The following is a 57,671-nucleotide window of genomic DNA, read 5'->3' on the forward strand; positions in this document are numbered from 1 at the left end:
CACTCCTTTTCCTCCTGCTTTGGCAATCATTGTAAATGTTCCCAAGCCTTCGAGGCGCACCGTGCGACTGTTGAGCAACTGTTCACGCATCACCGACATCAGGTTACGAATCACGTTATGAACATCACCTGCCGTCAGCGAGGCTTTTTCTGCAATCAATTCCGCCATTTTCTGCGTATTGACCATTTTCCCGAATTTCACCAGACGGGGGTAATAAAGTTTCTGTCCTTCCTTGTTGGCAAGTGTTGCCTGATAAGGTTTGTAAATTAATGGCATACTATTTTCCTTTCTTTTTTGATTGATGAATAAATAACTACTGTCTGTAACCGATTACGAAGACAAAAGTACACGAAGAGAAGAAAGCAGGGAAACACGATGTTACAACCCGTCGCAAGAGAGAACAGACAAGCACAATTTGATACGATTCATGCCTGCAAAGGCTTCTGTACAAAACAGAACCAACCGACATAAAAAGGCGTACCTTTGTATGAGTTCAGACAAAATAAACCTCTAAAAAACAGTCAATATGAAAACAGAGACAACTCCAAAAGCAGAAACAGAGAACCGTACCCGCATACAATCCTATAGCAAAAGCCAGTTGGCCGGACTTTACCTGCCTCACATACAGTCCGCCTCGGCACGACGTACCCTCCGTAGCTGGATTGCCAAGAATACCGCACTGCAAGCCGCACTCGCCCTAACCGGATATAGTGAAAAAGCCATCCTGCTCACTCCGGCACAAGTAGGGCTATTCTTCAAGTTTTTAGGAGAGCCTTGAAACGGCTCTTTTATAAGGAATATCATTCGGACAAAGACAAAACACGCCAAAAACAAGCCAAAAACGAACCAAAGACAAACAAGGCAAAACCAAACAAAGCGGACATTTCATCACAGATCACGCGAATCAAATTATAACTTACTAATTGCTGTTATAAAGAATCCAAGATAATCTGTAGCGAAATGTCCGCCCATTATATAAGAAAAGGATTATATCATTCCGGAGTACCTTCTCCCGACGGCTTCATCAAATCGGCTGTAACCTCCGCTTTAAAACGGACACCGTCGTGAAGCCGCAGATTCAATTTGACAGTAACATTCTTATCATTGTTACGCTTCACATAAAACGTTCCTGTCACCCTTTTATATTGGGAATAATAATAAAACGGATCTTCATAGATAAAGACATACTGGTCGTTGTGATACAAAGTCGATGCATCCACCACTTGCCCCTCCCAGTACATGTGAAGAGAAAACATAAAATAAGTATTAGTTTTCCCACCCTCCATCTCTTCCGGAGAAAGGATACAGGTGAAATAGTCACCGTCCATAGAGGCCACACCGGACACGATCTTGTTCGCTTCTCCCCGGAACGAATAAGTGCCGATGGAAGGCAATTCCTCCACATCCGGACCGGGATTTACCGGATCATTATCTTTATCGTCACTGCATCCGGCAAAACCCACCAGAAGCAGTCCCGATAAAACGAATAAATTTAAATATTTCAATAAGATTTTCTTCATGAATACACTTCATTAAATCGTCACTCTATTACCGTCACCGCACCTTTATAGTAGCCGGACAAACTGACATCGCCATACTTCTTAATACCTACCACTTCAAAAGTCATTTCAACCTCATTGCCCTGAAGAGACACCGAAGTCCGGCCTCCCAGAGCCAGGTTGCCCAATGTGGTATTAGCCTGACTGTACGTCACTCCTTCATACGTAATAGAGATTTTCGCATTTTCCTCATTACCGGAGAATCCACGGAGCACTCCATCCATCATTGCTTTCGGAAGACGCACCACTGCATCCGCTGCCGACATTCCCGCCACAGTAGTGATACCTGCCTGCCGTGAAAGGTAAATAACACTGATATCTGCACCCGTCTTATCCACCACAACAGACTGAATAGTGACTGGAGCACCGTCTGCCCCTAAGCGATATTCGTTCGGGATCGTCGTATCATACACCGTGAAAGTACCGCTATAGTTACCTGATATTTTAAGACTGTTGTCACCCAGATATTTGAGATTAAGCGTCAATGAATATTCATTATCCGCTGATTTCGATACACTGAACGTACCCGCCGCATCCTCCAGATGACCTTTGGATATTTGTATTCTTTCCTCGTCATACGGGCTATAATAAGTAAACTCAAAAGCCAGATTGGTATCTGTAATATCCACCTCCTGCCCGTTAAGTCCTGCATTCGGAACAAAAAGGCGCACATAATACGAGTTTACATTTTCCAAGTCCGCAGCAGATGAAATTCCCGACGGAGTGAGATACAACGCTACTCCTGCATCTGTCTTTTCATAGAAAGTAGCTTTGATGTCACGCGTTTTTTCTCCGTTCAACGTTAATATATTCGTCGTACTCTGCTTAATTTCAAAATAAGCACCCTCATAAGAACCTTCGAACTTTTCACCCGAAAGCAAAGTAAAGCTAAAAGTTACTTTCACATGATCGTCCGTCTTTTCTACTTTGAACTTACCTGCCGAACATATTTCGGACCATCCATAAGGCTCCACCGCACCCAGATCGTCAGCTCCCAATTCTGTCATATTATAGAAAGCATAATCCGTACCGTCATAAGACGTGATATCCAATACCTGTCCCAACATATCCGGATTGATTCCGATCATCAGGAACTCCGTGTCCGACATATCTTCCACCGTTGTCACTCCCGCGTCCGGACTAAGATAAAGGTATTGAATCCCTCCGATGACAGTAGCCACCGCCGATTTCAACGGACGCACTTCACTTCCGAATGAAAATTCGCTGGACAGCTTTGCAGGAGCCTTGTAGTTACAACCGGCCTCCCCTGTAAACTTACCGCCACTTTTTAACGTACAATCAAAGGTAGCTTTCACAGCCGATGTCTCATTCTCACCCGGAGTCATCGTCAAAGTGATCTTGCCTTGCATCAGCACCTCTTCCCATTCGTAAGGGTCGACGGCTACAATAGCCTCACCATCGGCATCCATGTAATAAAGCACATAATCGTCATCTTCAGAGCTACCTACCGTAACCGGACTGCCCACCAGACTCTTATCCACTCCCAGCATCACATATTCCTTTCCGCTATTCATAAAGTCTTCAAGCGTTTCCAAACTCTGCAACGGACTCATACACACATATACAATGCCATCCTGTTCAAAGCAAGACACCGATTTAGCTTGTATCGTCTTATCCTTATACGTATACGTATTCACTGTTTCCACAGGTTCCGGTTCCGGCTCCGGTTCGGGATCAGTGGCCGGATCATCGTCACTACATGCCACAAAACAGCTCATTGCCAGCATGAATAAGAAAAAGGAAATAAATCTAGTTTTCATATTTCTCGTTTTTTGGGGTTAATTATAAAATCGCGTTATTAGTAAAATGATGCCATCCACCCGTATTTACTGCGGACGATAATCAAATACGGTAATAGGAGCATCCTGCGAATAAGTGGTACGTACATGGTGCGGGTGTTCCTTATCACAGTCAATAAAATCTATCGTCAGTGTGTGCTTGTTGCCGTCGCGTGCCACGGTCATGGTTCCGCCGTCTATGCGTGCATATTCTTTCATGGCTCCGTTCTGAAGTTTCTCATACCAGGTTCCTCCCGGATAAGTAAAGCCGTTAGGATAACCCGAAGCTATGTTTCCCGGTTTCAGCAACTCGCGCGGAATACCATATGATTCCTTATCACGCGCCACCACCGTATAAATACCTGCCGGAATACCCTGTGTTACATCCGTAGCCCATTCCACGAAAAATTCCACCTTCAAAACTCTTCCATTACCGGCCGGCCAAGTGTCGACAAGACTTATACTCTCTTCCGCCAGATAAAGCTCGACTACCCGGCACGACTCATCTTGCAGATAATAAGAATCGCCCTTATCCTGCAGGCGGGCTTGCGTCCATCCATTCAGCGCAATATCGGTGGTCAGCGTAGAATTAGGAGTTTCATCCTTGCTTTCGTGACGGTCGATGGTGATTACTTTTCCCGTATAGGTGAAATAACGTTTCAAGGAAAGATCGCCCACCAATGTTCCGCTAATCGAATATTCACCACCGGACAGCCGTTTCACCGTCATTTTACCACCTGAAAGCAAATCGGCATCGACACTCGTAGAGTAAGATTTCACATCACCGTAGAAAGTTCCGGCAGGAATATCCACCTTTCCGGTCGGGAGATCGATTTGATTCATATATCCGAGGTTGAACGTCCATTCATCAAACGTGTATCCGTTCAATGCCGCCTCGAAAGTACCTTCGGGAAGCGGAAATTCCGTAGCTTCCGAAGCAAATGGCGGGACGTTCAGGCTGAATGCCATAATCTTGCCCGGTCCTATCGGGCTTCCGGTGACATCTACTTCCATATCCGTATAAAGCGTCAACACAAAATGATCCGTTCCCACTCCGTCCTCATCTCCCCAGTACACCAGGTTGGAATTGACAAATTCCACCACTTCCGGCACCGGGTTTACGTCTTCTCCGCCTGGTTTTCCTCCCTCCGGATTTTCGGTGTCATTGTCACTGCAAGCGGTCAACGCACCCACAGACGCAACAACAAACAGACAGACACCCAACAACTTCATTATTTTCTTATCCATATCAGACTGATTTATATATTTTACATCATTGAAAAGAACTTCCGTAGCGACCGGGAATCATAAAAAAGGCGGAGTAAGCCCGGGAAAAGGATTCCCATTCTTCGCGCGAGTATCCCCGCCTGTCATATAGTAAAGTTAAATTAAGAGAGAATTAGTAAATTCTCATTCCGTTTCACAACGGTAGTTCTTTTCTTTATTCATCAAGGTAATGTTCGTTTTATCTGAAAAGTGCAATATCCGGGAAAAGGATATAATCTTTCAGTGTTCCGGTCAGGAACTGCTGTCCGTCAAATAATGCTATCGCCAGGTAGCATCCGCTTTCCGGTGCTCCGGTCACGTCCTGAAAACTGATTCCGACAGAACCATCCTGATAGAGTACAGGAGCGAAACCAAAATTTCCTTTCGAATAAATATTGGAAGAAGCCGCCACAGAAAAACCGTACAGGGTTTGCAAAACAACACCTGCCCGATTATCCGATGTTCCGTCCGATGCTCCACCTAACGTTCCGTCCGAAGCGCCTTCTGCCACCTCATCCGCAACTTCTTCCACGACCATAAAGTCTTTCTGTGCCGCACCGATAGGAACCACAAACGATCCATTTTCGTAGGTAGCCTGCAATGAAATCGTAGCCTTTGCGGGGTCTTTCAGATATTGCGCCGCCGGAGTATTTGCCAACGACATCTTAATGGTATATCCCTCGCCATCGACATTCTTCGAAATTTCAGTAGCCGACAAGGGATAGGCGTTTTCGATATTCTTCGTATCCCATTTCACATAAATCTGGCTATTTCCCCACGCTCCAAGCAGGTCCGTCACTTCATACTGGTAGACGTAGTAAAGGAACTTCCGCCCCTCATTGGTGCTGACCAATAACTGGCAGGCACGGGGATTCCCGGTTTTGTTCTCTTTCAACACAAGCAAGAAACCATCTTCTTTTGAAGCAGTCGGCACCTCCACCCAGTCGATTCCCCGCTGCACGCTCACTTTGAAATCGAACGAACTATTCACTCGTACAATCGTCTGTGAAGGAGCATTTCCGAGGCGTATCACCTGCTGGTCGGAGTCGGGAGCAAAAATATTTCCCTCCTGCGTCACTACAATTTTCTGTTCGCTATTGCCATCGCTCACGGTCACCTGCGTGGCACGTGACGTATACTCATAATTGGCTCTGGCAAGCAAAGTTATCTTTTCGTTTGTCACTTCGATTACCCTGCACCAGTCCGCACCCGAAACGGCAGTCAGTTCTCCGGTAGCCTGCAAAGCCACTTCCACCGTTCCGCCTCCGGCTGCCAGATCAACATCCGCATTCATGATGCGGAAGCCTTGTGCCGTTTCATCGTTTTCCTTGTCGCACGCTGTCGTCAGCAGACAACACGCAGATAATAACAGTATAACTAACTTATTCATCATATCATTCTTCTATTGTTTTTTTAATCAACCTGATTGCTGCAACTGCATCCGTGTATCCCATGAAAGAGGCCTCCTCATCCTGCGAGTCGTACACACCGAAGATAAATCCGGAGATTTCACCCATCCACACTCCATTGTCCACCAGATAAATGCCGTCGGTGGTAGGATAACTGATAAGACCGATTGCCGGACTGCGCAAAACATAATCGTTCATCAAATCCCACATAGCCAGATACACGTAACCTCCCTGTACTTTCTTCAATAATTGCGGCAGGATGGAAAGTCCGCCACGCGGCTTGTCATAAGTTACCAGAATGTCATATTCGAGTCCTTTGAGCCAATAGCTCTTGCCGTCCTCGTTCTTCACCAGTTGAATCTCCTGCGAAGCCACTTCCATCTGGTTCGTCGCATCGTTCAGACGATAGAAATCCATCTGGTAAGTGCCCGGGTAGTAGTCATAACTCTGATATCCGTCGATGTAGATACCTGTTACTTTCACCCCCTTAGCTCCTTCGTCGGTACAGACAAAGCTGATCTCCTCGTTCTTCCAAACAAAATTCTGCATGGTCTGTCCGTCTATCGTCACCGGTTCGTGAAAACGCATTCCGTCGGTGGTAAACATAAAAGGTACGGTTTTCTGATGCACCTTTCCAACTTCGTCATAATAGGTCACAATGAACGTATAGTTGCTGCGTAGCATTTGCCCGGTGTAGAGTCCGTCCATCCGCAGGTCGTATTCATAAAAGAAAGCATCGTCCTCCACTTTCTTTATCCGGGTGAGATATTGCTTCCACGTCTGGTCGGCAGAAAAAGCCTTCATCACGATGCGGTTGCCATATTTCTTGCCTTTCAGTTCGATACGGTCGGCGGTGGCATCGGAGATCACGAATTCATAGTCGCCTCCGAGCGTTCCGTTCGGGTCGTCGGCCATACTTCCCTGTGGTTGACCGAAATAATGCACCAGATAATTGTAGGTATCGAAAGACAACATCGTTACCTGCTCGGACTTGACGCTGTAAAGCGAGCTGACTGTCTCGTCCGCCCCCGCCATTTGCGAAGCCATCGTCACCCGCTGGCCGTCGAACTTGCAAAGCAGGGTAATACCTCCCAGCGAGTAGTCCTTACCGACGTAATATTCCATCACCCATCCGTTGGGTGCTGCTTCCAGCAGTTCGCTGCAACGCTTCACATCGGCCGTGGCACGGTTGGCAGACGAATCGTCAAAATAATCTTCTTCCTGAAAGAGGCACGACTGCAAACCCAGGCAGACGAGGGCCAACAGGAAATATATCGTTCTATTTTTCTTCATCATAATAATGTGTAATTAAATAATCATCCAATCGTCAATCAAAAAACAAGAGGTGACCGGCACTTATTGAATAGTGCTCAAGTCAATTTCGGTAATCTCCTGCTGGCGGCGCAGCACGATTTTACGCAGTTCGTTGAGGTCTATTCCCCATGTGTCGCGCATATAGTTGTAGACAATCGTGAATTTCTTGTTGATGGTGGCAGCACCCGTTTCTCCGGCAGCCGTCATCATATTGTCCCAGTAAGCCTGCGTGTGCGTGACATACATGGCTATGTTTTCCACAAAATCCTCGTTGGGCTGGTTCATGGCGTAGGCCGTCACGAAACCGTCGGGCCAGGCCACATCGTCCGTGCGGGGCATGGCACCCTGGGCGGTCATGTAGTAATACCAGTCGGCTCCCACGTATTTTCCCTCCGAAATGCGGTTGAAAGAAGGGTCGAAATTCCGTTTCTGATGCAGGATATGTGCAAACTCATGATGCATTGTTTCAAAATAATACTCGTTGAGCTTTTCGATATTGATCTTCTTTATGTTGAGGTCGTTCACGTTGTAGAGGGTGATTTTCTTTCCGCCTTCTGCCGTGCCGAGCACCATGTTTCCGCTACTTTCGTAGGCGGGCGATCCGATGAGGTGAAATGTCTTGGGTACGTAGACCCGGAGAAAATCCATTCCCGCCAGTTCGACGTAAGCGTCCATCCAGACGTGTTTGATGATTTTCGACAGTGCCACCGCTTTGTCATAGTCGGCGGGCACGAGGTTGTATTTATGATCGCTCTCGATATCCTTCATGCGGTACATGAAGTCGATGTTATAAGGATAGGTGTAGTTGTCGAGCAGCCAGTAATCGAAAGCATTTCTCTCCAGCGGTTCGGTAGAGAAGATGCTGTGCGCGGTGTCTATCTCGTCGTCATTGTTGCAAGCCCCCAGGCAGACTGTGGTGAGAGCAAGCAAAGAGTAAATGATCTGTTTCTTCATAATTTTCACTTTTTTCTCTGTTAGTTTCTTCTCGGATTAGGCTGCATTCCCGCCACAATCACGTTTCGCGGAATCTGGATGGCACGGCGCAAGTCGTTCGGCGGCATTTCGTCAGTGACACGTTGAGTAGTCATGTCGCGACGATAAATCATAATACCATACCGTTTGATATCGGGCCAGCGCATCCCCTCGTGCAGGGTAGTGACACGGCGTATGTGCAGAATACAGTGAAGAATATTTTCCTGCATCCCTTCCTCGATAGTGAAATCGGGAGCAAGCTGTTTCTTAGGCGTCTGTTGCGTGAAAGGCGTGTAGAAATTCATTTTATCATAATACGCATTGATCTGGTCGGGTGTCAGGGCCGATTTGTTGCGGGTGTAGGCACGTTGCCAGCTTGTGATGTCGGCTGCCGACTGGGGGTACATTTTTTTCAATGCGTATGCTTCTGCACGACAAAGCAGGGTTTCGTCCGTTGAGAACAGTACCGGCATATAATAAAGATAACCACCCTGATACAGGCCGCTCTTACGCAGGATGCTGGCTACAAATCCGGTGGTGGAGAAAGGTTTCAGATACAAATAATCCGAGCTGCCCCACAGTCCTGCAGAAAGACTGGTTTCGTTGGTGGCGAGCGTTTGGTTGTGGAAGTAACGCGGACCTACCAGATAGTCGCTTCCGAGTGCGCCCCAGTTGGAGACGGTGCTGCTTATCAGCAGGTTGGCCTCATTGGAAGAAGCGATATACGCATCTGCCTGCACATTTCCGTTCACGGAAAGATTGCTCAATGCTTCCCAGTCGCGGAGCAAGTCGTCCGGGTTGCTGCCCAACACACGGGTGGCAAAGTCAATCACCCGGTCGCAGTTGGAGAAATCGGGTTGCATATAATAAAGGTAGAAACGGGCGGCAAAGGCATAGGCGGCCTTGCGGGTGAAATGGTATTTGGGGACGGAATATCCGTCGTCCGAAATCAGTTCCACTCCTTCCAGGAGGTCACGTTCTACTTTCCGGTACACTTCTTCCAACGTGCCGCGCTCGTAACGGGGCGACACGGTGGTTTCCACGTCTTCCATATAGGGGATTCCCAACGATTCGGAGGCATGAGTGTCATAAGCATTGCAGAAGATAGTTGCCAGCATGAAATGGCAGTAGGCACGGCACACCAGTGCTTCACCGCGCTGCGGGTTGAGCGATGCCGGATTTCCTTTCTCCTCTATCGCCTTGAGTGCCATGTTGGCGGCTGAAATTGCACCGTAATAACCTCCCCAAAGGGAATTGGGTGTGTCCTGATATTCCTCTTTGGTATCTTCCCAGTTGTAACATTCCTTTTCGGAAAGCTGGTAGTAACCGTAGGTGGGGCCGCTATCGTCGGAGTTGTCGCTGTAGAGTTCGAACAGTTCGTTGGGCGATACGTCGGGATAGGCCGATACAAGCAGTTTGGCTATTTTCTGGTCGGTGTTCAGTTCCGTGCGGTTGTCCGGCGTTTTGTCCAGAAAATCGTTGCATGAAACGGTAGTCAGACCGGAAGCTGCGGCGAGCAGCAGCACAGGGAGTATATGGTTTATTTTCGTCTTCATCTATTGTATATTTTTTCGGGTTCTCTATTGGGGGTTACAATCACAGTCCCAAACGCAGGGTGAGGGTAAACTGACGCGGAACGGGGGATGCCACCCCTCCGGTGTTCACAAATTCGGGGTCCTGCCCGTTCAACTTCTTGTCAGCGTAGATCAAGAAGAGATTGGTGGCCTGCAACTTGAGCGACAGGTTGGATATTTTGGCAGGAGCAATCCAGCTTTTCGGGAACTCATACATCAGTGATATTTCTTTCATGCGGATAAAATCGCCTTTGGCAATGCGCTCCGTAGAATAGTTGTAGGCGTTGTAGGCAAGATAAAGCGATGTATTCGCCTGATGTTGCGGGTCGCTAAGTATCACCGGAATATTCGTTTTCGCTTCGTCGCCGGAAACAGTCCAGCGGTTTTTGAATTCACGCGGCATGGCGGTAAGGTCGGAATATTTGTAGTTGAACACCGGGTTGAGGCGGACTACGTTGCCAAAAGAGTAAGTCATAAAGACATTCAGTTTGAAGCCTTTATAGGTGAATACATTACCGAAACTTCCCGTGACGGTGGGATCGGTAGGACCTTCGTATTTCAGGTAATCCAGTTTTTCGCGTTCCTGGAAATTGATGCTGGTGCTGGTCACTTCCCCATCGATGAGATATTGCGGAATGCCGTCTTCATCAAGTCCTGCAAAAGGGATGGAGAAGAGTCCGCGCACGGGGTATCCCTCGCGGGCAAAGCCGTTGCCGGAAACGAGTTCCATCATGCTTGTGAGTCCTTTCAGTTGGGTGACTTCGTTCTTGGCATAGGAGAAGATAAAGTCTGTGTTCCATGAAAAATCCTTCGTGCGGATGTTGCGGGTGGAAAGCGTGAATTCCACACCGTGAGATTTCATGGTGGCTACGTTGGCATATTTGTTGATGACGCCGCCTACTCCCTGTGTGGGGACTACACCGATCAGGTCGTAGTTGTTACGCTGGTACCAGTCGGCGGAGAAGTTGATGCGGTTTTCGAGCAAGCCGAGGTCGATGCCGATGTTCAGCTCATGCTTTTTCTCGTAAGTGAGTTCGCTGTTCTCGATGTCATCAATATAAAGTCCCGTTTCCTGAATGTCGGTAAAGGGGCGGTAGGGCGAGAAGCTGCGGATGATGGCTTGCGAGTTGGTCACTTCCGCCGGGCCGCGGTCGGCGGTGAGGGAGTATGAGGCTTTCAGTGTCAGGTTGGAAAGGGTGGGTTGCAGCGCTTTGAAGAAAGATTCTTCATGCACGTTCCAGGCACCGGACAGGTTCCATGTGGGGAGCCAGCGGGATGAACGGCTGCGCCCCATGCGGTTGGTTCCTTCATAACGGAAAGTACCGTTGAGGGTGTAGCGTCCGTCATAAGAATACGTAGCGTTGAAGAAGCTGGCTATACTCCGGGTTTCGGAGTGTCCCAAACTGTAATAGCGCGAACTGGATTCGATGCCGTTCTTAAAAAATTGGTAGACGTAGGACGGAATTTCACCCATCGAATATTGCATTCCCCAGCCTTGAAAGGAGGAGTATGTTTTTTGAAGGCTGTTCACTTCCATTCCGGCAAAGAAGTTGGTGATGTGTTTCTCGACGAAAAGATGATTCCATGAGAGTGTTCCACGGAAATCGAGTCCTAGCATACGGCGGTCCTGACGCTGATAGATGCCGCCTTCGGGCAGCAGGGTGATAGGCAGGGCGTATGGGTTGTCGGGGTCGGTATAGAGTAATTTGTTTTGCTCGCGAATGGTGGCGTCGTCCATACCGGTGCGGTAGGCGATTGCTTGGTTGGCGTCATCGAGCACGTTGTGTTCCTGCGATGAGGTCTGGTATCTAACGGCTCCGAGGGCACTTAATTCGAGTCCCTGAATCACTTTCCACTTCATTTCGCCTTGAAATTTCACATCGACCATATTGATTTCAATGTAGTTATTGTCGAGCTCGTGGAGAATATTGAATGGGGCGTAGTTGCTGATATAGTCCACGGAGGGGTCGAGTGTGCGGCTTGTGTTGAGCGCGTATGAATAAGGGTTAATGTCGAATCCGCGGGACATTTTTCCTGATGCGATGTCGAGGGTGGAGTTCATCGTTCCCGGCGCGTTCTGTTGGCGGTAGGAGGCGTTGGATATGAGGTTGAGCGACAGATTTTTATATATATTATAGGTTGTGTTCACATTGGCCGTATAGCGTTTCACCTTGCTCTGCTTGTACCAACCAGGATCGAGCATGGCACTCAAGGAGGCGTAGAAAGAGGATTTTTCCGTTCCGGCGGTGATGCTGACGGAATGGTTCTGCGAAACGGCATTGGTGAAAAGCACGTCAAACCAGTCAGTGTTGCGCATTTCCGCTTCACGGAGGTAGGCGTTACGGGCTTCGGTGGTGTTGAGCAGTCCGCGTTGACCGTTACTGTTGTTGTATTCGTCGATGAGGCGGTACATACGACCGTACACTCCGGTGTCTCTGGTGCGGAAAAGGTCGGCACTGTTCAGCCAGCCTTTCTGTTCCATTTCTTTGTAGATTCCCATCTGTTCCTGCGAATTCATGATATTAAATTCTTTATAGCTGGGGATAGCGCGGGTGGTGAACTCGCCCGTATAACTGATCTTGCTGACTCCGGCACGTCCTTTCTTAGTGGTGACTACGATAACGCCTGCCATCGCACGTGCACCGTAAATGGAGGTTGCCGAACCGTCTTTCAAAATTTGGAAACTCTCGATATCGTCGGAATTCAGCCCGGCTATGGCGGAGCTAATCAGTGTCTCGGCATCACCGGAGGAAAGGTCATCGGGCCCTACGTCGATGGCGTCCTCCAGAATCACTCCGTCAACAACCCACAACGGTTTGGAACTTCCGTAAATGGAAGTGGCTCCACGCACACGAATCTTGGGGGCAGTTCCAAAAGTGCCCGAAACATTCTGGACGGAAACTCCTGCCGCACGACCTTCCAGTCCGCGACTAATGTCGGGCAAACCGTCCAGCTTCACATTATCGGCATTTAATTGTTTGGTGGCTCCGGTAAAAAGACGTTTGTCCATTTTCTGCATACCGGTCACTACCACTTCCTGTAATACTTCGGAATCGGATTTCATCATTACCTTGATGGTCCCGGACTTGATAGGAACATCCTGCGGCTTCATGCCGACATAGGTGATTTGCAAAGTTCTTGATGAACTCATGCACTTTCTGCCCCCTCCTTACATAAGTATTTGAGCACAAAACATTTAATAAATATAAAAAAGAAGATACTGAAAAGGGAATAAGAAAAGCAAAGAAGGAAGTAAAACGCAAAATAAATCGTCCTTTTTTGCTTTTTATCTACTTACTGAAAAGGTAGAAAATATCTCTCATATAGCAAACTTCGAGTCCGGCAGTAACTTTCGTCCCCCTAATTGGAGTGTTAATATAAGAGATTACAGATCGGTTTTCTTTCTTTTTCCAATAAACTATCTTTTTTCTACCTACAATTATTTATTTGCAATTTATTATGTGTTATTAAACATATTATCTACAAATTTAGCCACATTTATTTATCAAAAAGACAGTCCTTTTCACCTATTAATTACCAAAAAGAAATAAGAAACAGCCTTTCATGTATTTATTTTGTATTTAAGTCTTTTTGCTACAAGTATTTTGTATCGACAGCGAAAATTCATATTTTTTTTCATATTTTTCTTTGTTTTTCTAAAAAAGTGCTTACTTTTGCGAATCGTAAGATAGCAAAACAGACTATTCTACTATATAAAAACTATATGAAAAGAAAACTAACGCTGTTATTAACTTGCCTGTTAGCAGGCATTAGCCTGGCAATCGCTCAAACCTCCAGAAAGGTAATGGGCGTTGTCTTCTCCGAAGAAGACAACCAGCCCGTCATAGGAGCATCCGTTTTAGTTAAAGGTACATCTATAGGAACCACCACCGACCTCGATGGAAAGTTCGTTATCAATAATGTACCAAGTTCATCAAGAACTTGGTAATTTCCCTTCCGTTTTCCTCTATTCTCCATCTTTTTTCTTCACCTTTCCTTCCTTTTCACCAGTCTCCGGAAGCAGTGTTTTATCGTCATGAAACTGAATATCAATACGAATATGATGATTATCATCAACTGTATAGCTTACATCCGCAGAATCTCCTAGAAAAAGCTTCAGAATCCAGCACAACACCTCCGGAATATTGACAATAATCGTTGCCCTTCCAATCACACAAGAGAAAAAATTAAAGATAGTTGTCCAATTTGGTATAGGACTCCGACCGTCGAAATTACACCTATACACACGTCCCACGGACGAACGCGAACAATCCGAATTCTTTTCAACATATTTTTCTGGAATATTATTCAGTTGCCCCAACTTAAAAACACAATCAATTACTTTCTTCTTAACATCATCGTCACTGTGACGTACACCGGTCATTTCTTTCTGACCATTTTCACTGTTAAAAATCACTTCTCTTTCTACCTTAGTCATTTTTTACATTTTATTTAATATTTACATATAAAATTCACGACAAAAGTACAATGCTTATTTTAACATATATGTTCAAGCATGACACATTCTATATTTTTCATCCATATTTTCACAAAGAAAGAGGGTTTGGGGTACCCATTTTCTACCTTACCACTATTATCAAGAAAATAGATGAAATAAAATCTGCCAAAAAGGAAAGAAATCACTCGTTCCAAAAGCTGTGATTTGCGCTAAGAAAAGATACCGAAACTATTACTAAAAATAAATCAATAGAATAGAAAAGCGATGTCAAATCGCGACTGTACATTTATAGCGGGTAATATCAACTTCCGGCAACTTGCTCCCTGAAGCAATTACCTTAGCAATAAACTCGTTACATTCCTCTGCCGAAAGCTTCTTCCGGCAAAAAGCATAATATAGAAAATCAAGAGTAGTCAGAAAAGTTATACCGTTCTGCAAACAATAGTCCTTTATATCCTTCAAATTACTGCTACCCAGCACATCACGGTGGTCTCTGCAATAAATCATGCAGGCACTCTCACCGTGTCCAAACGTTTTAAGTAATTGGAAATAATCTTTCAGCGATGCTCCCGTAGGGGAGAAACCAAAATAACATATTCGTATTCGGGAAAGATGTCCGGCAACAAAGAAAATGCTTCCGCTTTCACAAAATGGATGATAACGTCAGCATCCAGTATTATTTTCGTCTTCTTCTGTTGCATGTGTGTTTATTTTGCGGAGTAACTCCCAATAGTGCCCCTCTGATATTTTTTCCTGTTCAAAAAGTGAGCGGGCTTTTTCGCCGAAGTCTCCGATTACCAGTCCTTCGTTTGCCGGATCATATAATGCAGTGTCATAACCGAAACACAAAGCCGAGTGTTTCACCGGTTCATCTGCCAGTGCAAGACGTGCAGCATTGGTCAGTAAACCAACATTCAACAATCTATAAAGCAGTGCAGAGCGGGAAACAGAAAAGTAATGTTCCAATTTCAACACTGTTGCCAATGAGATCTTTTTTGTTTTCAGTTCATTTTCCGGGATAAGTTGACAAAGTCCTGCCTCCGGCATCAGCAAAGAAGAGGCAAACATATCGGCGCTCTGTTCTACGGGGTCTTTACTTCCACTACAAGGGTTGCATTTGTGCGGAGTTGGTTTACTTTCAATATACAAGTGATAGAGTTCGTGGGCAATCGTGAAATGTTGCCTGCCTCTTGAATGGGAAGAATTCACGAGCATGAACCGATGTCCGGAACCGTCTTTGAGGCACATTCCCGAAAAGTTATCGGAAAGAGGGCGGAAAATGGTCAATACATTCAATTTCAGCAACAGACTTTTCAGATTAATGGCTTCCGAAGCACTCAATCCGTTATCCGCGCGAAATTCCGCCACTTGTCTTTCTATGATGAATTTATTTGGAGCCATTTCCAATCCGTTCCATTTTAAGGTAAGACTTCACGAGATCTTTAAAATGGGCTATTTCTTTCAAATCCCCTTCTTCAACATCGGAGATACGAAAAGCAGTAGCCAGAATCTCATTGTCGGCTTCTACATTATCTTCAAACAGAAGAAACGCTTCACAGCCAAACAAATCAGCAATCTTCTCTAACAAATGAAAAGGCACTTCACGAACACCGCTTTCATAGTTACTATAAGCCGACCGCTCCACACCGATAGATTTCGCTACCTGCTCCTGCGTAAAACCTGATAATTCTCTGGTTTTCTTCAAGTTCTCTCCGACAATCTGATTCATGGTTTTCATTAGTCACCTCCTTTATTCTGTGGCAAAAGTAATTCTAAAATAAATAATAAACAAGTTTTGCCACAGATAAGTTTAATCTTCCGCCATTTACTTTTTCTCACATAGCACTCAATCATGACTCAATCGTTTCAACGTCTTTTTATGGTTCACGCCTGAACAGCTTTTACATTACCTGCTTTCTATCTTTGCCCCATAATCAAATCATTAAAACGAATCAAAATGACTGAAACTGAAAAAAATCATTCCTTCCAACGGGTACAGCTAATGAAGCAAGCTGCCGCCATCCGGCAAAACAACGGTATGAACCGGCACGATGCACTCGTCACGGCTCACCGGATAGGGGCTCTCATCCGGCAGATGCATCACGGAAATGTTTGTTTCCGCTACACCAAACAGGATGGAACCATCCGACACGCTACCGGCACCCTCACCGGATATGAACATAGCTTCCACCGTCCGTATCTACCCAAACCGGAAAATACATTCGTTGTCTACTATGACATCGAAGCCAAAGGCTGGCGCACCTTTCACGCTGAAAATTTTCTGGATATCGAAACGGACGGGCAAGACAGCAACAAGTAAAAATGAATCTGCAAAAGAACGGAATGAACGGGCAGGAACGAAAAGAATGGGAGGCGCTTTGCAGACAGTATAACGTAGATTCGCTATACGAGGCCATTCAAGGCTGCCGGGAAGAACTGGAGTTTCTGATTCATTGTGCCGAACGGCTCGAGCCTCATACGGAGGAGGAGGAAGAAACGCCGTTTAACACATACAGACCACAGCGTTTCTCCGCACCAGAAAGCGCCGTTTAACAGATGGAGGAAACGCCGTTTCTCCCCGCATGATTCAGAAAAACAATTATTTTTTAACAGAGTATAATTTTATTAACATTATCAATATCAAGTATGGAAAATTGGAGATTTATTGAAGAAAACCCCGACTATATGATTTCAGATCACGGACGGGTATTGAGTTTCAAGGGCAGATCAAAGTTGATCCTTTGTGCCAAAATCATGGGGACCGGTTACGAAACTGTCATACTGCCGAATAAAGGTGTTTGTATCGAATACAAAATTCATCGTTTGGTTGCCAAAGCATTCATCCCCAACCCGGAGCAGCTGCCACAGATTAACCACCTCGACGGCAACACGATGAACAACCACGTGTCAAACCTCGAATGGTGCGATGCATACACCAATATGATGCATGCCATCCGGACGGGATTACGACGTACAGGAGTGGGATCTCATCAAACACCTTTCGCCGTTACGGATGCAATGGGGAAAGTATTGCGTGCCTACCCGTCTATGAAAGAAATGGTCAGAGAGGAACGTCTGAAGCCTGCGCACCGAAACTGGCTTATCCTCCAACTAAAGCATCCGGACCGCGTGAAACAACACGCCTTGCGTGTGCAACATCATCGGGGAGATGCTTTTATTATGGTTCAGACAAGACCTGATCTGATTACAGTGCTTAATCGGCCCACCATACCTAATCAAACGACAACGCCGCCGATGGATGCTCCCTTCTCTCCGGTGCTCCATTCAGTAACAAAGCAATATTACCGCCAACTGTCCAAAGAGGAGGCTATTGCGTTCGGCGTTATCTCACCTGCCGTCTGCAAACAGGAAAGGAGGATTCTGCCATGAAAGACACGATCATCATCCACTGTTCCGCCACTCGTGCGGGACAGGATTTTACCGCTATCGACATCGACCGCTGGCATCGTCAACGTGGTTTTCGTTCTATCGGTTATCATTTCGTCATCCGTCTCGACGGTACGATTGAACCGGGAAGAGATGTTGCTCTCGACGGAGCGCATTGCACGGGTTGGAACCATCGGTCTATCGGTATCTGCTACATTGGCGGATTGGACAGGAACGGTCGGCCCGCCGACACACGAACGGAAGCGCAGCGTGAAGCACTCGTCCGGCTGGTAGAAGATTTGCGCCTTGTCTTCCCTTCTCTGAAGCAGGTGATAGGACATCGGGACACCAGTCCTGACCTCAATGGAGACGGCATTATCTCACCTGACGAGTATATAAAATCCTGCCCCTGCTTCGATGTAAAAGCAGAATTTATTCAGTAATAATCAACCATTTACAACCAGCATTTTATCATCATGGCCCGCATTTCCAAACCCGGATTAGATTATTTCCCCCTCGATGTCAATTTTCTGCAGGACAGAAAAGTACGCCGCATCTCCTGTCGCCACCACGCGGCAGGGATTGCCGCACTCACTTCGCTGCTCTGCCTCATCTATAAAGAAAAAGGTTATTATATTTTGTGGAACAAAGACACTCTTTTCGACATCGCCCAGGAAGCGTGTTGCGGGGAAGAGGAAATGCAGGCCATCATTGATGATTGCCTGTCAGTGGGGTTGTTCGATGATCTTATATATAAGGAGTATGGTGTACTGACTTCACAGGCGATTCAGGAACAATATCATAAAATCATCACCGACAGCCGGAGAAAATATAAATTGCCCCTGGAACATTTCTGGATTATCAATGAGGAGAGTAGTGAAATAGAACCGGAAAATACGGATGACTCCGGCAAAAGTGTTACAAAACCCCATGAATTTGCTACAACAATGCCACAAACAAAAGAAGAAACGGATACAGATAGCAAAGGTAAACAGGAAAGGGATATGGAAAATGAAATCAAATCTGAAATAAAAAAAGACATAGAGACAGAGAGGGAAGGAAAAGACGGAAAGGAGAATGAGAGGATCATGCCACCCGTTCCGTCAAACAGCGTTTTTCAGGCTCCGCCTGTCGTTGTAGAGGGTTTGTCTTTGGATAAATCGATTGGAAAAGAAACGGTTTCGGAAGGGATGCAAGCGGGAGGAGGCTCGGAAGCTATACTTCTACTTAATATGCAAACTATCGGCATCCGGAACGAACAGACCGTGAAAGCGATTGTCGGCCTTGCCCGACGTAAAGAATTGGGAGGTCCCGGCGGTATTTTATGGAAAATTCTTAGTTCCCAATACCGCCCTACCCTACTCAAAAAGAATGAACCGGGTGATTACATTCTTTGGGCACTCAATCATCCGACGGAATTTGAAAACACCTACAACGGGACACTGAAAAAGCTAATCAGGGGAAGATAAAGCGGAAAAGTCTGCCTATAAACAAGGAACCTTTTTATTTTTACTGCAAAAGGGATGGAAAACCAAGAACTGTTACATCTTTATAATAGAAAGAAAAGACCTCGACTTGTAGAGTGAATGCTTACAATTCGAGAAAACAAAAAAATAGAGCAAATCATGAAAAAAGAAAGAAAAAAGACCTATCAATTTGTTATTCTAAAAAATGATTGTACCTTTGCAATACAAATTGCCCCCCTTAGTTGAGAAACACTAAGGCTGACCCATCAATTAAAGATGGGTTTTTTTATATATAACACTATGGAAGACAAAAAGAAAGTAATAGTCTATGTAGACGGTTTTAACTTCTATTACGGGCTGAAATCGAAAAAATGGAAAATGTGTTATTGGCTGGATTTAGTCGGCTTCTTTAATAGCTTTCTAAAGCCATATCAAGAACTGGTAGAAGTCAACTACTTTTCAGCTCGTCCAACAGATGTAGGCAAGCATGATAGACAAGACAAACTATTTCAAGCTAACAAATGCAATCCTAAATTTAACTTGATATTGGGTAAATACCTCAAAAAAGAGATTAAATGCCGTTATTGTGGTGGTATCATTCATTCTTTTGAGGAAAAAGAGACAGATGTACGTATAGCTACAAAAATTCTGTCGGACGCCTATAAAAAACGTTGTGACATTGCCATCATTGTATCAGCTGACAGCGATTTAATACCACCTGTAGAGCTAATAAGAGAATTTAACCCGTTACAAAAGGTCTATGTATATTTTCCTCCTAACAGGTATTCATCTAACTTATCGAATCTAAGCGATGGCACACGTAAACTTGATGGCGCTTTTAATATATTCAAAAAACACATATTGCCCCAAAAAGTACAACTACCAAACGGATATGTAATAGAACGACCGGATGAGTGGAAATAAGATTTTATATCGACCTACCTTGCCGTTCAAGGCACGAAAAGCTGTCTTCGAGAAATTGGAAGATATCGCTGATGTGGCTTCTATGTCTCCGGAAGACAGGGAGCGATACGACAATAGCGTCAAAGTGTACCGAGATTATTTGGTGACAATGGATGCAGCTGAACAAAAAGGAATAAAAGAAGGGTTGGAAAAAGGTATAGAGAAAGGAATGAAAGAAGGTACACAAAGAGCCCAACTGAAAATAGCCCGGAACATGAAAGCCAAAGGGATAGACAATGAGGCTATCGCCGAATGTACCGATTTACCTTTAAGTATAATCGAAGGGTTATAAAGCAATCGGATTCATAAAGGCACTATCTTGTAACCAACCGTTTACGAACGAAAAAAATAAAAGAGGTGAGCTCCCTTTGCAGGGTAGCCCACCTCTTTCTCTTCATACACAAACATTCAAATTATCAGGTTTCAGGTGTTCGTCAATATAACGGATGCCGTCCATCTTAAAAAGCCCCCGCAGAAGCGTATAGTTCAACATACGCTGCACTAAGTACGGGGTGCCTTGCAAGCTGCTCTGGTAGATGACCTCCTGCAAATCCGGTGCAAAACGGTCGGGATCGACTCCGGGAAGCAGATAACCGCAAATCTTACAATGCGTCAAAACATCAATCAACTGCTGCAACCAGAAAGCCTCCTCCCGCTCGAAAGCAGCACGGTATTCCCTGTCGGCAGCAATATCCATCAGCAACTTCTTCCCCAGCGAATGAAGTAGGGTGAGATAGCCATCCACTGTGATAAAAAGTGCCTCCATGCACGAGCTGTCCATCCGTATCTGTTTTTGCTGGATCCGGCTTCTGATTCCGTTGGCAAAATCAGAAAGACAGACACGGAACAGACTCGTTTTGCTGGGAAAGAGCTTGTAGAGTGTCCGCTTCGACATCTTCATTCCCCTGGCTATATCATCCATCGTCAACCCGTCGGCACCATGCTGGTACATTTCCCGCTTGGTGTAGTCGAGTATCCGGCAACGCAGTGTTTCTGGATTCATACATACCTCCCTACATACGGCCGCCGCCCAATGCCTGATACAAAGTGATTACGCCTTGGATTTCGGTAAAGCGGTTCGCTACTTGTGACAGTTGCGCGTTGAGTAACGTCTGTTGGGCGGTCAATACTTCCAGATAAGTGGTGTTGCCATGTTTCATCAACAGGCTTGTGCTCTTGGCTGCTGTTTGCAGAGAAGCCACCTGCTTGTTGTAGTAGTCGGCTTTCTCGCGAGCAGTCTGGTACTGCACCAGTGCCTCGTTCACTTCCACGCCTGCGTTCAGCAAGGTCTGTTCGAAACTAAGGCGGGCTTCCTCCTGTTGGGCTTTCGCTATTTTCAGTTGGGCGATATTCGCTCCTTTATTAAACAAAGGCTGCGTCAGGGAAGCCACAGCGGAGGCCAGGAACTTACCCGGGTTGACAATCATGCTCCCTGCACTGTTGGTCCATCCTGCGCTGCCGCTCAACGTGACGGAAGGATAGAAAGCGGCACGGGCAGAATTCGTTGCATAGAAAGCCTGTGCCAACGAAAATTCTGCGCTGCGCACGTCAGGACGGTTGGCAAGCATCTGTAAGGGAACACCCACGGAGAAGTTTTCCGGCAACTGTTGATTTCCCAGTTTGCCACGCTGTATTTTGTGGGGAGTTTCTGCCAGTAAAAGTGCCAGTGAATTTTCCGCCTGATTGATTTGCTCTTTCAGGTCGAGCACAGTGGTACATATATTGAAGTAGGTAGCCTCCGTCTGCGCCAGTCCGGCCTCATTCACCATCCCGGCCTTTTTCATGGCACGGGTAGCATTTACACTTTCTTTCCAGGCAGCTTCGGTAGCCACAGCTATCTCATACTGCGAATCGAGCATCAGCAAGGTGTAATACGTATTGGCAACGGATGCTACCAACTGCGTCTTGACAGCCTGTTCATATTCCTTGCTCTGTTCATAGGCAGCTTTCGCACGACGCTTTGCTGTTGTCACCTTTCCAAAAATATCCAGTTCCCACGAAGCAGTCACAGGCAGCGAATAAGTTTGTGTAGCCTTTCCACGGTCGAAGCTGCTGGCAGCTCCTTCCGGTGCCAGAAACAAAGAAGGCAGATAAGACAGTTTGGACGTCAGCAGCGTGGCTTCCGCTTCTTTCACACGCAAATGGGCAGTCTGCATATCGGTGTTGCGCAAGAGTGCCGAATCCACCAAATTCTGCAGATAAGGGTCGGTAAAGACCTCCCGCCACGAGAGGTTGCCGAAGTTTGCCGTATCGGTGGCAGCAACAGACTCGCTGCCGTAAAGTCCTTCGGGAACTTCCGATACCGGTTTGTATTTATTGTAGATACCGCAACTACTCAATATAAGCGTTGCTGCGGACAGAATGATTATTTTTCTCATTAGTTCTTATTTTAATTCAGGTCTAAAACCTTTAATCATCAATTATTCTTTTCCAGCTTTAGATTTTTCTTCGTCGCTCACTTTGATTTCTTCTTCAATCTGCCAGTCATGCGTCGGTCTGCTCTGCACGGGACGCAAACGTTCCTGCAGCCACTGGAAAGCGATAAACAAAGTAGGCACGATGAAGAGCAACGCCAATGTACCGATGGTCATACCACCTACTACACCCGTACCCAATGAACGGTTACCGTTGGCTCCCACTCCACTTGACATCATCAACGGGAACAGACCGAAAATCATCGTCAATGCCGTCATCAGAATCGGACGCAGACGGGCTTTAGCCGCACTGACCGCAGAAGCAATCAGCCCCATACCTGCTTTACGACGTTCGGCAGCATATTCCGTCAGCAAAATAGCCGTCTTCGCCAGCAGACCAATCAACATAATCAAACCTGTTTGCAGATAAATATTATTCTCCAGTCCGAACATCCAGGCGAAAAGGAAGCTACCCATCAATCCGCAAGGCACACTCAAAAGCACAGCGAACGGAATAATGAAGCTCTCATAAAGCGCACTCAAAATAAGGTAAATCATCAGGAAGCAGATACCGAAAATAATGATCGTCGTACCGCTCTGCTGGTTTTCCTCACGGGTGATACCTCCGTAATCATAGCCGTAGCCTTTCGGAAGAGACTGTTCGGCAGTTTCCTGCACAGCCTTGATGGCGTCTCCCGTACTATATCCGTCGGCCGGCATCGCATTTACCGCAATGGAGTTATACATATTGAAACGGCTCAACGATTCCGCACCGTAGCTACGGGTCAGCGTAACGAACTGGCTCAACGGCGCCATCTCTCCATTCGACATACGCACAAAAGCATTATCGAGGGAAGTTTCGTCCAAACGGAACACCGGATCGGCCTGAATCATGACACGGTACACTTTAGAGAAACGGTTGAAATTGGACACATACTGTCCACCGTAATAACCGGACAGCGTACTCAACACAGCGTCGGGCGTGATACCTGCACGTTTACATTTAGCTGCATCCACCTCTACCGTCCACTGCGGATAGCGCACGTCGAACGTCGAATAAGCCATCGATATTTCAGGCCGCTGGTTCAAAGCTCCCAAATATTGCTGGGTGGTGGTGAAGAACTCGTTCATATCGCCTCCCATCTTATCCTGCATGTGGAGTTCGAGCGCATTACCCATACCGTAACCCGGAATCATACCCGGAGAGATGGCGAACACACTGGCATCCTTGATATCAGCCGTACGCGCATATACCTGACCGATCACCGACTGCACATTGTCCTCATCACCCGGACGTTCATCCCACGGTTTCAGTTTGAGAATCAACATACCGAACGAGCTACCCTGTCCTGCCAACAATCCGTAACCGGCCACTTTCTGCACGTGTTTCAGTTGAGGTATTTCCATCAGACGTTTTTCGATACGTTCCATCACCTCGTCCGTCGTTGTCAGCGAACTGCCTGCCGCCGTACTTACATTCACGAAAATAACACCCTGATCTTCGTCGGGCACCAGACTGGTCTTCGTGTTATTCATCAGTAACACAAGCAACACCACGGAACAAGCCAGTAACGACCATGTCAGCCATCTGCGCTTGATAAAGAACAATACAATCGTCTTATATTTATCCACCATCACATCGAAAGCCGAATTGAAAGCCTTACGGAAACGTGCCGCAAAGTTGTTCTTCTGCGTTCCGTCTTCATTAATATAAGGTTTCAGCAGCAGGGCACACAAAGCCGGACTCAAAGTCAACGCGTTAATAGCCGAGATTCCTACCGCAACCGCCATCGTCAAACCGAACTGGGTATAGAACGTACCGGAAGTGCCGCCCATGAAGGACACCGGAATAAACACCGCCATAAACACTAGCGAAGAGGTGATAACGGCATTACTGATTCCTTTCATAGCGTCGATACTTGCCATATACGACGACCTGTAGCCCACATCGAACCGCGCCTGCACCGCCTCGACGACAATAATGGCATCATCCACCACCGTACCGATAACGAGCACTAACGCAAACAGGGTCAGCAGGTTGATACTGAATCCGGCTATCGCCATGAAAGCAAACGTACCTACCAGGGAAACCACAATTCCGACCAGCGGAATCAATGTAGAACGGAAGTCCTGCAAGAAGACGTACACCACAAGGATAACCAGGATGATAGCCTCGATCAACGTTTTCACCACCTCATGAATGGAAGCGAACAGGAAGTCGTTGGAGCTCATCATCTGCGTCAGTTCCACGCCTTTCGGAAGATCTTTGCTTGCTTCTTCAAGGAGTTTGTCGATGTTCTGGTTTACTTCGGTCGCATTGGAACCTGCCGTCTGGAACACCATACAGGATACACCCAGATGACCGTCCATACCACCGTGGTAAGCGTAGCTGTCCTGTCCCAGTTGGATATCGGCAACGTCTTTCAGTTTCAAGACTTCGCCATTGTCGGTGGAACGGATAACGATCTCCCCGAATTCTTCGGGAGTAATGAGACGTCCGGTGTACTTCATCGTATACTGATAAGTCTCATCGGAATTTTCACCGAACGAACCGGTAGCCGATTCGATATTCTGCTCGGCAAGCACACCGGTGATATCGGATGGAATCAGTTTGTACTGTGCCATCACGTCCGGTTTCATCCATACACGCATACTATATTCACCGCCCATAATCATCAGGTCGCCCACACCGGAGATACGAAGAATCTGCGGTTTCAGGTTGATACTGATATAGTTGGACAGGAAGTTCTCGTCGTAACTGTCGTCCGGACTATACAATGAGAACATCTGCAGAATACTCGTCTGACGCTTGGAAGTGGTCACGCCGACCTGGGTTACCTCCGCCGGAAGCTGTCCCGTAGCACGTGATACACGGTTCTGCACGTTGACAGCCGCCATATCGGGGTCTGTGCCCTGCTTAAAATAGACGGTGATGCTCACCGAACCGGAATTGGTGGCGGAAGAAGTCATGTAGGTCATGTCTTCCACTCCGTTGATCGCCTCTTCCAAAGGCGCAATAACACTCTTCTGCAATGTTTCCGCACTGGCGCCATAATAGGTGGTACTCACCATAATGGTAGGCGGAGCAATATCGGGATACTGCTCAACGGGCAAGCTGAACAGCCCGATGATACCCACTACGACAATCGTGATAGAGATGACTGCCGATAATACGGGGCGTTCTATAAAGGTTCTTAAATTCATGAATGATTCCTCCTCGGTTTAATTTTCAGTAGTAGTTGTCTTTGCCTTGATAGGAGTGCCTTCACGAAGCAGACCTACTCCTTCTGCCACGATCACATCTCCCGGTGCCAATCCTTCATCTACAATAAATTCCTGACCGCCATTGACGCGGGTCACTTGTACCTGACTGGATTGAGCCTTGCCGTCCACTACCTTATAAACATATCTCTTATCTTGTATTTCGAAAGTGGCAGCCTGTGGAATGGTCAGCGCACCTGTTTTTTGAACAGGAACAATCACGTTACCCGCACCACCGCTATGCAGCAATCCTTCCTTATTCGGGAAAACGGCACGCAGGCTGACCGTACCCGTCGAACGGTCGATCACTCCACTGATAGATTCAATCTGTCCCCGTTCGGAGTAGGCTGACTTATCGTTCAGTTGCAGGTCGATGGCAGGCATATTTTTCAATGCTTCCTCTTTAGAACCGTATTGGCGGATCAGTCCCAGTAATTGGTTTTCCGTCATGGAGAAGTAGACGTACATATCCGAATTGTCGGAAACGGTAGTCAACGGCTGGGCAAGAGCGGAACTTACCAAAGCTCCCACACGGTAAGGCAACGTGCCTACCACTCCGTCAACCGGACTTTTCACAACCGTATAAGAAAGATTATTGCGGGCACTCACTTCCTGCGCCTTGGCTTGTGCCAACTGTGCTTTGGCAGCTAACAGGGAGTTTTTTGCCGTACTCAAATCGAAAGAGGAAACTACGTTCTCTTTATACAGTTCCTCTTTACTGTCATAGGTCAGTTGCGCCGTAGCCAGAGAGGCTTTGGCCGATTCAACGTTTGCCACTGCCGTCTGCAAAGCAGCTTCATACGGCACTTGGTCGATGATGAACAATGTCTGTCCGTTCTTTACACGCTGACCTTCCGTTACGCAGACTTTAGTCAACGTACCACTTACCTGGGGGTAAATATCAATATCCTGACGTCCGCGGATGGTCGCCGAGTAGGCGCTTGAAATCATCCGGTCGGCCGGAGAAACGGTCATCACTTCATATTCTGTTTCCATTTGTGCCGGAGGAGCTTGTTTACAGCCCGTAGCAGCTACCATACAGCAGAGCAACAATAGCCCTTGCTTCACTTTACATACCTTTTTACTCATTTTCTGTTACCTATTTAACTATTTTTGAACGCGGCAAAGGTAGGCTGTTTTCTTCATAGAAAACTGGACATAGTGTATTCAGTTTTGTTCATTTTAGGAACATTAAAACCGATATTTAGTGAAAAAGTCCTATTTTTGTACCCAAAATAAGAAGAACAATGGAACAAAAAAACTCTAACCTAGCCATCCTCCGTGAACCGTTCGTTGCCGGAATGGACGAAAACCTGTCGCCAATTATGCATCGCCTGTGGAAACTGGAAGGGGGTGCCATCTATTTTTGCAGAAGCGGATGGGCACATGTCACAATCGACTTGAAGGACTATGAAATAGTAGAAAATACTCAAATCGTGCTTTTGCCGGGAACGATTATCCGTGTCAACGGCAGCAGCAGCGATTTCACTGCTTCTTTCTTCGGATTCCCCAAAGAAATGTTTCGCGAAGCCTGCCTGCGGTTCGAACCGATTTTCTTCCGGTTCATGAAAGAAAAACCGTGCTATAAGCTCCCGGAAGAAAATACCGGAGCGATCAACGGCTTGATTCATGCCACAACGGCCATATACAACGACCGCGAAAACCGCTTCCGCAACCAGATTGCCAAGAATCATCTCCAATCGTTTATGCTGGATATTTACGATAAGTGTTACCGCCACTTCGACCGCCGGGAAATTGAAGGGGGAAGCCGGCAGGATGAAATCTTCAAGAATTTCGTCGCACTGGTACACGAAAACTGTATCTCGCAACGGGAAGTGACTTTCTACGCCAACAAACTGTGCATCTCCACCAAGTACCTGACGGGTATCTGCAAAAGTGTGACACGCGACTCCGCCAAAAAGATTATCGACGACTTTGCTATCCTCGAAATCAAAGTATTGCTCCAATCTACCGAACTGACCATTCAGGAGATAGCCGACCGGCTCGGTTTTCCCGACCAGTCATATTTGGGGAGGTACTTCAAACGGCACGAGGGGATATCGCCGAAGGAATATCAGAGTAAGTATTCCATGCAATAAAAACAACAAAAATACTACAGATAGGCGAGCGTGGTGTATTTTTCCGCCTATACACCACCGCACCTAAATTACTCTGTATTTTCATTGTCCTGTAATCCCTGATAAAGTCTACTTTCCAGTTCTTCGATGGAAGGCAATCCAGATTTTATATCTTGAGGGATTGATTTACCCAACTCATAATCAGAAATACCTATTGGTTTGTGCACGTCACGTAAAGCATATTCAGCCATAATACGATCTTTGTTCTGGCAAAGAAGTAAACCAATCGTCTGATTATCCCCTTCCCGACAAAGAATATCATCTACAGCGGAACAATAGAAATTCAGTTTGCCGATATATTCGGGCTGAAAGTCACCTTTTTTTAACTCCACGACTAAATATCTGTGCATAAACACATTGTACATAAGGATGTCAATATAGAAATCATTGCCGGACACTTCGATGTGATATTGTCTACCCATGAAGGCGAAGCCTGCTCCCATTTCGAGAAGGAACTTTTCAATATGTTTAACCAACCCTAACTCTACATCTCTTTCGTTATATTCGTCAGTGAAAGTCAGCATATCAAAGATATAGGGGTCTTTTAAGGTTTCTTTTACCTGCTTGGCTTGTATTTCAGGAAGAGTGGTATCAAAGTTGTTTGCCAATGCTCCGTAGGTATGGTAGTAGTCCTGATTGATCGCTTCGATTAAGAAATTACGACTCCAGCCACTCTTTAAACATTGAATCATATACCAATAGCGAGCTTTCAGGTCCTTTACCCGTTGTATTAAAATGATGTTGTGTGACCAGCTTAATTGCTTTATCGGCAATACTATGGAAGCTGCCTGCAAATGCGCAACCGCTGGTTGCGCATTTGTAAGTTGCTGATTATATTCATTATAGAATTGAATCATCACCTGACAGTTTCTTTTTGAGAAGCCCTTCACTTTCGGATAATCATTCTTCAGGTCATTGGCAAGCTGTTCAAGCGCATTGTTTCCCCAGCCTATCTGTTTCTGGCTTTCACAAAGAAGTTTGCCGATGTCCCAATACATAGAAAGCATTTCTTCATTAGCAGAGTAAATCGCTTTTTTTTGTGCGAGTGCCACCCGTGCCTTGACTTGTTTAAGCAAAGTAGCGTAGTTAAATATACTATTCTGAATTTCCATTAATTATTTTTCATTTTAGATTAAAGACATTATAGGTTATTCCTACCCAAACATCATTCAGCCGATTGCCCCAAAGCAAAGAAACCTTTCCTCATAATAAAGTGACAAATATAATGATAATTAAAGAATTACGGATGTACTATCCGATAAATCTGTTTGCTTTTTCCGCCATGCCACAACTTCTGTCACAAGAACAAACGGATTATACTAATTAGTGTTTACGACACAACACAGATTGTTAACAGATCTGTAATACTATCTTAATCTGCCTTGTATTCCTTTGCACCGTGAAACAAAACACAGGTGTGAATAACTTTATTGCATTTAATAAATTAAAAGAAGCAAGGTAAAAGATTATGAAAAGAAACAAATGGCTGCTTTCTCTGTTGATTGGGCTCTTGTGCTGTGGCTCTGCATACGCACAGACAACAGTGAAAGGAAAAATAACGAGTGAAGGTGGGGAACCGTTAATCGGGGCTACCGTAGCTGTGAAAAACTCGACAGACGGCACGGTGACCGACATCGATGGAAACTACTCCCTGAAGACTAAGAAAACATTGACTCAAAAGGATTTGCTTGTATTCAGTTATGTGGGGTATAAAACGCTACAGAAGAATTATGCAGGCAACACGATGAATGTTAAACTGGCAGAAGAGTCGCAACAACTGAATGATGTGGTGGTGACTGCCTTGGGGATTAAACGTGAAGAAAAAGGATTGGGATATGCCACGGAAACCGTGAAAGGGGATATGATTACGAGCGCCCTGCCCACCAACTGGTCGACGGCACTGAATGGCAAGGTAGCCGGATTGAGTGTTATCTCTTCCGGTGGTCCGCTCAATTCGAGCCGTATCTCGCTGCGGGGGGACGTCTCGCTGAACCAGAACGGAAACGACGCATTGGTGGTAGTGGACGGTGTACCGATGAGTAGTCCGATGACCAATCCGGGTGTTGCCTACGGTGCAGGTTCAAACAGCGAACTTTCCGTGGACTATGGTAACGGATTCTCCGACATCAATCCGGATGATATCGAAAACATCCAAGTATTAAAAGGAGCCAGTGCGACAGCCTTGTACGGTACGCGTGCAGCCAATGGCGTGATTATGGTGACTACCAAATCGGGAGCGGGTGCACCCAAAGGTATCGGTGTGTCTTACAGCGGTAACTTCAGTATTGACGATGTGATGAGATGGCCCGATTACCAGTATGAATTCGGACAGGGATTGCCGAGTAATATCGGTCCGGCAGGTTCTATCTACGAAGGCCAGCCCTATTACTCTTACGGAAAAGCGGAAGACGGCAGCTACGCAAGCACCAGCGGAACCAGTAGTGCCTACGGAGCACGCTTCGACGCCAACAGGTTGTTCTACCAATATGACCCTGTGACACAGGATCGTGCTTCTGTAGCCACTCCCTGGGTAGCGTACAAAAACAACCGCAAAGATTTGTTCCAGACGGGATATACCCTAACCAACTCGGTAGCCTTGACCGGAAAATCCGACCGGGGCAGCGTGCGGGCGTCCATCACCCACACCAAGAACGAATGGATTCTCCCCAATACAGGTTTCCAGCGTATCACCGCCATGATTTCCGCCCAACAGCAGATTTCGAGGGCACTGCGCATCAATTTCAAGTCGAGTTATACGTACCGCAAGCTCAACAACACGCCTGCACTGGGATATAACAGTAATTCTATCTCCTACTTCCTTATCTTCCAGAATCCGAATGTCAACCTCGACTGGTTGCGTCCGATGTGGCGTACCGGACAGGAAAACGTGAAACAGCTCCAACCGTACAGTTCATTTATCGGAAACCCGTATGTCATTCTGTACGAATCTGAAAATCCTTCGGAGAAACACAGTAATGTATCATCCGTTTCTGCCAATCTGCGCATCAACAGTAAATTCGATTTCATGATCCGGTCCGGTATCCAGTTGTCAGCAGACCAACGCGAACAGCATCGTCCTATCAGTGACGTGGTTTTCGGAAACGGATTTTTCAAGAAACAGAATGTGTTCGATTATGAATTAAACAGTGATGCTTTATTTACTTACCATGATTCATTCGCCAACGGATTGCGTGTCAACGCTTCGGCAGGTGGAAACATGATGCAACAAAGCTACGATATGTTGGCTGCCTCGGTGGTAGGATTGATTACGCCAGGAGTATACAAACTGGCAAACGGTGTTTCCAACCCGAACGTGCAGACGGTTATCAAAAAGAAAGCGTTGAACAGTCTTTATTTCACGGCCAATTTCTCGTATAAGGATAAACTGTTTCTTGATGTCACCGGGCGCAATGACTGGTCGTCTACCCTGCCGAAAAGCAACCGTTCTTTCTTCTATCCGTCGGTCAGCGTCAGTGCAGTGATGAACGAGTGGTTCACGTTGCCGGAACAGATCAGTCTGTTGAAAGTGAGAGGTTCGCTGGCACAGGTCGGCAACGACACAGACCCTTACAAGACATCGCCCTATTATGGCACGAGCGATTTTCCCGGATCGGCCATCGTATCTTCTACGCTCTATAATCAGGATTTCAAACCGGAGATTTCGACTAATTACGAAACGGGATTCGACTTCCGTATGTTTCACAACCGCATCGGACTCGATTTCACGTTCTATTATAACCGCACCAAAAACCAGATTCTGGATGCTCCGATGGACCCGACGACAGGTTACAGCAAAGCTACCATCAATTCGGGATGCGTCCGCAACCGCGGTTACGAAATCCAGTTGGACGTTACTCCGGTAGTCAGCAGGGATTTCCGCTGGAACGCTACTTTCACCTGGTCTAAGAACGAGAACCGGATTCTCTCACTGGCGGAAGGGGCGGATGAGAACCAGTTAATCAGCAGTATCGGTAGTGTGTCTATCATCGGACGTGTGGGTGGAACCACGGGCGATCTCTGGGGATATAAACTGGTACGCGACCCGGAAGGAAATGTGGTCATCAACGACAACGGATTGCCCGAACGTTCGGGAGAGATCGAATACGTCGGCACGGCCTATCCGAAATGGAAAGCCGGACTGTACAATGAATTTTCTTACAAGAACTTCACGCTTAGCGTCTTGCTCGACGGACAGGTGGGAGGTAAGATGTACTCGCACTCGCACCACAAAATGACGGAACAGGGAAAACTGCAACATACGCTGAACGGGCGTCTGCCGGGAACGGAATTTTATATGTCGAAAGACGACCCGCGCATCGCTGCCGCCGGACTTTCACCACAAGACGGGATGTACATGATTGCCCCGGGAACGGTGAAGAACGATGACGGAACTTACTCGCCAAACACCAAAGTGGTGACCGTGGAAAGTTATTATAAGGAATATTACCGGATGGCCAATGTGGAAACTAACACGTTCGACACTTCATTCCTCAAGTTACGCGAAATGAGACTGGAGTACAAGTTGCCGAACAGCACACTGAAGAAAACACCGTTCAGCAAAGCATCGGTGGCACTCTACGCACGCAACCTGTTCTGTATCACCGACTATCCTCTGTTCGACCCCGAATCTGCCGCCCTCAACGGAAGTTCGATGGTGACCGGTGTGGAGACGGGCTCACTGCCTACGGCACGTACTTTCGGACTGAATATTAACGTATCTTTTTAAACACTGACTTATGAAAACCAATAAACTTTTCAAAAATATAGTATGGGGAATGACTTTGTGCGGAGCTCTCTGCACGACTTCCTGCACCAGCTTCGACGAACTCAATACAGACCCCACCCGCATGGATGAGGTGAATCCCGGCACTCTGCTCAACCCGATTTTATACGAAACATCGGTCTACAACTGGAAACGCTACAACAGCTATACCTACGACCTGATGCAATGTGCCGTATCTACCAGCAGCACCAACGGTGTGGGATGGTGGTATATGACGGACAGCGAAGGAGACGGCACATGGACTACTTATTATAAATGGATCAACAACGCCAAAGAGATGATGCGCCTCACCGGAAAATTGCCGGAAGCCTCCAAACAACCCAACTACGATGCTATATCGCTGACTTTGCAATGTTGGCTATACCAGATTCTGACGGATGCCTTCGGTGATATTCCGATGAGCGAAGCCTGCTCCGCCGACGAGGGAATACTTGCACCGAAGTTCGACACCCAACAGCAGGTGTACCAACAGATTATCGACAATCTGAAAACTGCCAACGAGTTGTTCGACAAAGCTAACGGGTTGATCTACAACCAATCGGGCGAAATGTTGTACAAGACGTCCAAAGGGGATGCAACCGGTATTTTGAAATGGAAGAAGTTCTGCAACTCGCTCCGTCTGCGTGCACTGCTCCGGGTGATCGACGTACCGGAATTCAACGCGAAACAAGAGCTGCGTACCATGCTGACCGATCCCGCTACTTATCCGGTATTCGAATCGAACGATGATGCCGCCCTTCTTGCCATCAGCGGAACTTATCCGGAGGAAGCTCCGCTCACCCGTCCGCAGGATTTCACTTCTTATGTTCAGATTTCCGAGTTCTTTGTCAATCTACTGAAAGGCTGGAACGATCCTCGTCTGCAGGTGTATGCAACACAGGTCACTCTCCCCGACCAGACTAAAGATTATGTGGGTTTGCCCAGCGGTTATCAGACGTTGCCTTCAATCACTGCTTCAGGACTGAATCAGGAAATGGCGAAGGCGCCTATGAAACTTGCCATGATGCCTTATGCCGAAGTGGAATTCATCAAAGCGGAATTACTGAAAAAAGGAGTGATCGACGGAGGAAGCAACGCTGCCAAAGAGGCTTATCAGAAGGGAGTGCAGGCGGCTATCGAACAGTGGGGACAGAAAATGCCTGACCATTATTTTGAAAATCCGGAAGCTGCTTATGATGATACGATGGAACGAATCATGAACCAGAAGTTTGTCGCACTGTTCTTCTGCGATTATCAGCAGTGGTTTGAATATAACCGTACCGGTTTTCCTGTGTTACCTGTGGGACCCGGCATCGCAAATGCTAATAACAAAATGCCGAAACGCTTTAAATATCCGTCTGCTCTGCAGCGTACTAACCTGAAGAATTATCAGGCGGCTAAAGCGAACATGGGAGGCGATGACTTCCATATTCGACTGATGTGGCAGCAATAAATGAATGTGTCGGTTACCAAGATTGCGGCAATAATCATCATTTCAATCAATCTTTAAAATTCAATGAATATGAAAAGAATAATCAGTATGGCTGTTGTGTTAGTTATAACGATGGCAGCAATGGCGCAGAAAGGAGAGCTCGCCATGAACGAGAATATCTCCGGAAAAGACAATGTTTCCAAAAACGAAAAAGAAGCTACTCCCGTAGGCAAAAAGCCGAAAGCGGCGTTTATATTCGACGTGTATGGAGAAATCCCGACTACCAAACCGGTGTTTGAAACGGAACATTATCTGGGAAGTGACATTACCGGAAAATGGAATACTTTCATCCAGAATTATACGCATGAGTATGATGTAACAATCGGATTTACGGATTCTTCGGTCGAAATCTTGAAGCCTTCTATTTACAAGGCAGTCAATAAAGTGAATAAATATTATAAGAAGGCATTGAAGAAAGAAGAGGTGAGCCGGGAAGTTGCTACATTCAACATGGGTCATATTCTGGATTGTGCCAATGTGATGTGTTTCGATGATAACAGCAAGTCTTTTGAGGAGGCTCTCAAGTCGGCAGATGAACCGGAAGAAATTATCGCATTATTCAATCAGGTTACTTTAAGAAAGTTATAAGCAATGAAAAAGATCAATTTTAGAAATACGCTGTTTGCAGCGGTCTTACTTTTCCAGCTGAATGCTGTTGCCGCCTCTGGTCAGACGGTGGTGAAAGGTAGTGTGAAAGATAATACTGGTAAACCCGTCAGCGGTGTAGTGGTGACGGACGGGGCACATTTCAATACGACTGATGCAGAAGGAAACTATGTTCTGAATACTGATCCGGCACGTTATCCGATGGTTTATATCTCTACTCCGGCAGCGTATGAGCTTCCTTCCAAAGAGGGGGTAGCCGATGGTTTCTATCAATATCTGGACGCCGGGAAAAGCGAGAACCAATGTGACTTCGTATTGACTAAACGGCAGAAACCGGTGGATGAATTTGTATATATCGTCCTTTCCGACCCGCAAGTGAGAAACGAAAAGCAACTGGACCGCTTCCGCACGGAAACAGTGCCCGACCTGAAACAGACTGCCGACTCACTAAAGAACTTCGAAATCGTCGGCATGGGACTGGGGGATCTGGTGTGGGATGCCATGAACCTGTACGCTCCTTACCGTCAAGCGGTGTCCAACTTGGGAATGACGATGTTCCAACTGATGGGAAACCACGACTTCAACCTGCTCTACAAATCCATGACACAGACGGATCATCCGGCGGATGGTTATGGGGAACAGAATTATTATCAGTCATTCGGCCCGGCCAACTATTCATTCAATATCGGTAAAGTGCATGTGATAGCAATGAAGGATATTGACTACGACGGCAACAAGAAATACACGGAACGCTTCACGCCGGAAGATTTGGACTGGTTGAGAAAGGATTTAAGTTATGTGCCCAAAGGAAACATCGTGTTCCTGAACGTTCACGCTCCGGTAGCTAATAACACGGTAGCTGCAGGGGGAAATGCACGCAACGCCAATGCGCTTTTCCAACTGTTGAGGCCTTACCAAGTACATATTTTCTCCGGACACACGCACTTTTATGAAAATCAGTTGCCCGCTCCTACCATTTACGAACATAATATCGGGGCTGCTTGCGGCGCATGGTGGGCAGGACACGTGAATCGTTGCGGAGCACCGAACGGTTATCTGGTAGTACAAGTGAAAGGTGATGATGTGAAATGGCGTTACAAGGCAACAGGGTGTTCTCCGGACTATCAGTTCCGGCTTTACCAACCGGGAGAGTTTGAAAGCCAGAAAGACTATGTGGTAGCCAATATCTGGGATTGGGACTGGACGTATACAGTAAACTGGTATGAGGATGGAGTGTTGAAAGGTGCAATGCAGGCTTTTGACGATGAGGATCAGGATTATATCAATATGGTAAAGGGAAAGAAAACGGGTTATCGCACACGTCATCTTTTCCGTGCACAGCCTTCCAAAGATGCAAAATCTGTCAAGGTGGTGGTTAAGAATCGTTTCGGGGAGATATTCACGGAAGAGATAAAGCTGTAGTTTCTCCTACGAAACACAAATAAGTATTGATTCCTGACATCCTACCATCGTGACAAAAAATAGAGTTTATATCATCCGGCTACGAAAATAAACTATTGTAGCTATCCGACATAAACTCTACTTTTTTCAAACCTGTCGTCTACCTCTTATATCTTTATAAATATTTGCTTTTTGTACAGCACCCATACAATTAGATAATTGAATCCGATAAACAGAAGGGCGTAAATCAGAGAGGCCAGATGAGCATCGGGAAGAACGCTCCAAATGGAAGTGTAAATCTTCTCCTGCAAGCTACTCCCCGCAACCGTAATTACTTCCAGCAAAGTAGCTAACACACCGGCCACTATATAAATAAACAATGGATTCGTGCCAAAAACATGGAAAGGATATCCCCATTTCTGCTTTTTACGAATATCAATCAGCCAAGTGAGAAATACAAGAAACAAGGAAGCAAAACCACAAGTCACCAGCACAAAAGTCGAACTCCATACTTTCTTATTCAACGGACAGCCGTAACTCAACAACCATCCTGTAAACAAAAGGGCAATACCCAGTATGGAGATCTGCAACAGCCGGTGATGGATTTCAGTCTTCTCCCGCAAAATATTTCCGCAGAAATAACCGATAATCACTTGCGCAATGCACGGCAAGGTACTCAACAGGCCTTCCGGATCGAAAAAGATACGCCCGCCATCCGGCAACCACTCCCGATACAGATGGGCTTCTCCGAATAGTGTGCGATCTGTAACGGCAATAATATTCTGTTCGGAAAGTTCAAATCCGTGTCCCAAAGCCAGCAAGATGGAATAGCCCGCCAGAATGATCCCGGAGATCCATGCCAGATTTGCCGGACGCCGGACACCCACAATCAGCAAGGAACCCCAAAAATAAGCCAATGCCAACCGCTGCAACACTCCCAGAATACGTATGTGCGAAAAAGGTTGTTCCACCCCTGCGCACACCAACGAGAACCAGGAAAGAAAAAGTCCCAACAAAAACAAGATCACCGTGCGCCGTACCAGTTTGATGATAAAACCGCGACTGAAATGATGATCGAACCGGGATAAGGCAAAACTCATGGAAACGCCCATTATAAACATGAAGAACGGGAAGACCAAATCAGTCGGAGTCAGTCCGTTCCATTCGGCATGTCGCAAGGGTGCGTAAATGGATTCCCATGTTCCGGGGTTGTTCACCAAAATCATTCCGACAATGGTGATTCCCCGGAGTACATCTAATGAAAGTAAACGTTCTGATTTCATATTGTTCTTAGTGTACCGGGATTAAAGAAATCCCGGTTTGGTGAAATAAAATCCATTCGCATTCAACCATTTAACATGCCATTTCAGGCGATTGGTAAAATCAATCCAGTTACGGCTACTTCCCCACGCCAACTCCGAAAATGCTTGAAGAGAGGGAAACACGTGCTGACCGAACTTCCGTTCATTAGGAATCATCTCCGTCCACACACAAGCCTGGAAACCTAATACATTTTGCTTCACGATGCCTGGAAACTGGGGTTCGAACTCGAAGTTATACAAAGAGCTTAATCCTTCGTCTGAAGGCGTTGCGCTCAAATAGAAACGGGACCACTCCATAAATATAATCGGATAACCTTTCTGGGTAATCTTTCCCGGCTGATCGGGCAGCCAGTCACGCCAATACGTATAAATCAAATCCTGCGGTTCTTTTTCAAGAAAAGCATCGTCCCATCCCATCACTTTCTTGCCTTTACCCTTCACATAGTTCGTCATGATCTTTACAAAATGGTTTTGCAGCTCATCCACTTTCTGATAACCTTCCTGCTGCATCAATCGCTGACAAACTTCACACTGTTCCCAGTTATCTTTCTCCACTTCATCAGCTCCGATATGGAAATATTCCGAAGGGAAAATCTCGACCATCTCATCAATGATGGACTGCACAAACTGATAGTTCTCCGGACGCGAGGGACAGATAGGATAAGAGAATTCTTCTCCCCATCCGGCTTCTCCCGTGCACGACAACTCGGGATAGACTTTGATAGCCGCCGAGAAATGGCCCGGCATGTCAATTTCGGGTACAATATCGATCCCTCTTTCCAACGCATAACTTACCAAACCTTTCATCTCTTCCTGCGTATAATGACCACCATATTGAGAACCGTTTCTCACGAAACGGGGATCTATCTCATAGTTATAATCCTGTTGGGAAAGTTCTACGCATCTCTTGTCATATTCGTCAAAGTCGCGCCAGCTGCCTTCCTGCGTCAGCAACGGGTATTTTTTCACTTCAATGCGCCAACCCTGATCGTCCGTCAGATGCAAGTGAAGCTTGTTTATCTTGTAGAAAGACAAACAGTCTATCACCTTTTTCAGATAATCAACCGTAAACATGTGGCGGACTACATCGATATGAAATCCGCGCCAATCATATTTGGGAGCATCTTTTATATCGACCATCGGAAGATATTTAGCACTTCCGGAAGTGAAGAAATTTGCTTGTTCGAGCGCTTGTCTCAATGTCTGGATTCCCCAGAGAAGTCCGGTTTCCGTTGAATAATAAACGCAGGCTCCCTCTTTGGTAACGGTGAGCCGGTAAGCCTCTTTTGCCAAATCCGATTCCTGTTTCACACGGATAAAGGCACGATCGTTGGAGGCATCACTGACGGAAAGAGAAAGTTTCTCTTCCAGGGTGGATTTCAACAGTTGCGACGTGGAAGCCGGAATGTTCTGGCTGACAGTCACATTCTGCGGAAGAGAGACAACCGATTCTTTATAATCGACTCTTTCCGGCAAAGGCATCACCGACAGGCGGGTGGGCACTCGCTCCGGGTAGTTCGCGTTATCATTATCATTGCACGACAACGATGTGATCGCACCTATTCCCAACAAGAACAATATTCCGGTTCTTTTTATTTTATCATAGTTCATAACTTATCTACTTTTGTGGATTAATCTACTTTGAGAGTGCTTGTTACACTCTCTTTATTTAAATAAAACAGTTTCGCTTTCACAACGGAAGCATCACAGGCTACGGGAGCTTTCCAAAGTTCCGAACGAAGGGTCGGTTCCGTGCCATCGGTCGTATAGCGTATTTCGCCTCCCCGGATAGGGGTACTGGCATGGAGTTGCCCTTCTTTGATGCAAAGTCCGGGATGAGGTAAACGAAAATTGATACTTCGGGACGCCCAGTGAGGCATTTCTTTCTCACTCACTTTGGAGTAGAACAGGCCCAGTTCTTTATTGAAAGCCTGACGTTCTTTCTCTCCTGTTAAAGTGCTCCAGGCGGGAAAAGCGTTCCAACCGCGTTCCACCAATCCGAGGATTTTGGGGAAGGTGTAATATTCCACCCATTCAAAATCACGGATGGTTTCAGCAAATAATTGTGCCTGCACTCCCTGAATATGTTCCTTTCCGGAAGCGGTCAAAGTCGTTTTTCCCTTTCCTGCGATGTCCGGATCGACCGGATTGCCTGCCATATCGGTACGCGAAGAACGATAAATGCTATACGGAAGCATGGAGAACCCCTTGGACTCATCGACATATCCCGCCCACGAGAGACCTCTTTCGTCGGGATGAGCGTCATAGGCCAAATCCAGATAGAAATTGTTCACGTTGCAGAGAATCACCGGATATCCTTTGTTGGCTATCCGGTAAGGTATTTCATCCGCTTCCCATTCAGGAACCGTATTCCAGCAATACACTCCTGCTGCAAGTTGGTTCAAATGCCGATCGGTTGTTTCCGGATGTCCCAACGCTACTTCCTGCCAGCCGCTGAATTGCAAATGATGTTGTTGCAGATAGTCTGCCATCTTCGTAATATAGTATTCAGACAGTTCGTGGGCACTTGTCATCCCGTGTTCATCCATAAACGCCCGGCAGACAGGAGAACCCATCCAGGCTCCTTCGGGTACTTCATCGCCACCTAAATGAATCGTAGTCAAAGGTACCTCCGCTTCCTCATACATGGCTATCAACTCACGAATCACTTTTTCCATAAACCGGTATGTAGAAGGCAATGCTACATTCATGACATTATCCGTATAAGACTGCGCGGAAACATAACGGGAAGTGTCTTGTGCGTCACTTAATAAATATTCGTTGGCCTTTTCAGGGGCAGTATTCACATACTTATGATAGCGCGCTTTCATGGACACGATTGCCGCACGGGCATGTCCCGGAGACTCAATCTCCGGAATCACACGCACATGTCTTTGAGCTGCATAACGCAGTAAATCGATAAATTCTTCACGGGTGTAATATCCGTTGCCGGAGGTAGCTGCAGACGGATCATAGTTGCCATCGTAACCCGGATATAAACATTCCAGTTCATCCGTGGTATGTCCCCGGCGTGCGCCAACCGAGGTCAATTCTTCCAGGCCGGGAATCTCCAGACGCCAGCCTTCATCATCCGAAAAATGGAAATGCAGTACATTCAGTTTATAAGAAGATATTACATCTACCAGCTTTTTCAGATGTTCAACAGTCGTAAAGTTCCTGGAAATATCGAGCATTTGCCCGCGATACGGCAAATCGGGATAATCGCGGATGGAGAGGGCTTCCAAGCGGAACGGCTTTTCCTGGCCTTTCAACAGGGAGAGCAAGGTTTGCGTCCCATTGAAAATGCCATGTGAAGTGGAAGCTGAAATATTTATCAGTCCGTTTCCCGTATCAATCCGATAATATTCGCCGTTCACTGCTGTTTCCCGTTCCGGCAAATAATCCAGATGAACTGTTACCGGCGCTTTGGAAACGACTTCCAGACCATGGATGCTTGCCAGCTTTTCTTTCAGTAATCCAGCTTCGTTGGCAAAATCGGGATGGAAAGTCAGTTTTACTTTATTTTCTATAGCAAAACCCTCTTTGCCGGTAGCCGGTACCGCTTCTTTCACTGACGGAAAAATATCGGTTTGCTGCAACTGGGCTGTAGTCTCCAACGCCAAATTCGAAGCGTATACCTTATCCGGCGCGGGATACCAGTCTTCTGTCTCCATTCCTTTCAGCGGCTGTATGGTCAGTCCGACAGGCAAGGGAATACCTTGCTTGCCGCCTGACTGGCTCACCCAGTAAGTGCCTTCAGGAGCATGTGACAGCTTTTTCAATCCGTTGGTACAACAGAATGTCACGGTCAGCGAATCTCCCGGAGCCAGTGGTTGGAAATTTTCTGCCGGATACATCCGGAAGAAGTTCGCATTCACCACTTCCACTTTGACCGGAGCAGACTCTTCCTGCAGAATTTCACGAGGTAGCTGCGAATAATAGATGATCCAATCCTTTCCTAAAGGAGCATCCGATATGTTCTTCAGGACAAATGAATTCTCATAGTAGCCGGGTTGTACTTCCACAGCTCCCATCTCCCAGGTCAATGACACGGGGGCTTTCGCCCCGTCAGTCGATTTACAACCGGAAATGACCAGCAGAAGGCACAGACTTCCCCATATTGCATATAGCATATTTCTCATAGGCTTTCCTGTTTTCTATATATCATTCTTTTAGGCATTAATCACTCAATCGTTCGATGTGCAAAGTTTCTTTGCCTACTCCCTGCGAGACGTCGAAAGTCAGACGATAATAACCGGGAACGAAACCGTCTCCACTTGTTATTCCATTGGAAGCAGACAGTTCGATTCCATCCGTGTCGCCGGACAATGAACCTTCTTGCAGCAGCATGCCTTGATCTTTATTATCCCATTCCAAACCGCTGTAAATTTCGATTTCGAAGGATTCCCATTCATGAGTGTTACTCAAATACACAGTGGTCTGGTACTTCTGTTCACCGATTGGCACAATATATCCTAACTGTGATATGTCTTCCAAATTCCAGCCTCCACTATTATATGCTTCATTCCAGACGGGTGCGCATGTAAATCCGTGTCCTATCAGCCAGAAGCAAGTGGGAGCCGTATCACCCATTCGTGCCACCCAGATATAATTGTATTTAGAAGAATAATAGATCTCCCAAGTTCCGGATTTGCGCAGGAAGGTAAACTTTCCATTGTCCGGATTATAGCTAAAGAAGTCGCGGTTGTAAGCGTGTTCCACATCTTCAAATCCACTCATTTCAAACTCTTCACCCTGCGTAAAGCTAATCTGTGCTCGGAAAAATCCCTCACTGGCTATCAACTCGGTTTCTTTAATTTTCAGGTTCTTTTGGTAGCCGACTACTCCCAATTCAAAAGTCATCACATTGAAAGTGATCTGTTCGACAAACCAATCCCGGTAATCAAAAGCAAAGCTGGGTCCCGACGCTTCAATAAGGACTGCCGTATTGCTTGCTTCGGCAGCTCCCCAGATCAGTTTTGCATCATCCAATGATGCTGCGGTAGAGATCTTTCCGGATAGTTCCATCGGATACCCCTCTTCCAAATCGGAAACTTCCGTTAGATACAGGTAAGGATTGTCCTCACTCCGGTTCATTTCTACCACCTCACCGTTATAGTGAAGATAAAGCACTTCGGGAATCTGCGGACGGGTGATATGGAAATCAAATGTTTGAGTGACTTCACTACCTTCCACATTAATGGCTGTCAGAATCACCTTCGCTTCCTGATTCTCTTCAAGTCCGGCTTCAAACGGGATATAAATCCCTTTTTCAACAATCGAGACATCAGTGCCTTTCGTACGGATCGACTGCGAACTGACCAAAGTTTCACCTGTCATCAATTTCACTTCCAGCGTAGACAAAGGAGTCTGCGGATCGTGAATCTTCACAGAAAAATAAAGAGAATCGGCAGCAGGTGTCTGATCGGTAGTTGAGAATTGCAGTTCCGATATTTCGGGACACGAATATGGATACGTCACCCGGCCATCTTCTTCGCTGCATGAAGCCAGCCAACAAACAGTCAGCCCCAGCAGCCATAAAAACAGATTATTGTGTTTCATCATTTTTTCTTTTAAAGTTTTACGTTCCTCTTTTCATTAATAGCCTTCATTTTGAGTCAGATTGGTGTTCTTATCTTTCTCTCCTTGAGGAATCGGCCACAACTGCCGAAAAGCCTGCAAACCTGCAAACAGCAATCTGCCGTCTTTGTCTTTATGCTTCTGCATCACTTCCAGCAAACGATTATTGCGTACCAGGTCGAACCAGCGCTGACCTTCCATATACAACTCTAATTGACGTTCGTTCTCTACCGCCAGGCGTCCTCTGGCCTGCCCCATATTTTCATCTAAAGAAGAAGGAGCAAAACCGGCACGTTCTCTAATGCTGTTTACAATCCGGATGGCTTCCGGGGTGCGGTCCAACTCTACCAGTGCTTCGGCTTTCAACAGCAGTATATCTGCCAACCGCATCAAAATGATATTGGAAGTCTTCTCGCGAATCTTATAAGACAACGGATAACTGTCTGCCGGCCAATAAGTATCATAAGGCACTGATTTCCAAAGAATACTGGATGCATAACGGGTATCTTTCTCTTTGTCAAATTTAGCAACCAGATCATGAGTAGGTGTACAATAACGTCGCCAGGTTACTGATCCGTCATCTTCTTTCAGCAATACCCAGTAAGCCCAGTTGGGCGCATCGGAGGTGTAATAGACTTCAAAGATGCTTTCTGAAGAAAATTTCTTGTCGGGTTGCCACAACTCGTCAAAATTGCTGACCAGCGTATAGCCTTCTGCTATTACTTTGTCACAAGCCTCAACCACTTTGGTATAGTCGCGTGTTGATTTCTCCCCTCTCGTTGCTAGCACTTTGGCACGTAAAGCATAGGCTGCTCCCTTAGTTGCCTGGAAAATTCCTTTATTCTTGCTTACCAGGTAACGAATGGTATTTTCTTCATTCAGGTCGTCCAGAATCTGGTCATATATCTTATCTGTGGCAGAACGTTCCGGATACATCACCGGATACCATTTATCGAGGTTTTCGGCTGTAATGGTCGGAATCAAATCCAGCACCATCGGGGCATCACCCCATAAACGGACAATATCAAAATACGCCCATGCCCGCAAGAACTTGGCTTCTGCAATAACACGATTACGTTCTTCTGCTACGGTAGAAGTAGGATCCATCATCTTCGTATTTTCAATTACACTGGTTGCAGTGCCCGCCATCGAATAATACTGTGACCAGACCAGTTCTACTTTATAATTGGTAGAGGTCAGTTTCAACAAATCAAACTCCTGTTCGGCCACACCATCTCCGCCGATATAACAATTATCGGACTGCACATCTCCAATGGTATAATTTTCCGACTGGAATATATCTGCTTTAAAACTCTCATACGCACCCTGCAACTCGGCCTGTGCATCTGCCAGACTTCCATATTTAGACTCCTGATCTTCCGTTCCGGTACCTTCCTGCATAAAATCCGATTGCGGTTTCTCATCCAGGAAACTACTGCATGAAACGACTAATGTACAGAGTACGACATACGCTAACTTTATTATGTTTTTCATTTTCGCAGCTATTAAAATTCAACATTCAAACCAAAAATTACCGCCCTCGATTGAGGATAAGTACCATAGTCCACCCCTTGAGCAACGGAGTCTCCGCCAAAAGCATTTACTTCAGGATCGTATCCTTTGTATTTTGTCAGTGTGAAGAGATTCTGTCCGGTGACGTAAGCCTGCAATCTGGACAGATGTATCTTATTCAACCATTTCTTAGGAAAATTATAGGATAAAGTGACTGTTTTCAGGCGCAGATAAGATCCATCTTCTACAAAACGGGAGGAGTTATGATTATTCTCTGTATTACCAACGCGGGGGACATTGGTAATCATACCCGGTCGTTTCCAACGATCCAACACACGAACCGACTGATTTCTAAAGTCTGTCATGCCTTCCATATCAATACGCGATGCGTTAAAAATCTTATTGCCCTGACTTCCCTGCAAGAATACAGACAGGTCGAAACCGGCATACGAGAATGTATTCGTCATACCGTAAATGAACTTGGGTTGGGCATTTCCCAAAGTAGTGCGATCTTCCGGATCGATAAAACCGTTACCATTCAAGTCACGATAGATAATATCTCCGGTTTCCGGATCAACGCCTTCTGATATGTAACCAAAGAATGTGCCTAACGGAAGACCTTCTTTCAGGATGACGGCTTTCTCCTTGGATTCGTACATTTCAGCATAATAATAGACTTTATTCAAACCGAGCTTCGTCAGCTTATTCCGGTTGAAAGATATATTGAAATCAGTATTCCACTGAAAGTTGCCTTTAAAATTCTGGGAAGAGAGAGTGAACTCCATACCTTTATTCACCATCTCACCGTCGTTTCTTGTCACACTGCTCGGCACCACATTCTCCGGCAGGCTGACTGTCAATAGTAAATCGGTGGTCTTTTTGTAGTAAGCATCTACTGAGAAGGATAAGCGGGAATCAAACATGGTCAGGTCGAGTCCCAGATTCCATTGGCTTGTTTTTTCCCAGGTCAGTTCTTTATTGGCTGCCGAGCCGGGTTTAATGGCAAGTCCCGGATATAAGTTTCCCTCCGAAACGGGCAGTTTACTGACGCTCATGGAAGCCATGTAAGCGTAGTTTCCAAAACCGCCTTGGTTACCATTCATACCCCATCCGGCACGTAATTTCAGGTCGGTAACAATGTCTTGCAAAGGTTGCATGAACTTTTCGCCTGAAATTCTCCAACCTGCGGAAACAGAAGGGAAAGTACCCCAACGATGTCCCGGGGCAAAACGAGAAGAACCGTCTGCACGGAAGTTAACCGTCAGCAAATAACGGCTGTCGTAATTGTAGGCTACACGCCCCAGAAAAGAGGCCAGCGTCCATGCGGAAGCAGAAGAACCGCAAGCATCCTTATCCAGTTGATTGGCGGCACTGATGGAATGAATATCGGGATAAGACTCTGCCAGGTCGAAACCTGCCATCCACGAACCGTTATATTGTGCACGCTGCTGGGTAGCCCCTCCCAAAATAGAAAGGTTATGTTTATTGAATGAACAATCATAGGTCAGCAAGTTTTCAAAAAGCCATTCGAAGTTTCGTGAGAAACTCTCTTCCACACGTCCTTTTGTACCCCGTCCGTCCGAAGTTGAAATCGGGTCCAGATAGTAGTCCCAATGTTCATTGGTCAGTTCAATGCCAAAAGTGGTTTTAAACTTCAGTCCTTTGAGTATGTCAACCGTGAAGCCGAGTGAGCCATTTATATGGTCTGTATTCGTGTTACTGTCTGCGGCATTGGCAGCCAGCGGATTCAGAATACGTGCACCGTAAGCCTGTTCATCATATTCGTTCGGATCATACGGATTCCGCTTCTGCATAAACGGAGGAGTATTCACAACGGATAAGATGGAACCGGCACGCAAAGAACTGCGGCTTTCGTTCACCCATTGTCCGCCTGTATGCGAATATGCAAAATTGAGTGCCATCTTTAACCATTTGGTCTGCTCACTATCCAGGTTTGCACGGAAATTATACCGATTGAAATGTGCTTTCTCCACAATACCCTGTTCGTCGGAATAACCTCCGGAAACAAAATATTGCAGTTTCTCGGTTCCATTTGCCACAGACAACTGATAGTTCTGATTGACACCCGTACCGAAGAATAAATCAGTCCAGTCCACATAGCGCGTTTCACTTTCGGGGATATTGGGGGCAACATCCGAAACTGCTTTCAAGTCTTTCATCAAGTCTTTATATTGCTCCGTATTCAACGCATCTATTTTTTTCCCTAATTTAGAGAAACCCACATAAGCACTCATTTTCACTTGTGGTGCACCGATCTTTCCTCTTTTAGTTGTAATCAGCACTACTCCGTTTGCCGCACGTGCTCCGTAAATAGCTGCCGATGAGGCATCTTTCAAGATTTGCATGCTTTCAATATCATTCGGACTGATATTCGATATGTCATCCGACGGCAAACCGTCCACCACATACAGCGGTTCATTGGATGCCTGTACCGAAGTGGCTCCTCTCACCCGGATTGTCACTCCGGAACCCGGCATACCCGACGGCTGTACAACCTGAATACCGGCTGCCTTTCCCTGAATAGCCTGTGCAGCTGTCATGATCGGACGTTCTTCAATATCTGCCGTGGAAACAACAGATACTGCAGTGGTAATATCTTTCCGTTTCATAGAGCCGTATCCCACTACAACTACCTCTTCCAATACCTGCGAATCTTCACTCAATGACACATTGTATACATTCTGCTTATTGACTGTATGAGATTGGGAGACATAACCGATATAGGAAAAGCTGACCTTTGCCCCCACAGGAGCCTCCAAAGAGAAACGACCGTCTATATCAGTAGCAGTTCCAATATTCTCTCCTTCCACTCTCACTGTGACACCAATCAAAGGTTCTCCCCTCCGGTCGGCCACAACACCGGTGATTGTTTTCTTATCGCCTTTCTGGGGGGCGTTCTGTTCACTTTTCAGAGTAAGCACCACTTGCTTACCCGATTCTATTTTATAACTAATAGATGATCCTTTAAAAACTTTTTCTAAAACCGCATCAATACTTTCATTGTTCACTGTCAATGAAATTCTTTGATCCAATCCGGGAAGCTTATCCGTATAAAAGAAGCTGTAATCGGCCTTCTTTTCAATCACTCGTATCGTCTGGCGTATCGTCTGATTCTTCACGGAGAAAGTGATCTGTGCACTTGCCTCTTGAGACACAAACAACAAGATACAACTGAACATAACAAGCCTGAATATGATATGTAATTGTTTTCTCATTAGTAATTAGCTTTAAATTCTTTAAAATATAAGTCTGAAAATTAGACTTTTTATTATCTTTGTGAAATCGTGAAGCAAAAAGGATTCTCTTTCCCTTATCCACATAAGGAAAATTTCTTTTTTACTATCATGTATAAACCGTATTTGATTTCGGGGTGGAATTATGCTGCTACATGATTCTACCCTCTTTATTTTATTATGAGGTGTCTTCCATAAATTGTCTTTTTTTAGTTAATACTACTTCCTATTCTCACCGTATCTCCTTCTAACTCATAAGTTAAAGGATAAGTAAGGCTTATAATGTAAAATACATTATGCAAACTGCTGTTCCGAATGGTTCCGGAAAATAGCACGTTCTTCAGTTTCTCGGAGTCAAACACGACTTTCACTCCGTACATCCGCTCCAGCGTAGTCGCGATCTCCGCTAAAGATGATGAATTAAAAATCAACATATTGTTCCGCCAAAAGTCAATTTCACGCATATCCGAAATTGCCGATTTAGTAAATGTCTGCTTGTTCTTATGGTATTCTACCTTTTCCCCGGGTTTCAACAAGGTAGCATCCGTTTTATTAGAAACCCTGACACTTCCTTCTGCCAGCAGTGTCGTGACGGAATGATCGTCACGATAGCCTTTCACATCGAAGGTAGTTCCTAACGCTTCTATCTCCAGATCATTACAACAGACGATAAAACGTTTTTCTTTGTTTTTCGCCACCTCGAAATAGGCTTCTCCGTCCAAATAGATTTTCCGGTCGGATTTATTATACTCCGCATCATAAGAAAGATGAGTGGCCGAATTTAACCAGACTTTTGTTCCATCGGGCAAAGTCAGATTCGCTTTCTGTCCATAATCTACGGCCATCATGAAAGGGTCTTGTGATACCTTATTTATATGTTCTACCCCAAAGTAAGTGGCCAGTCCCAAACAAACCGGTAATAAGATGGTGGCTGCCACCTTATATATAATAGGTTGCCAGCGCCGTTTCTTCGGAGACAGGATCTTGGACTCATCCAAATTCCTCTGCAGATGATTCCACATTTCTTCTTCCATCGTTTTATCAATTTCAACGGCGGCTTCTTTCCACATTTGCTCGCAAAGCAGATTAAACTCATCACGAATTCCGGGTTTGCGAATCCATTCAATAAGTATCCTTCTTTCTTCAGAAGAGGCCTCCTTCTTGAAGAATTTTTCCAATAGTACTATGTAATCGTGTTGCTCCATAATTTTCCTGTTCTATTTATACTAGTCTTGAGAGACAGAAAAGGACTACAAAGAAATCGAAATAATTCAGATATTAACTTTTATTAAAGTTTATGCATTAGATATCATGCAAGAAGAGAGAGACTGAAAAGGCAATTATTCCCAGTTTGTCACGTAAGAAATCCAAAGAACGGTGTACCTGCGTGGCAACAGTCTTTTCCGAGATATTCAGCTGGTCAGCTATCTCACGATAGTTCAACCCTGATTTCCAGTAAAGCATAAAAACTTCCCGGCGAGCTGGAGGCAGTTCTTCTAAAAGTTTCAGGATATATTCTTCCAAAAACAAATAATCCAGTTCTTCATCCATCTCTACGGATTCGTCAGATGACTCATTCGAAAGCTTGTCTACATAATTTTGAAGCAGGAGTTCGCGCCTTACATAATGATATACCATATTTTGGGATATTTTAAAAAGATAGCCGTCAAAATTCCCTTCCAGATCAATATTAAGCCGCCTCTCCCAGATATGGAGAAAAATATCTTGTGTGATATCTTTCGCCACCCCGGCATTGCTCACCATAGAAAGGACAAAATTATAAATGCGCGCATTGTATCCACGATACAATGCTTCAAAAGCATTTTTATTTCCTTCCTTCAATAATTGAAGTTGCTGGGTGGTAATCATTATAAAATAAGGTTAAATCATATATCGATTCAAAAATAGCGAAATAACTAAAGCCAACAACCAAAGCACTTGTTAAAATTTCAATAAATCAATATCATAGCATTTAAAAGGGTATAGAATACAAAAACACATCCTTGACATATCATATCATAATTTCAGCCATTTTGCTATAAAATTAATAGAAATTATTAATCAACAGCTACAATTTCGAACTTTTATTCCTACATTTGCGGTCAAATGATAACTTATTAACAAATTTCATAAATACCATGGCTAAAATAACGAAAGAAGCCGCTTTGCTCTATCATTCACAGGGCAAACCCGGTAAGATTGAGGTAGTGCCTACCAAACCTTATAGTACACAAACTGACTTATCACTCGCATATTCTCCCGGTGTAGCAGAACCTTGTCTCGAAATTGAGAAGAATCCGCAGGATGCATATAAATATACGGCTAAAGGCAATCTGGTGGCCGTTATTTCCAACGGTACAGCCGTACTCGGACTGGGTGATATCGGTGCATTGAGCGGTAAACCTGTAATGGAAGGTAAAGGTCTGCTTTTCAAAATTTACGCGGGCATCGACGTTTTCGACATCGAAGTGGATGAAAAAGATCCGGAGAAATTCATTGCTGCAGTAAAGGCTATTGCTCCTACTTTCGGAGGTATCAACCTGGAAGACATCAAAGCTCCCGAATGTTTTGAAATCGAACGTCGCCTGAAAGAAGAACTGGATATACCTGTCATGCACGACGACCAGCACGGTACTGCTATTATCTCTAGCGCCGGTTTGGTGAATGCCCTGCAAGTGGCCGGAAAGAAAATCGAAGATGTAAAAATCGTTGTGAATGGTGCAGGTGCATCTGCCGTATCTTGTACTAAATTGTATGTGTCACTGGGTGCACGTCTCGAAAACATCGTCATGCTGGATAGTAAAGGTGTTATCAGCAAAGCGCGCACGGATCTAAATGAACAGAAAAGATATTTTGCAACCGACCGCACGGATATTCACACGTTGGAAGAAGCCATCAAAGGTGCAGATGTATTCCTCGGCCTGTCGAAAGGAAATGTGTTAAGCCAGGATATGGTACGCAGCATGGCTCCGATGCCGATCGTGTTCGCATTGGCTAACCCGACACCGGAAATCTCTTACGAAGATGCCATGGCAGCACGTCCCGACGTACTGATGGCTACCGGACGTTCCGACTATCCGAACCAGATTAATAATGTAATCGGTTTCCCGTATATCTTCCGCGGTGCTTTGGACACTCAAGCAAAGGCAATTAACGAAGAAATGAAGATTGCAGCCGTACACGCTATCGCTAACCTGGCAAAACAGCCGGTACCCGATGTAGTCAATGCGGCATACCACGTGAACAACCTCTCTTTCGGTGCGGAATACTTTATCCCGAAACCGGTAGATCCACGCCTCATCACTGAAGTTTCCTGTGCAGTGGCAAAAGCTGCTATGGAAAGCGGAGTGGCTCGCACAGAAATCAAAGACTGGGATGCTTACTGTGTTCACCTGCGCGAATTGATGGGTTATGAATCCAAGCTGACCCGCCAACTGTATGATACGGCTCGCCGTTCACCGCAACGTGTCGTATTTGCCGAAGGTATCCATCCAAATATGCTGAAAGCTGCCGTTGAAGCGAAAGCCGAAGGTATCTGTCATCCTATCTTATTAGGAAATGACGAAGCTATCGGAAAACTGGCAGAAGAAATGGATCTTAGCCTGGAAGGTATTGAAATCGTCAATCTCCGTCACCCGGACGAATCGGACCGCCGCGAACGTTACTCACGCATTCTTGCAGAAAAACGTGCACGCGAAGGCTTTACTTATGAAGAAGCCAACGATAAAATGTTCGAACGCAACTACTTCGGTATGATGATGGTGGAAACAGGAGATGCGGATGCTTTCATCACCGGACTTTATACAAGATATAGCAATACGATCAAAGTGGCCAAAGAAGTTATCGGCATCCAACCGGGCTTCAAACACTTCGGAACAATGCATATCCTGAACTCCAAGAAAGGTACTTACTTCCTGGCAGACACACTGATTAACCGCCACCCGGATACGGAAACATTGATTGACATCGCCAAACTGTCTGATAAAACAGTTCGCTTCTTCAATCACACACCGGTTATCTCAATGTTGTCATACTCCAACTTCGGTGCTGATACTGCAGGTAGCCCTGTGAAAGTGCACGAAGCTGTTACCCACATGCAGGAAGAATATCCGGAACTGGCTATCGACGGTGAAATGCAGGTAAACTTTGCCATGAACCGCGAATTGCGTGATACCAAATATCCGTTTACCCGCCTGAAAGGAAAAGATGTAAATACATTGATTTTCCCGAACTTGAGTTCAGCAAACGCCGGTTACAAACTGTTGCAGGCAATGGACCCGGATACGGAATTCATCGGCCCTATCCAGATGGGATTGAACAAACCTATTCATTTCACCGATTTCGAAAGCTCTGTCCGCGACATTGTCAATATCACAGCTGTAGCCGTGATCGACGCCATCGTTGACAAAAAGAAAAGAGGAGGTAAATGAAACGTCCGTTATCCAAATCACAAATAGTTTGCATCAGCCTGCTTTGGTTGGCGCTTTGCTATCTAGTTCTGACAAAAGCCGAACGAATTGACGGGATGACGGTGGTAATGCTTGGCATTTCGGCAGCATTAGTATTTATTCCTGTCTATAAGTCGATCAAAAAGAACAAATAAATATCTTTTTTCCTATTTTTAATGCGATAAAATATCAAATTTGATGTTTTATCGCATTTTTCTTTATAAAATGTTTGCCAGTTCAAATTTTATCTTTACTTTTGCAACCGAAAACAAATATCCGATGTACCCACACACAAATGTGCAAATCTGCTATATAGCACAAAAGCACATAGTCAAACGGTATATTAGCAAATTGTCAAATTAGCACTTTATTTATATCAACCAATTAAAGAAAAAAAAGATTATGAATGCAGCAAAGGTATTAGACGATCTGAAAAGAAGATTTCCCAATGAACCGGAGTATCATCAAGCAGTAGAAGAAGTACTTTCTACTATTGAAGAAGAATACAACAAACATCCGGAGTTTGATAAAGTAAACTTGATCGAACGTTTGTGTATTCCTGATAGAGTATATCAGTTCCGTGTAACTTGGATGGACGATAAAGGTAATATTCAGACCAATATGGGTTACCGTGTTCAGCATAACAACGCAATCGGCCCTTACAAAGGCGGTATCCGTTTCCACGCATCTGTGAACCTTTCTATCTTGAAGTTCCTTGCCTTTGAACAAACATTCAAAAACTCACTGACTACTCTGCCAATGGGTGGTGGTAAAGGTGGTTCCGACTTCTCTCCTCGTGGAAAGTCAAATGCCGAAGTAATGCGTTTCGTACAGGCATTCATGCTGGAACTGTGGCGTCACATCGGTCCTGAAACTGACGTTCCTGCGGGTGACATCGGTGTTGGTGGCCGCGAAGTAGGTTTCATGTTCGGTATGTATAAGAAACTGGCTCATGAATTTACCGGAACATTTACAGGTAAAGGCCGTGAATTCGGTGGTTCACTGATTCGTCCGGAAGCTACAGGTTACGGTAACATCTACTTCCTGATGGAAATGTTGAAGAGAAAAGGAACTGATTTGAAAGGTAAAGTTTGTCTGGTTTCCGGTTCTGGTAACGTTGCTCAATATACAATCGAAAAAGTAATCGAACTAGGTGGTAAAGTAGTTACTTGCTCTGACTCTGACGGTTATATCTACGATCCGGACGGTATCGACCGCGAAAAACTGGATTACATCATGGAACTGAAGAATCTGTACCGTGGCCGTATCCGTGAATACGCAGAAAAATATGGTTGCAAATATGTAGAAGGAGCTAAACCTTGGGGTGAAAAATGTGATATTGCTCTTCCTTCTGCTACTCAAAATGAATTGAACGGTGACCACGCTCGTCAGTTGGTAGCAAACGGTTGTATCGCTGTATCTGAAGGTGCTAACATGCCTTCTACTCCGGAAGCTATCAAAGTATTCCAGGATGCAAAAATCCTTTATGCTCCGGGTAAAGCTGCTAACGCCGGTGGTGTATCAGTATCAGGTCTTGAAATGACTCAAAACTCTATCAAATTAAGCTGGAGTGCTGAAGAAGTAGACGAAAAACTGAAGAGTATCATGAAGAATATCCACGAAGCTTGCGTTCAGTACGGTACAGAAGCTGACGGATACGTAAACTATGTGAAGGGTGCTAACGTAGCCGGATTCATGAAGGTTGCTAAAGCAATGATGGCACAAGGTATCGTATAATCAGCAAAAGATATATAAGCTATAGTTTATTTAAAAGCTCCCGCCTTCCGAAAGGAAGTGCGGGAGCTTTTTTTATGCAATAAAAAATAACAGGCAATATATACACAATTCATAGTTATTCTCTATCTTTAGATAGAAATTTTCTGTTTGACAAGTGAGCAAAAGACGTCTATCTTTGTTGCATATTATAAATCCCGGATGAGAGAATAAAAAGGCACAGTCTGCTTATACTTGTATCCGACAAAAAATCTATTTATGGAAAAGAAAAAACTAACTGCTGCGAACGGTCGTCCTATCGCCGACAATCAGAACTCGCAAACCGCAGGTCAACGCGGACCTGTAATGTTACAAGACCCCTGGCTTATTGAAAAACTTGCCCATTTTGATCGTGAAGTGATTCCGGAAAGACGTATGCACGCTAAAGGTTCAGGAGCTTACGGTACTTTTACCGTTACTCATGACATTACAAAATATACCCGTGCAGCTATTTTTAGTAAAGTCGGAAAGCAAACAGAATGTTTTGTCCGTTTCTCCACTGTAGCCGGAGAGCGTGGAGCTGCTGATGCAGAACGTGACATCCGAGGTTTTGCCATGAAATTTTATACGGAAGAAGGTAACTGGGATTTGGTGGGTAACAACACTCCTGTATTCTTCTTACGTGATCCGCTTAAATTTCCGGATTTGAACCATGCCATCAAGCGGGATCCGAAAACGAATATGCGTAGCCCGAACAGCAACTGGGATTTCTGGACACTTTTGCCGGAAGCTCTGCATCAAGTTACCATCACTATGAGTCCTCGCGGTATCCCTTATTCATATCGCCACATGCACGGTTTCGGCAGTCACACCTATAGTTTTATCAATGCAGAAAATCAACGTATCTGGGTTAAATTCCATCTTCGCACCTTGCAAGGCATCAAGAATCTGACTGACCAAGAAGCAGAAGCCATCATTGCCAAAGACCGTGAATCTCACCAACGCGACCTTTTCGAGAGTATCGAAAAGGGTGACTATCCAAAATGGTTGTTCCAAATTCAGTTAATGACGGAGGAAGAAGCGGACAACTACCGCATCAACCCGTTTGACCTGACTAAAGTATGGCCGCACAAAGATTTCCCTCTGCAAGATGTCGGCATCCTTGAACTGAACCGTAACCCGGAAAATTATTTTGCTGAAGTGGAACAAGCTGCTTTCAACCCGATGAATATTGTAGACGGTATCGGTCTGTCTCCCGACAAAATGTTACAAGGTCGTTTATTCTCTTATGGCGACGCACAACGTTATCGTCTAGGAGTGAATGCAGAACAAATTCCGGTCAACAAACCTCGTTGTCCTTTCCACGCCTATCATCGTGACGGTGCTATGCGCGTAGACGGTAATTACGGTGCTACCAAAGGATATGAACCGAACAGCTACGGCGAATGGCAGGATTCTCCTGACATGAAAGAACCGCCTCTCAAAGTTACTGGTGAAGTCTACAACTACAATGAACGGGAATATGACGACGATTATTATAGCCAACCGGGCGACTTATTCCGATTGATGCCGGCTGAAGAACAACAATTATTGTTCGAAAACACAGCTCGTGCTATGGGAGACTCCGAACTATTTATCAAACAACGTCATGTACGCAACTGCTACAAAGCTGATCCTGCGTATGGAACAGGAGTTGCCAAAGCGCTGGGTATTGATTTGCAAGAGGCTTTGAAAGAGTAAAAAAAGAGATTTTATTAGTAAAGCGACTATCTCAAAATTTTAAGGCAGTCGCTTTTGTATAGTATTACCGACAAGCTAGAATTTTCTTTTAACATTCTTCTGAAATAGCCATTCAACTCTTTTAACTATCTTTGTCCCCTGTATAACCCCTTAATATTTATAACAGACTGATGAAACTAAAAAAATTATTCGCCGGAACGATATTATGTCTGGCAGTTGCTTCCTGCATTCAGGATGAAGCTCAAAATGTCGAAGCAGCTATAGACGGATGCAGTGGCAGCAATATCCAATTAGCTAACATTAATACTTACAGCAAAACTGTATCAATTTATGTGTCTAAATCTACAGATTTATCTGCATTAGAAATTAAATTCGAACTGCCTGATGGAGCTAATATCAATCCTGTTAATGCAATAGCAAATGACGATGCTCCCAAATATGATTTTTCAACTTCGAAAGTTCCCATTACATCTGAACAAACATTGGAACAATACCAACGTAAATTCAAGGTTACATCTGAAAGCGGTACTACAGAAGCTGTCTATACCATCACAGTCATCAAATCAGAACTTCCAACTGAATACCATTTTGAGAATATAGAAGACGGAAACAATAAGTTTCACATATTCTATGAATTCAATCAGCAAGAAGCAAAAATGTTACAATGGGCAAGTGGAAATCCGGGCTTCCAGCTGACTGGGATGGCAAAATCACCACTGGATTACCCAACAATACAGGATCAAGGGTATATAGGTAAAGGAGTGAAACTGGAGACCAAAAGTACTGGAAGTTTTGGTACAGGAGTGGGGATGCCTATTGCAGCAGGAAACTTATTCATTGGTACATTTGAAGTAGGTAATGCACTAAAAGATGCAATGAAAGCAACCAAATTCGGCTTTCCATTTTTTAAGCACCCTACACGTCTCACAGGATATTTCAAATTTCAACCAGGCACCGAATATACATCTGGTATCGATAAAAGTAAAAATCCTCCAATACCTGCAATAGATCATTCAATGAATGGTAAAGATAAGGGAGACATATACGCCATTCTATATGAAGCAGAAAATGTAGAGTTTTTCTTGGATGGCTATAATTCTTTAAGTTCCTCCACAATAATATCTCTTGCAAGAATTTCACCGGATAAGATGGTAAAAACAAGCGATTGGACATTCTTTGATTTAGAGTTTATTCCTCAAAACAATAAAACAATTAATGATGACGATCTCGCTGCTGGTAAATATAAACTTGCCGTAGTATTTTCTTCCAGTATAGAAGGAGCTGCTTTCAAAGGATCAGTAGGAAGTACTTTATGGATAGACGAAGTAAAAATCCACTGCGAAGAAGATGAAGAAAATAACGAATAACAAATTAAAAAGAAATTCATATATGAAAAAATACATATTGGCTAGTGTAGCTACACTCTTCTTTAGTATTAGTCAAATCAATGCACAATCATCAGAGCATAAAGGCCTATTATGGTCTTCTCTCCACGGATTAGATTACGAATTCAAAGCAGGTGTAAACATAGGTGGTACATCTCCTCTTCCTCTTCCTAAAGAAATCCGAAGTATCGAAAGCTACTCTCCCGGATTAGCAATCACTTTGGAAGGAAATATAACCAAATGGCTAGACACTACAAAAAAATGGGGAATCAGTTTAGGACTCCGCCTTGATAATAAAAACATGACTACCGAAGCTTTAGTAAAAAACTATGGAATGGAAATTTTCAACGAGACAGGTGGAAAGGTAGAAGGACTTTGGACAGGAGGAGTTAAAACCAAAGTAAAAATGTCTTTTTTAACAGTACCTATCTTAGCCAATTATAAAATCAGTGACCGATGGAAGTTAGTTGCAGGC

General features: G+C 45.3%; 46 protein-coding genes and 1 pseudogene (2 of these 47 running past the window's edge). 20 read left to right on the top strand and 27 right to left on the bottom strand.

The features are described from left to right. Window positions 1–276: the 5' portion of an HU family DNA-binding protein gene (locus tag H8796_RS24130; protein WP_117935278.1), read on the bottom strand. Its footprint begins 237 nt before the window's first position; 276 of the gene's 513 nt are visible here — the first part of the coding sequence; its start codon is at window positions 274–276; its stop codon lies off the left edge, out of view. Window positions 277–526: 250 nt separating this feature from the next. On the opposite strand from H8796_RS24130, the gene H8796_RS24135 reads away from it, so the two are divergent. Beyond that, window positions 527–778 (top strand): DUF4248 domain-containing protein, encoded by a 252-nt coding sequence (locus tag H8796_RS24135; protein WP_117935280.1) that lies wholly within the window; start codon window positions 527–529, stop codon window positions 776–778. A gap of 214 nt (window positions 779–992) precedes the next feature. Here H8796_RS24135 and H8796_RS24140 read toward each other — a convergent pair whose 3' ends face one another. The 8 genes from H8796_RS24140 to H8796_RS24175 all read right to left on the bottom strand — a co-directional run bounded on the left by H8796_RS24140 (window position 993) and on the right by H8796_RS24175 (window position 13,044). Next, entirely contained in the window at window positions 993–1,520 is a 528-nt protein-coding gene (locus H8796_RS24140; protein WP_008650384.1) for a hypothetical protein, read from the bottom strand. Between the two features lie 20 nt (window positions 1,521–1,540). Then, complete coding sequence (locus H8796_RS24145) at window positions 1,541–3,340, bottom strand: hypothetical protein (protein WP_117935282.1); 1,800 nt, start codon at window positions 3,338–3,340, stop codon at window positions 1,541–1,543. A gap of 66 nt (window positions 3,341–3,406) precedes the next feature. Next, entirely contained in the window at window positions 3,407–4,606 is a 1,200-nt protein-coding gene (locus H8796_RS24150) for a hypothetical protein (RefSeq protein ID WP_117935284.1), read from the bottom strand. Between the two features lie 217 nt (window positions 4,607–4,823). After that, window positions 4,824–6,017: a BACON domain-containing protein gene (locus tag H8796_RS24155; protein WP_117935286.1), complete on the bottom strand. Its 1,194-nt coding sequence runs from the start codon at window positions 6,015–6,017 to the stop codon at window positions 4,824–4,826. Between the two features lies 1 nt (window position 6,018). Beyond that, window positions 6,019–7,329 (bottom strand): DUF4302 domain-containing protein, encoded by a 1,311-nt coding sequence (locus H8796_RS24160; protein ID WP_117935288.1) that lies wholly within the window; start codon window positions 7,327–7,329, stop codon window positions 6,019–6,021. 60 nt (window positions 7,330–7,389) lie between these two features. Then, a complete protein-coding gene (locus H8796_RS24165; protein WP_117935290.1) occupies window positions 7,390–8,301 on the bottom strand; it encodes a putative zinc-binding metallopeptidase in 912 nt (303 codons plus the stop codon). Window positions 8,302–8,321: 20 nt separating this feature from the next. After that, window positions 8,322–9,875, bottom strand: coding sequence for a RagB/SusD family nutrient uptake outer membrane protein (locus H8796_RS24170; protein WP_117935292.1), 1,554 nt, complete (start codon window positions 9,873–9,875; stop codon window positions 8,322–8,324). Between the two features lie 40 nt (window positions 9,876–9,915). Further along, complete coding sequence (locus tag H8796_RS24175) at window positions 9,916–13,044, bottom strand: SusC/RagA family TonB-linked outer membrane protein (RefSeq protein ID WP_117935294.1); 3,129 nt, start codon at window positions 13,042–13,044, stop codon at window positions 9,916–9,918. Between the two features lie 573 nt (window positions 13,045–13,617). Here H8796_RS24175 and H8796_RS24180 point away from each other — a divergent pair. Further along, on the top strand, window positions 13,618–13,842 hold the full coding sequence (locus H8796_RS24180; protein WP_004310107.1) for a carboxypeptidase-like regulatory domain-containing protein: 225 nt from the start codon (window positions 13,618–13,620) through the stop codon (window positions 13,840–13,842). Window positions 13,843–13,860: 18 nt separating this feature from the next. Here H8796_RS24180 and H8796_RS24185 read toward each other — a convergent pair whose 3' ends face one another. The 5 genes from H8796_RS24185 to H8796_RS24200 form a co-directional block, all read right to left on the bottom strand. Next, window positions 13,861–14,331 carry a hypothetical protein gene (locus H8796_RS24185; protein ID WP_117935296.1) on the bottom strand — a complete coding sequence of 157 codons (471 nt, stop codon included), beginning with the start codon at window positions 14,329–14,331 and terminating at the stop codon, window positions 13,861–13,863. A gap of 288 nt (window positions 14,332–14,619) precedes the next feature. After that, window positions 14,620–14,859 carry a hypothetical protein gene (locus H8796_RS25540; protein ID WP_233527288.1) on the bottom strand — a complete coding sequence of 80 codons (240 nt, stop codon included), beginning with the start codon at window positions 14,857–14,859 and terminating at the stop codon, window positions 14,620–14,622. Between the two features lie 50 nt (window positions 14,860–14,909). Continuing rightward, the gene (locus H8796_RS25545; protein ID WP_229070569.1) at window positions 14,910–15,053 is read right to left on the bottom strand and encodes a hypothetical protein; all 144 of its coding nucleotides are present in this window, start codon (window positions 15,051–15,053) and stop codon (window positions 14,910–14,912) included. Then, on the bottom strand, window positions 15,016–15,753 hold the full coding sequence (locus H8796_RS24195) for an ImmA/IrrE family metallo-endopeptidase (RefSeq protein WP_117935298.1): 738 nt from the start codon (window positions 15,751–15,753) through the stop codon (window positions 15,016–15,018). Before H8796_RS24195 ends, H8796_RS25545 begins: the two co-directional genes overlap by 38 nt. Beyond that, window positions 15,740–16,090: a helix-turn-helix domain-containing protein gene (locus H8796_RS24200; protein ID WP_004321740.1), complete on the bottom strand. Its 351-nt coding sequence runs from the start codon at window positions 16,088–16,090 to the stop codon at window positions 15,740–15,742. The genes H8796_RS24195 and H8796_RS24200 overlap by 14 nt, the downstream gene beginning before the upstream one ends. A 219-nt stretch (window positions 16,091–16,309) precedes the next feature. Between H8796_RS24200 and H8796_RS24205 the strand changes: the two genes are divergently transcribed. The 7 genes and pseudogenes from H8796_RS24205 to H8796_RS24235 all read left to right on the top strand — a co-directional run. Continuing rightward, complete coding sequence (locus H8796_RS24205) at window positions 16,310–16,672, top strand: SH3 beta-barrel fold-containing protein (protein WP_117935300.1); 363 nt, start codon at window positions 16,310–16,312, stop codon at window positions 16,670–16,672. Window positions 16,673–16,674: 2 nt separating this feature from the next. Beyond that, window positions 16,675–16,905, top strand: coding sequence for a hypothetical protein (locus H8796_RS24210; RefSeq protein ID WP_004296750.1), 231 nt, complete (start codon window positions 16,675–16,677; stop codon window positions 16,903–16,905). A gap of 93 nt (window positions 16,906–16,998) precedes the next feature. After that, window positions 16,999–17,742 (top strand): HNH endonuclease, encoded by a 744-nt coding sequence (locus tag H8796_RS24215; protein WP_117935302.1) that lies wholly within the window; start codon window positions 16,999–17,001, stop codon window positions 17,740–17,742. After that, window positions 17,739–18,182: an N-acetylmuramoyl-L-alanine amidase gene (locus tag H8796_RS24220; protein ID WP_117935304.1), complete on the top strand. Its 444-nt coding sequence runs from the start codon at window positions 17,739–17,741 to the stop codon at window positions 18,180–18,182. The genes H8796_RS24215 and H8796_RS24220 overlap by 4 nt, the downstream gene beginning before the upstream one ends. A 33-nt stretch (window positions 18,183–18,215) precedes the next feature. After that, entirely contained in the window at window positions 18,216–19,208 is a 993-nt protein-coding gene (locus H8796_RS24225; RefSeq protein WP_117935306.1) for a DUF4373 domain-containing protein, read from the top strand. A 297-nt stretch (window positions 19,209–19,505) separates the two neighbouring features. Beyond that, entirely contained in the window at window positions 19,506–20,129 is a 624-nt protein-coding gene (locus tag H8796_RS24230) for an NYN domain-containing protein (RefSeq protein WP_117935409.1), read from the top strand. Between the two features lie 19 nt (window positions 20,130–20,148). Continuing rightward, a pseudogene (locus tag H8796_RS24235) lies at window positions 20,149–20,460 on the top strand (hypothetical protein); the annotation flags it as partial. Window positions 20,461–20,562: 102 nt separating this feature from the next. Here H8796_RS24235 and H8796_RS24240 read toward each other — a convergent pair. The 4 genes from H8796_RS24240 to H8796_RS24255 are packed head-to-tail and all read right to left on the bottom strand — an operon-like array spanning window position 20,563 to window position 26,932. Continuing rightward, window positions 20,563–21,171, bottom strand: coding sequence for a TetR/AcrR family transcriptional regulator (locus H8796_RS24240; protein WP_004296744.1), 609 nt, complete (start codon window positions 21,169–21,171; stop codon window positions 20,563–20,565). A 10-nt stretch (window positions 21,172–21,181) separates the two neighbouring features. Continuing rightward, window positions 21,182–22,546 carry a TolC family protein gene (locus H8796_RS24245; RefSeq protein WP_117935310.1) on the bottom strand — a complete coding sequence of 455 codons (1,365 nt, stop codon included), beginning with the start codon at window positions 22,544–22,546 and terminating at the stop codon, window positions 21,182–21,184. 42 nt (window positions 22,547–22,588) lie between these two features. After that, the gene (locus tag H8796_RS24250; RefSeq protein ID WP_117935312.1) at window positions 22,589–25,786 is read right to left on the bottom strand and encodes an efflux RND transporter permease subunit; all 3,198 of its coding nucleotides are present in this window, start codon (window positions 25,784–25,786) and stop codon (window positions 22,589–22,591) included. A gap of 18 nt (window positions 25,787–25,804) precedes the next feature. Beyond that, window positions 25,805–26,932, bottom strand: coding sequence for an efflux RND transporter periplasmic adaptor subunit (locus tag H8796_RS24255; protein WP_117935314.1), 1,128 nt, complete (start codon window positions 26,930–26,932; stop codon window positions 25,805–25,807). 158 nt (window positions 26,933–27,090) lie between these two features. On the opposite strand from H8796_RS24255, the gene H8796_RS24260 reads away from it, so the two are divergent. Next, window positions 27,091–27,942 carry an AraC family transcriptional regulator gene (locus H8796_RS24260; protein WP_117935316.1) on the top strand — a complete coding sequence of 284 codons (852 nt, stop codon included), beginning with the start codon at window positions 27,091–27,093 and terminating at the stop codon, window positions 27,940–27,942. A 68-nt stretch (window positions 27,943–28,010) separates the two neighbouring features. Here the strand turns inward: H8796_RS24260 and H8796_RS24265 are convergent, their stop codons facing one another. Continuing rightward, window positions 28,011–29,093: a YhcG family protein gene (locus H8796_RS24265; protein WP_117935318.1), complete on the bottom strand. Its 1,083-nt coding sequence runs from the start codon at window positions 29,091–29,093 to the stop codon at window positions 28,011–28,013. A 356-nt stretch (window positions 29,094–29,449) separates the two neighbouring features. Between H8796_RS24265 and H8796_RS24270 the strand changes: the two genes are divergently transcribed. The 4 genes from H8796_RS24270 (at window position 29,450) to H8796_RS24285 (ending at window position 36,263) form a co-directional block, all read left to right on the top strand. Further along, window positions 29,450–32,707 carry a SusC/RagA family TonB-linked outer membrane protein gene (locus tag H8796_RS24270; protein ID WP_117935320.1) on the top strand — a complete coding sequence of 1,086 codons (3,258 nt, stop codon included), beginning with the start codon at window positions 29,450–29,452 and terminating at the stop codon, window positions 32,705–32,707. A 10-nt stretch (window positions 32,708–32,717) separates the two neighbouring features. After that, complete coding sequence (locus H8796_RS24275) at window positions 32,718–34,196, top strand: SusD/RagB family nutrient-binding outer membrane lipoprotein (protein ID WP_117935322.1); 1,479 nt, start codon at window positions 32,718–32,720, stop codon at window positions 34,194–34,196. Between the two features lie 69 nt (window positions 34,197–34,265). After that, entirely contained in the window at window positions 34,266–34,823 is a 558-nt protein-coding gene (locus H8796_RS24280) for a hypothetical protein (RefSeq protein WP_187343891.1), read from the top strand. 3 nt (window positions 34,824–34,826) lie between these two features. Next, a complete protein-coding gene (locus H8796_RS24285) occupies window positions 34,827–36,263 on the top strand; it encodes a calcineurin-like phosphoesterase family protein (RefSeq protein ID WP_117935326.1) in 1,437 nt (478 codons plus the stop codon). A 146-nt stretch (window positions 36,264–36,409) separates the two neighbouring features. Here the strand turns inward: H8796_RS24285 and H8796_RS24290 are convergent, their stop codons facing one another. The 8 genes from H8796_RS24290 to H8796_RS24325 form a co-directional block, all read right to left on the bottom strand. Next, on the bottom strand, window positions 36,410–37,525 hold the full coding sequence (locus tag H8796_RS24290) for an acyltransferase family protein (RefSeq protein ID WP_117935328.1): 1,116 nt from the start codon (window positions 37,523–37,525) through the stop codon (window positions 36,410–36,412). Between the two features lie 21 nt (window positions 37,526–37,546). Continuing rightward, entirely contained in the window at window positions 37,547–39,175 is a 1,629-nt protein-coding gene (locus H8796_RS24295; protein WP_117935330.1) for a beta-N-acetylhexosaminidase, read from the bottom strand. A 20-nt stretch (window positions 39,176–39,195) separates the two neighbouring features. After that, a complete protein-coding gene (locus tag H8796_RS24300) occupies window positions 39,196–41,706 on the bottom strand; it encodes a family 20 glycosylhydrolase (protein ID WP_117935332.1) in 2,511 nt (836 codons plus the stop codon). A 37-nt stretch (window positions 41,707–41,743) separates the two neighbouring features. After that, entirely contained in the window at window positions 41,744–43,129 is a 1,386-nt protein-coding gene (locus H8796_RS24305; RefSeq protein WP_117935334.1) for a DUF5016 domain-containing protein, read from the bottom strand. A gap of 33 nt (window positions 43,130–43,162) precedes the next feature. After that, complete coding sequence (locus tag H8796_RS24310) at window positions 43,163–44,638, bottom strand: RagB/SusD family nutrient uptake outer membrane protein (protein ID WP_004297680.1); 1,476 nt, start codon at window positions 44,636–44,638, stop codon at window positions 43,163–43,165. Window positions 44,639–44,649: 11 nt separating this feature from the next. Beyond that, a complete protein-coding gene (locus H8796_RS24315; protein WP_117935336.1) occupies window positions 44,650–47,892 on the bottom strand; it encodes a TonB-dependent receptor in 3,243 nt (1,080 codons plus the stop codon). A 227-nt stretch (window positions 47,893–48,119) separates the two neighbouring features. Then, entirely contained in the window at window positions 48,120–49,115 is a 996-nt protein-coding gene (locus tag H8796_RS24320) for a FecR family protein (RefSeq protein ID WP_117935338.1), read from the bottom strand. A 97-nt stretch (window positions 49,116–49,212) separates the two neighbouring features. After that, on the bottom strand, window positions 49,213–49,779 hold the full coding sequence (locus H8796_RS24325; protein ID WP_117935340.1) for an RNA polymerase sigma factor: 567 nt from the start codon (window positions 49,777–49,779) through the stop codon (window positions 49,213–49,215). 269 nt (window positions 49,780–50,048) lie between these two features. Here H8796_RS24325 and H8796_RS24330 point away from each other — a divergent pair, with 269 nt between their 5' ends. The 6 genes from H8796_RS24330 to H8796_RS24355 all read left to right on the top strand — a co-directional run. Further along, on the top strand, window positions 50,049–52,340 hold the full coding sequence (locus H8796_RS24330; protein WP_117935342.1) for an NADP-dependent malic enzyme: 2,292 nt from the start codon (window positions 50,049–50,051) through the stop codon (window positions 52,338–52,340). Then, on the top strand, window positions 52,337–52,513 hold the full coding sequence (locus H8796_RS24335) for a hypothetical protein (protein ID WP_004297674.1): 177 nt from the start codon (window positions 52,337–52,339) through the stop codon (window positions 52,511–52,513). Before H8796_RS24330 ends, H8796_RS24335 begins: the two co-directional genes overlap by 4 nt. 247 nt (window positions 52,514–52,760) lie before the next feature. Continuing rightward, on the top strand, window positions 52,761–54,095 hold the full coding sequence (locus H8796_RS24340) for an NADP-specific glutamate dehydrogenase (RefSeq protein ID WP_004297671.1): 1,335 nt from the start codon (window positions 52,761–52,763) through the stop codon (window positions 54,093–54,095). A 255-nt stretch (window positions 54,096–54,350) separates the two neighbouring features. After that, the gene (locus tag H8796_RS24345; RefSeq protein WP_117935411.1) at window positions 54,351–55,811 is read left to right on the top strand and encodes a catalase; all 1,461 of its coding nucleotides are present in this window, start codon (window positions 54,351–54,353) and stop codon (window positions 55,809–55,811) included. A gap of 170 nt (window positions 55,812–55,981) precedes the next feature. Next, entirely contained in the window at window positions 55,982–57,178 is a 1,197-nt protein-coding gene (locus H8796_RS24350; protein WP_117935344.1) for a PCMD domain-containing protein, read from the top strand. A 22-nt stretch (window positions 57,179–57,200) separates the two neighbouring features. Then, window positions 57,201–57,671: the 5' portion of a porin family protein gene (locus H8796_RS24355; RefSeq protein ID WP_117935413.1), read on the top strand. The gene runs 312 nt beyond the window's last position; 471 of the gene's 783 nt are visible here — the first part of the coding sequence; the start codon lies at window positions 57,201–57,203; its stop codon lies off the right edge, out of view.

It is taken from the genome of Bacteroides sp. M10 (assembly GCF_014334015.1).
Classification (GTDB): domain Bacteria; phylum Bacteroidota; class Bacteroidia; order Bacteroidales; family Bacteroidaceae; genus Bacteroides; species Bacteroides intestinigallinarum.

Bases quoted from the DNA above. Each gene is read 5' to 3' on its own strand.
- H8796_RS24205 (WP_117935300.1), top strand. From the start codon at position 16,310: ATGACTGAAACTGAAAAAAATCATTCCTTCCAACGGGTACAGCTAATG.
- H8796_RS24260 (WP_117935316.1), top strand. From the start codon at position 27,091: ATGGAACAAAAAAACTCTAACCTAGCCATCCTCCGTGAACCGTTCGTT.
- H8796_RS24305 (WP_117935334.1), bottom strand. From the start codon at position 43,129: ATGATGAAACACAATAATCTGTTTTTATGGCTGCTGGGGCTGACTGTT.
- H8796_RS24345 (WP_117935411.1), top strand. From the start codon at position 54,351: ATGGAAAAGAAAAAACTAACTGCTGCGAACGGTCGTCCTATCGCCGAC.
- H8796_RS24280 (WP_187343891.1), top strand. From the start codon at position 34,266: ATGAAAAGAATAATCAGTATGGCTGTTGTGTTAGTTATAACGATGGCA.
- H8796_RS24325 (WP_117935340.1), bottom strand. From the start codon at position 49,779: ATGATTACCACCCAGCAACTTCAATTATTGAAGGAAGGAAATAAAAAT.
- H8796_RS24335 (WP_004297674.1), top strand. From the start codon at position 52,337: ATGAAACGTCCGTTATCCAAATCACAAATAGTTTGCATCAGCCTGCTT.
- H8796_RS24175 (WP_117935294.1), bottom strand. From the start codon at position 13,044: ATGAGTTCATCAAGAACTTTGCAAATCACCTATGTCGGCATGAAGCCG.
- H8796_RS24170 (WP_117935292.1), bottom strand. From the start codon at position 9,875: ATGAAGACGAAAATAAACCATATACTCCCTGTGCTGCTGCTCGCCGCA.
- H8796_RS24180 (WP_004310107.1), top strand. From the start codon at position 13,618: ATGAAAAGAAAACTAACGCTGTTATTAACTTGCCTGTTAGCAGGCATT.
- H8796_RS24290 (WP_117935328.1), bottom strand. From the start codon at position 37,525: ATGAAATCAGAACGTTTACTTTCATTAGATGTACTCCGGGGAATCACC.
- H8796_RS24155 (WP_117935286.1), bottom strand. From the start codon at position 6,017: ATGATGAATAAGTTAGTTATACTGTTATTATCTGCGTGTTGTCTGCTG.
- H8796_RS24140 (WP_008650384.1), bottom strand. From the start codon at position 1,520: ATGAAGAAAATCTTATTGAAATATTTAAATTTATTCGTTTTATCGGGA.
- H8796_RS24300 (WP_117935332.1), bottom strand. From the start codon at position 41,706: ATGAGAAATATGCTATATGCAATATGGGGAAGTCTGTGCCTTCTGCTG.
- H8796_RS24340 (WP_004297671.1), top strand. From the start codon at position 52,761: ATGAATGCAGCAAAGGTATTAGACGATCTGAAAAGAAGATTTCCCAAT.
- H8796_RS24295 (WP_117935330.1), bottom strand. From the start codon at position 39,175: ATGAACTATGATAAAATAAAAAGAACCGGAATATTGTTCTTGTTGGGA.
- H8796_RS24320 (WP_117935338.1), bottom strand. From the start codon at position 49,115: ATGGAGCAACACGATTACATAGTACTATTGGAAAAATTCTTCAAGAAG.
- H8796_RS24240 (WP_004296744.1), bottom strand. From the start codon at position 21,171: ATGAATCCAGAAACACTGCGTTGCCGGATACTCGACTACACCAAGCGG.
- H8796_RS24195 (WP_117935298.1), bottom strand. From the start codon at position 15,753: ATGGCTCCAAATAAATTCATCATAGAAAGACAAGTGGCGGAATTTCGC.
- H8796_RS24185 (WP_117935296.1), bottom strand. From the start codon at position 14,331: ATGACTAAGGTAGAAAGAGAAGTGATTTTTAACAGTGAAAATGGTCAG.
- H8796_RS24145 (WP_117935282.1), bottom strand. From the start codon at position 3,340: ATGAAAACTAGATTTATTTCCTTTTTCTTATTCATGCTGGCAATGAGC.
- H8796_RS24265 (WP_117935318.1), bottom strand. From the start codon at position 29,093: ATGGAAATTCAGAATAGTATATTTAACTACGCTACTTTGCTTAAACAA.
- H8796_RS24160 (WP_117935288.1), bottom strand. From the start codon at position 7,329: ATGATGAAGAAAAATAGAACGATATATTTCCTGTTGGCCCTCGTCTGC.
- H8796_RS24200 (WP_004321740.1), bottom strand. From the start codon at position 16,090: ATGAAAACCATGAATCAGATTGTCGGAGAGAACTTGAAGAAAACCAGA.
- H8796_RS24210 (WP_004296750.1), top strand. From the start codon at position 16,675: ATGAATCTGCAAAAGAACGGAATGAACGGGCAGGAACGAAAAGAATGG.
- H8796_RS24270 (WP_117935320.1), top strand. From the start codon at position 29,450: ATGAAAAGAAACAAATGGCTGCTTTCTCTGTTGATTGGGCTCTTGTGC.
- H8796_RS25545 (WP_229070569.1), bottom strand. From the start codon at position 15,053: ATGCAACAGAAGAAGACGAAAATAATACTGGATGCTGACGTTATCATC.
- H8796_RS24350 (WP_117935344.1), top strand. From the start codon at position 55,982: ATGAAACTAAAAAAATTATTCGCCGGAACGATATTATGTCTGGCAGTT.
- H8796_RS24275 (WP_117935322.1), top strand. From the start codon at position 32,718: ATGAAAACCAATAAACTTTTCAAAAATATAGTATGGGGAATGACTTTG.
- H8796_RS24215 (WP_117935302.1), top strand. From the start codon at position 16,999: ATGGAAAATTGGAGATTTATTGAAGAAAACCCCGACTATATGATTTCA.
- H8796_RS24255 (WP_117935314.1), bottom strand. From the start codon at position 26,932: ATGAGTAAAAAGGTATGTAAAGTGAAGCAAGGGCTATTGTTGCTCTGC.
- H8796_RS24165 (WP_117935290.1), bottom strand. From the start codon at position 8,301: ATGAAGAAACAGATCATTTACTCTTTGCTTGCTCTCACCACAGTCTGC.
- H8796_RS24245 (WP_117935310.1), bottom strand. From the start codon at position 22,546: ATGAGAAAAATAATCATTCTGTCCGCAGCAACGCTTATATTGAGTAGT.
- H8796_RS24315 (WP_117935336.1), bottom strand. From the start codon at position 47,892: ATGAGAAAACAATTACATATCATATTCAGGCTTGTTATGTTCAGTTGT.
- H8796_RS24230 (WP_117935409.1), top strand. From the start codon at position 19,506: ATGGAAGACAAAAAGAAAGTAATAGTCTATGTAGACGGTTTTAACTTC.
- H8796_RS24225 (WP_117935306.1), top strand. From the start codon at position 18,216: ATGGCCCGCATTTCCAAACCCGGATTAGATTATTTCCCCCTCGATGTC.
- H8796_RS24220 (WP_117935304.1), top strand. From the start codon at position 17,739: ATGAAAGACACGATCATCATCCACTGTTCCGCCACTCGTGCGGGACAG.
- H8796_RS25540 (WP_233527288.1), bottom strand. From the start codon at position 14,859: ATGATTTATTGCAGAGACCACCGTGATGTGCTGGGTAGCAGTAATTTG.
- H8796_RS24135 (WP_117935280.1), top strand. From the start codon at position 527: ATGAAAACAGAGACAACTCCAAAAGCAGAAACAGAGAACCGTACCCGC.
- H8796_RS24330 (WP_117935342.1), top strand. From the start codon at position 50,049: ATGGCTAAAATAACGAAAGAAGCCGCTTTGCTCTATCATTCACAGGGC.
- H8796_RS24285 (WP_117935326.1), top strand. From the start codon at position 34,827: ATGAAAAAGATCAATTTTAGAAATACGCTGTTTGCAGCGGTCTTACTT.
- H8796_RS24250 (WP_117935312.1), bottom strand. From the start codon at position 25,786: ATGAATTTAAGAACCTTTATAGAACGCCCCGTATTATCGGCAGTCATC.
- H8796_RS24150 (WP_117935284.1), bottom strand. From the start codon at position 4,606: ATGGATAAGAAAATAATGAAGTTGTTGGGTGTCTGTCTGTTTGTTGTT.
- H8796_RS24310 (WP_004297680.1), bottom strand. From the start codon at position 44,638: ATGAAAAACATAATAAAGTTAGCGTATGTCGTACTCTGTACATTAGTC.